52 protein-coding genes and 1 tRNA gene (2 of these 53 running past the window's edge) are annotated in these 56913 nt (G+C 64.2%); 20 read left to right on the forward strand and 33 right to left on the reverse strand.

Annotation, left to right across the window (positions count from 1 at the left end):
* From cobA to BGP02_RS16400, 5 genes are all read right to left on the reverse strand, one after another.
* Nucleotides 1-565, reverse strand: partial view of a uroporphyrinogen-III C-methyltransferase gene (gene cobA / locus BGP02_RS16380; protein WP_130025172.1) — the 5' portion only. It extends 224 nt beyond the left edge of the window; the window shows 565 of its 789 coding nt (coding positions 1-565); it begins with the start codon at nucleotides 563-565; its stop codon lies beyond the left edge, outside the window.
* A gap of 84 nt (nucleotides 566-649) precedes the next feature.
* A complete protein-coding gene (locus tag BGP02_RS16385; RefSeq protein ID WP_261939049.1) occupies nucleotides 650-1951 on the reverse strand; it encodes a sulfate adenylyltransferase subunit 1 in 1302 nt (433 codons plus the stop codon).
* Nucleotides 1952-2050: 99 nt separating this feature from the next.
* On the reverse strand, nucleotides 2051-2998 hold the full coding sequence (gene cysD, locus BGP02_RS16390; protein ID WP_017235586.1) for a sulfate adenylyltransferase subunit CysD: 948 nt from the start codon (nucleotides 2996-2998) through the stop codon (nucleotides 2051-2053).
* A 129-nt stretch (nucleotides 2999-3127) separates the two neighbouring features.
* A complete protein-coding gene (locus tag BGP02_RS16395) occupies nucleotides 3128-3844 on the reverse strand; it encodes a phosphoadenylyl-sulfate reductase (RefSeq protein ID WP_286798891.1) in 717 nt (238 codons plus the stop codon).
* A 103-nt stretch (nucleotides 3845-3947) separates the two neighbouring features.
* Nucleotides 3948-4724, reverse strand: coding sequence for a sulfite exporter TauE/SafE family protein (locus BGP02_RS16400; protein ID WP_130025170.1), 777 nt, complete (start codon nucleotides 4722-4724; stop codon nucleotides 3948-3950).
* 132 nt (nucleotides 4725-4856) lie between these two features.
* Here BGP02_RS16400 and BGP02_RS16405 point away from each other — a divergent pair, with 132 nt between their 5' ends.
* The 6 genes from BGP02_RS16405 (at nucleotide 4857) to BGP02_RS16430 (ending at nucleotide 9622) form a co-directional block, all read left to right on the forward strand.
* Complete coding sequence (locus tag BGP02_RS16405) at nucleotides 4857-5798, forward strand: CysB family HTH-type transcriptional regulator (RefSeq protein WP_017235589.1); 942 nt, start codon at nucleotides 4857-4859, stop codon at nucleotides 5796-5798.
* A gap of 155 nt (nucleotides 5799-5953) precedes the next feature.
* Nucleotides 5954-7123, forward strand: coding sequence for an ABC transporter substrate-binding protein (locus tag BGP02_RS16410; protein ID WP_286798857.1), 1170 nt, complete (start codon nucleotides 5954-5956; stop codon nucleotides 7121-7123).
* A 7-nt stretch (nucleotides 7124-7130) separates the two neighbouring features.
* Nucleotides 7131-8015 carry an NAD(P)-dependent oxidoreductase gene (locus tag BGP02_RS16415; RefSeq protein WP_286798858.1) on the forward strand — a complete coding sequence of 295 codons (885 nt, stop codon included), beginning with the start codon at nucleotides 7131-7133 and terminating at the stop codon, nucleotides 8013-8015.
* A gap of 120 nt (nucleotides 8016-8135) precedes the next feature.
* Nucleotides 8136-8220: transfer RNA gene (locus BGP02_RS16420), tRNA-Leu, on the forward strand.
* A 312-nt stretch (nucleotides 8221-8532) separates the two neighbouring features.
* Entirely contained in the window at nucleotides 8533-8745 is a 213-nt protein-coding gene (locus BGP02_RS16425; protein WP_286798859.1) for a hypothetical protein, read from the forward strand.
* Complete coding sequence (locus tag BGP02_RS16430; protein WP_286798860.1) at nucleotides 8717-9622, forward strand: SDH family Clp fold serine proteinase; 906 nt, start codon at nucleotides 8717-8719, stop codon at nucleotides 9620-9622. The genes BGP02_RS16425 and BGP02_RS16430 overlap by 29 nt, the downstream gene beginning before the upstream one ends.
* 290 nt (nucleotides 9623-9912) lie before the next feature.
* Here the strand turns inward: BGP02_RS16430 and BGP02_RS16435 are convergent, their stop codons facing one another.
* Nucleotides 9913-10221 (reverse strand): hypothetical protein, encoded by a 309-nt coding sequence (locus BGP02_RS16435; protein ID WP_150563156.1) that lies wholly within the window; start codon nucleotides 10219-10221, stop codon nucleotides 9913-9915.
* Between the two features lie 414 nt (nucleotides 10222-10635).
* Here BGP02_RS16435 and BGP02_RS16440 point away from each other — a divergent pair, with 414 nt between their 5' ends.
* On the forward strand, nucleotides 10636-11145 hold the full coding sequence (locus tag BGP02_RS16440; protein ID WP_150563157.1) for a DUF2726 domain-containing protein: 510 nt from the start codon (nucleotides 10636-10638) through the stop codon (nucleotides 11143-11145).
* Nucleotides 11146-11437: 292 nt separating this feature from the next.
* Here BGP02_RS16440 and BGP02_RS16445 read toward each other — a convergent pair whose 3' ends face one another.
* Nucleotides 11438-12400 carry a 2-hydroxyacid dehydrogenase gene (locus BGP02_RS16445; protein ID WP_286798861.1) on the reverse strand — a complete coding sequence of 321 codons (963 nt, stop codon included), beginning with the start codon at nucleotides 12398-12400 and terminating at the stop codon, nucleotides 11438-11440.
* 274 nt (nucleotides 12401-12674) lie between these two features.
* Between BGP02_RS16445 and BGP02_RS16450 the strand changes: the two genes are divergently transcribed.
* The 7 genes from BGP02_RS16450 to BGP02_RS16480 all read left to right on the forward strand — a co-directional run bounded on the left by BGP02_RS16450 (nucleotide 12675) and on the right by BGP02_RS16480 (nucleotide 20404).
* The gene (locus BGP02_RS16450; RefSeq protein WP_150563159.1) at nucleotides 12675-13433 is read left to right on the forward strand and encodes an SDR family oxidoreductase; all 759 of its coding nucleotides are present in this window, start codon (nucleotides 12675-12677) and stop codon (nucleotides 13431-13433) included.
* Nucleotides 13434-13490: 57 nt separating this feature from the next.
* On the forward strand, nucleotides 13491-14813 hold the full coding sequence (locus tag BGP02_RS16455) for an MFS transporter (protein ID WP_017235346.1): 1323 nt from the start codon (nucleotides 13491-13493) through the stop codon (nucleotides 14811-14813).
* Between the two features lie 26 nt (nucleotides 14814-14839).
* Nucleotides 14840-15232 carry a VOC family protein gene (locus BGP02_RS16460; RefSeq protein ID WP_150563160.1) on the forward strand — a complete coding sequence of 131 codons (393 nt, stop codon included), beginning with the start codon at nucleotides 14840-14842 and terminating at the stop codon, nucleotides 15230-15232.
* 99 nt (nucleotides 15233-15331) lie between these two features.
* Entirely contained in the window at nucleotides 15332-16576 is a 1245-nt protein-coding gene (locus BGP02_RS16465; protein WP_286798862.1) for a citrate synthase, read from the forward strand.
* Between the two features lie 188 nt (nucleotides 16577-16764).
* On the forward strand, nucleotides 16765-18939 hold the full coding sequence (locus tag BGP02_RS16470) for a TonB-dependent siderophore receptor (protein WP_017235343.1): 2175 nt from the start codon (nucleotides 16765-16767) through the stop codon (nucleotides 18937-18939).
* A 172-nt stretch (nucleotides 18940-19111) separates the two neighbouring features.
* A complete protein-coding gene (locus BGP02_RS16475; protein ID WP_017235342.1) occupies nucleotides 19112-19432 on the forward strand; it encodes a hypothetical protein in 321 nt (106 codons plus the stop codon).
* A 108-nt stretch (nucleotides 19433-19540) separates the two neighbouring features.
* Complete coding sequence (locus BGP02_RS16480) at nucleotides 19541-20404, forward strand: NAD(P)H-binding protein (RefSeq protein ID WP_017235341.1); 864 nt, start codon at nucleotides 19541-19543, stop codon at nucleotides 20402-20404.
* 34 nt (nucleotides 20405-20438) lie between these two features.
* Here BGP02_RS16480 and BGP02_RS16485 read toward each other — a convergent pair whose 3' ends face one another.
* The 3 genes from BGP02_RS16485 to BGP02_RS16495 form a co-directional block, all read right to left on the reverse strand.
* Nucleotides 20439-21308, reverse strand: a complete 870-nt coding sequence (locus BGP02_RS16485; protein ID WP_286798863.1) for an alpha/beta fold hydrolase — start codon at nucleotides 21306-21308, stop codon at nucleotides 20439-20441.
* A 22-nt stretch (nucleotides 21309-21330) separates the two neighbouring features.
* Complete coding sequence (locus tag BGP02_RS16490) at nucleotides 21331-23433, reverse strand: tetratricopeptide repeat protein (protein WP_286798864.1); 2103 nt, start codon at nucleotides 23431-23433, stop codon at nucleotides 21331-21333.
* Between the two features lie 140 nt (nucleotides 23434-23573).
* Nucleotides 23574-26312 (reverse strand): autotransporter domain-containing protein, encoded by a 2739-nt coding sequence (locus BGP02_RS16495; RefSeq protein WP_286798865.1) that lies wholly within the window; start codon nucleotides 26310-26312, stop codon nucleotides 23574-23576.
* Between the two features lie 434 nt (nucleotides 26313-26746).
* On the opposite strand from BGP02_RS16495, the gene BGP02_RS16500 reads away from it, so the two are divergent.
* On the forward strand, nucleotides 26747-27292 hold the full coding sequence (locus tag BGP02_RS16500; protein ID WP_017235338.1) for a glutathione peroxidase: 546 nt from the start codon (nucleotides 26747-26749) through the stop codon (nucleotides 27290-27292).
* Nucleotides 27293-27520: 228 nt separating this feature from the next.
* Here BGP02_RS16500 and BGP02_RS16505 read toward each other — a convergent pair whose 3' ends face one another.
* The 18 genes from BGP02_RS16505 to BGP02_RS16590 form a co-directional block, all read right to left on the reverse strand.
* The gene (locus BGP02_RS16505; RefSeq protein ID WP_286798866.1) at nucleotides 27521-28492 is read right to left on the reverse strand and encodes a VOC family protein; all 972 of its coding nucleotides are present in this window, start codon (nucleotides 28490-28492) and stop codon (nucleotides 27521-27523) included.
* A 34-nt stretch (nucleotides 28493-28526) separates the two neighbouring features.
* A complete protein-coding gene (locus BGP02_RS16510) occupies nucleotides 28527-29492 on the reverse strand; it encodes a PDR/VanB family oxidoreductase (protein WP_150563168.1) in 966 nt (321 codons plus the stop codon).
* Between the two features lie 44 nt (nucleotides 29493-29536).
* Entirely contained in the window at nucleotides 29537-29983 is a 447-nt protein-coding gene (locus tag BGP02_RS16515; RefSeq protein ID WP_150563169.1) for a RidA family protein, read from the reverse strand.
* Between the two features lie 17 nt (nucleotides 29984-30000).
* On the reverse strand, nucleotides 30001-31032 hold the full coding sequence (locus BGP02_RS16520; RefSeq protein WP_017235334.1) for a Rieske 2Fe-2S domain-containing protein: 1032 nt from the start codon (nucleotides 31030-31032) through the stop codon (nucleotides 30001-30003).
* Between the two features lie 65 nt (nucleotides 31033-31097).
* On the reverse strand, nucleotides 31098-31316 hold the full coding sequence (locus tag BGP02_RS16525) for a recombinase-like helix-turn-helix domain-containing protein (protein ID WP_261939783.1): 219 nt from the start codon (nucleotides 31314-31316) through the stop codon (nucleotides 31098-31100).
* Nucleotides 31316-31669 (reverse strand): hypothetical protein, encoded by a 354-nt coding sequence (locus BGP02_RS16530; RefSeq protein WP_268567368.1) that lies wholly within the window; start codon nucleotides 31667-31669, stop codon nucleotides 31316-31318. The genes BGP02_RS16525 and BGP02_RS16530 overlap by 1 nt, the downstream gene beginning before the upstream one ends.
* A 13-nt stretch (nucleotides 31670-31682) precedes the next feature.
* A complete protein-coding gene (locus BGP02_RS16535; protein WP_017235331.1) occupies nucleotides 31683-32693 on the reverse strand; it encodes an ABC transporter substrate-binding protein in 1011 nt (336 codons plus the stop codon).
* 74 nt (nucleotides 32694-32767) lie between these two features.
* Nucleotides 32768-34264, reverse strand: coding sequence for an aldehyde dehydrogenase (locus BGP02_RS16540; protein WP_017235330.1), 1497 nt, complete (start codon nucleotides 34262-34264; stop codon nucleotides 32768-32770).
* A 13-nt stretch (nucleotides 34265-34277) separates the two neighbouring features.
* Nucleotides 34278-35096 carry an aspartate dehydrogenase gene (locus BGP02_RS16545; protein WP_017235329.1) on the reverse strand — a complete coding sequence of 273 codons (819 nt, stop codon included), beginning with the start codon at nucleotides 35094-35096 and terminating at the stop codon, nucleotides 34278-34280.
* Nucleotides 35089-36741, reverse strand: coding sequence for a thiamine pyrophosphate-binding protein (locus BGP02_RS16550; RefSeq protein WP_017235328.1), 1653 nt, complete (start codon nucleotides 36739-36741; stop codon nucleotides 35089-35091). The genes BGP02_RS16545 and BGP02_RS16550 overlap by 8 nt, the downstream gene beginning before the upstream one ends.
* Nucleotides 36734-37540: an SDR family oxidoreductase gene (locus BGP02_RS16555; protein WP_017235327.1), complete on the reverse strand. Its 807-nt coding sequence runs from the start codon at nucleotides 37538-37540 to the stop codon at nucleotides 36734-36736. The genes BGP02_RS16550 and BGP02_RS16555 overlap by 8 nt, the downstream gene beginning before the upstream one ends.
* Nucleotides 37537-38406: an IclR family transcriptional regulator gene (locus BGP02_RS16560; protein ID WP_026132232.1), complete on the reverse strand. Its 870-nt coding sequence runs from the start codon at nucleotides 38404-38406 to the stop codon at nucleotides 37537-37539. Before BGP02_RS16560 ends, BGP02_RS16555 begins: the two co-directional genes overlap by 4 nt.
* 79 nt (nucleotides 38407-38485) lie before the next feature.
* Entirely contained in the window at nucleotides 38486-39394 is a 909-nt protein-coding gene (locus BGP02_RS16565) for an alpha/beta fold hydrolase (RefSeq protein ID WP_261939125.1), read from the reverse strand.
* 101 nt (nucleotides 39395-39495) lie between these two features.
* The gene (locus BGP02_RS16570; RefSeq protein WP_017235324.1) at nucleotides 39496-40053 is read right to left on the reverse strand and encodes a cupin domain-containing protein; all 558 of its coding nucleotides are present in this window, start codon (nucleotides 40051-40053) and stop codon (nucleotides 39496-39498) included.
* Between the two features lie 40 nt (nucleotides 40054-40093).
* Nucleotides 40094-40885, reverse strand: a complete 792-nt coding sequence (locus BGP02_RS16575; protein ID WP_017235323.1) for an SDR family oxidoreductase — start codon at nucleotides 40883-40885, stop codon at nucleotides 40094-40096.
* Nucleotides 40886-40903: 18 nt separating this feature from the next.
* Complete coding sequence (locus BGP02_RS16580) at nucleotides 40904-41686, reverse strand: ABC transporter permease (protein ID WP_017235322.1); 783 nt, start codon at nucleotides 41684-41686, stop codon at nucleotides 40904-40906.
* A gap of 39 nt (nucleotides 41687-41725) precedes the next feature.
* Complete coding sequence (locus tag BGP02_RS16585; protein WP_017235321.1) at nucleotides 41726-42595, reverse strand: ABC transporter ATP-binding protein; 870 nt, start codon at nucleotides 42593-42595, stop codon at nucleotides 41726-41728.
* A gap of 314 nt (nucleotides 42596-42909) precedes the next feature.
* Nucleotides 42910-43986, reverse strand: a complete 1077-nt coding sequence (locus tag BGP02_RS16590; protein ID WP_286798892.1) for a porin — start codon at nucleotides 43984-43986, stop codon at nucleotides 42910-42912.
* A gap of 492 nt (nucleotides 43987-44478) precedes the next feature.
* On the opposite strand from BGP02_RS16590, the gene BGP02_RS16595 reads away from it, so the two are divergent.
* Complete coding sequence (locus tag BGP02_RS16595; protein ID WP_017235319.1) at nucleotides 44479-45636, forward strand: FAD-dependent monooxygenase; 1158 nt, start codon at nucleotides 44479-44481, stop codon at nucleotides 45634-45636.
* Between the two features lie 82 nt (nucleotides 45637-45718).
* On the forward strand, nucleotides 45719-46564 hold the full coding sequence (locus BGP02_RS16600; RefSeq protein WP_261939127.1) for an IclR family transcriptional regulator: 846 nt from the start codon (nucleotides 45719-45721) through the stop codon (nucleotides 46562-46564).
* A 31-nt stretch (nucleotides 46565-46595) separates the two neighbouring features.
* Here the strand turns inward: BGP02_RS16600 and BGP02_RS16605 are convergent, their stop codons facing one another.
* Complete coding sequence (locus BGP02_RS16605; RefSeq protein ID WP_261939784.1) at nucleotides 46596-47228, reverse strand: ArsR/SmtB family transcription factor; 633 nt, start codon at nucleotides 47226-47228, stop codon at nucleotides 46596-46598.
* A gap of 213 nt (nucleotides 47229-47441) precedes the next feature.
* Between BGP02_RS16605 and BGP02_RS16610 the strand changes: the two genes are divergently transcribed.
* From BGP02_RS16610 to BGP02_RS16620, 3 genes are all read left to right on the forward strand, one after another.
* Entirely contained in the window at nucleotides 47442-48671 is a 1230-nt protein-coding gene (locus tag BGP02_RS16610) for a cytochrome P450 family protein (protein ID WP_261939128.1), read from the forward strand.
* A gap of 213 nt (nucleotides 48672-48884) precedes the next feature.
* The gene (locus tag BGP02_RS16615) at nucleotides 48885-50273 is read left to right on the forward strand and encodes an MFS transporter (RefSeq protein ID WP_130025141.1); all 1389 of its coding nucleotides are present in this window, start codon (nucleotides 48885-48887) and stop codon (nucleotides 50271-50273) included.
* Between the two features lie 100 nt (nucleotides 50274-50373).
* Nucleotides 50374-51627 (forward strand): Hsp70 family protein, encoded by a 1254-nt coding sequence (locus tag BGP02_RS16620; protein ID WP_017235314.1) that lies wholly within the window; start codon nucleotides 50374-50376, stop codon nucleotides 51625-51627.
* Between the two features lie 17 nt (nucleotides 51628-51644).
* On the opposite strand, the gene BGP02_RS16625 is transcribed toward BGP02_RS16620, so the two are convergent.
* From BGP02_RS16625 to zwf, 4 genes are all read right to left on the reverse strand, one after another.
* On the reverse strand, nucleotides 51645-53144 hold the full coding sequence (locus tag BGP02_RS16625) for an AMP nucleosidase (RefSeq protein WP_017235313.1): 1500 nt from the start codon (nucleotides 53142-53144) through the stop codon (nucleotides 51645-51647).
* A 22-nt stretch (nucleotides 53145-53166) separates the two neighbouring features.
* Nucleotides 53167-55065: a bifunctional transcriptional regulator/glucokinase gene (locus tag BGP02_RS16630; RefSeq protein ID WP_286798867.1), complete on the reverse strand. Its 1899-nt coding sequence runs from the start codon at nucleotides 55063-55065 to the stop codon at nucleotides 53167-53169.
* Nucleotides 55043-55720 (reverse strand): 6-phosphogluconolactonase, encoded by a 678-nt coding sequence (gene pgl, locus BGP02_RS16635; protein ID WP_017235311.1) that lies wholly within the window; start codon nucleotides 55718-55720, stop codon nucleotides 55043-55045. The genes BGP02_RS16630 and pgl overlap by 23 nt, the downstream gene beginning before the upstream one ends.
* Nucleotides 55721-55784: 64 nt before the next feature.
* Nucleotides 55785-56913, reverse strand: the 3' portion of a protein-coding gene (gene zwf, locus BGP02_RS16640; RefSeq protein ID WP_268567363.1) for a glucose-6-phosphate dehydrogenase. 359 nt of this gene lie beyond the right edge of the window; the window shows 1129 of its 1488 coding nt (coding positions 360-1488); the start codon falls outside the window, past its right edge; it ends in the stop codon at nucleotides 55785-55787.

The following is a 56913-nucleotide window of genomic DNA, read 5'->3' on the forward strand; positions in this document are numbered from 1 at the left end:
TCAATTCCACTGCAATGCGCTGGGCACTGTCTCGTCCCATGTAATAGACGAGCGAATCGGCCGACGCCTGCGCCGCGATCTCGGCCGACTCGGGCGCACGGCTTTGCGTGGCGAAGGCCACACTGCGGGACACGCCGCGCAGCGTCAGCGAACGCCCCAGCGCTGCCGCACTGGCCAGCGCCGCTGTAATGCCGGGCACGACTTCCACCGCAATGCCTGCCGCCTCCAGCGCGCGCAACTCCTCGTCGGCGCGACCGAACAGCATCGGATCGCCGCCCTTCAAGCGCACCACCAGCGCGTGGGTCCGCGCGTGATCAATCAACTGCTTGTTGATGAAGTGCTGCGCACTCGATTGCTTCCCGCAACGCTTCCCGACAGCAATGCGCTTGGCCTGCGGGCACAACGCCAGCATCTCGGGTTCGACCAGCGCGTCGTGCAGCACCACGTCGGCCTGCGCCAACAGTCGTGCGCCGCGCACCGTGATCAGATCGGCCGCGCCGGGGCCCGCCCCAACGAGATAGACCTTGCCCGGCGCCGTACCGGTTTGCGAGGAAGTCACCGTCATGATGTCGCCATGGTTCGTGAGGGATTGGCGCTGGCTCCTTCCGGGGGACCGTGCGCCGGGTAACGCAATACGCAATATTTACGCTTACGCCGCGAGGCTGCGGATCATGCCCGCTGCCACCGTGTGGTGCGTGGCTTCGTCGATCAACACGAACGCGCCCGTGGCCGGGTTCGCGTCATAGGTGTCGGCGGCCACCGGCTTCTGCAAGCTCAACTGCACACGGCCGATGTCGTTCATGGCGAGGGTCGCCTTGTCCGTGCCGTGCAAGAGCGTGCTGACGTCGAGCACCGTGTCCACGCTGCCGACCTTCACGTACACCGTGCTGGTCGCCTGCTTGAGCAGGTATTTGCGCTGCGGCGCGAGGGCATCCTCATCGAACCAGCACACGTCGGCGGCCAGTTTGCGCGACGGCGCCAGCGTCGAGGCGCTCGCCACCAACGTGTCGCCGCGCGACACATCCACGTCTTCCGTCAGACGAATCGTCACGCACTGCCCCGCAAACGCTTCCTCGAGCAAGCCGCGCGGCCCGATGATCTCGGCGACGCTCGCCGTGCGGCCTGCCGGCAACACGCGCAGCGCCTGTCCGACACGCACCGAACCCGATTCCACGCGCCCCATGTAGCCGCGGAAGTCGTCGGCATGAGCGCCGTCCTGACGCGCCACCAGTTGCACCGGGAAGCGAAGTTCGCCGCCCGACTGCGCGACCGGCAGCGATTCGAGCATATCGAGCAACGGTTCGTCCTGATACCACGGCATGCGCTCGCTCGCGTACACGATGTTGTCGCCCTTGAGCGCGGAGACGGGCACGAAGCGCACGTCCGCCAGCCCCAGGCGCTGCGCCAGATCCAGATAGGCGGCGCGAATGGCGTTGAACGCTGTCTCGCTGTAGTCGATCAGGTCCATCTTGTTGATGGCGACAATGACGTGCTGAAGGCCCAGCAGTTTGACGATGGCACTGTGGCGCTTCGTCTGCGCAAGCAACTCCGTGTGGCCGTCGACTTCGGTCACGCGCGTGGCATCGACCAGAATGATCGCGGCATGCGCCGTCGATGCCCCCGTGACCATGTTGCGCGTGTACTGCTCGTGGCCCGGCGTGTCGGCGATGATGAACTTGCGACGCGCGGTCGTGAAGTAGCGATAGGCGACGTCGATGGTAATGCCCTGCTCGCGCTCGGCTTCAAGGCCGTCGGTGAGCAGCGAGAAGTCGATGTCTTCGCCGGCGGTACGTTTGTGCTTGGCGCGTGCGATGGCGGAGAGCTGGTCGGTCAACACCGACTTGCTGTCGTACAGCAGACGGCCGATCAACGTGCTTTTGCCGTCGTCAACGCTGCCTGCCGTGATGAAACGCAGCACGCCGAGGTCTTCCAGATGCGGGGTGAGGCTCATGATGTCTTGACTCGATTGCGTGGCCCCTGGCGCGGCGACTCTGCGCGCCCGGCGGGCCGATGTGTCTGTACTTAGGGCGGATGGCGGCGGTTCGGCGCCTTAGAAATAGCCCTGCTTTTTGCGCTGTTCCATCGCGGCTTCCGATGCCTGATCGTCCATGCGGGTGGCGCCGCGCTCGGTGATGTCGGTCACGGCCGTCTCGGCAATGATCTCCACCGGGCTGGCGGCCACGCTGGCAACCGGGCACGTGCAACTGATGTCCCCGACGGTACGGAAGCGCACCGACGCCAGTTCGCTCGACTCGTCGTCCTGCTTCGGCGTGAGCGGCGTGACCGGCACGAGCAACCCGTTGCGACGCACGATTTCGCGCTCATGCGCGTAGTAGATCGACGGCAGGTCGAGGTTCTCGCGGGCGATGTATTGCCACACGTCCAGTTCGGTCCAATTCGAGATCGGGAACACGCGCAGGTGCTCGCCTTTGTGCAGACGCGCATTGAACAGGTGCCACAGTTCCGGACGCTGCGCCTTCGGATCCCACTGACCGAATTCGTCGCGGAACGAGAAGATGCGCTCTTTTGCGCGAGCCTTCTCTTCGTCGCGGCGCGCACCGCCGATCATGGCGTCGTAGCCGTGTTCGGCAATGGTTTCGAGCAGTGTCACGGCCTGCGCCGCGTTGCGTGAATCGTTCTCGCGACGCAGGCGGACCGTGCCGCGCTCGATCGAATCTTCCACGTGACCTACGACCAGTTCGGCGCCGAGCGCCTTTGCGTGACGATCGCGGAACTCGATCACTTCCGGATAGTTGTGACCGGTGTCGATATGGACGAGCGGGAACGGCAGTACCGTCTTGCGGTTCGGGCCAAGACCAAAGGCCTTGAGCGCCAGGTGCAGCACCACGACCGAATCCTTGCCGCCCGAGAACAGCAGCGCGGGTTTGCGGCACTCCGCCACGACCTCGCGCAGGATGTACATCGATTCGGCTTCGAGCCAGTCCAGATGATCCATACGCGAGCCGTTGGCTTGCGCGACTTCGTGCATCGCACCCATAGTGTTCCCTTCCTTGATGATTCCGAAATTTCCGTGATTCGATTCGTCACGATGCGTCGCCGCTTGAGCTCGTCACATCGTCATATGTCTTGCGGGTTCGCCTGATCCGCCTGCGCCGTGCCCGATGCCTCAGCTCGACTGCACGGACACCGGGATCTGGCTCAGGTTGCTTGCATGCAATCCGCATTCCTTGCTGTCGCGCGACTCCCACCACCAGCGCCCGGCGCGGCTGTCTTCCCCCGGGCGGATGGCGCGCGTACACGGCTCGCAGCCGATGCTCGGGTAGCCGCGCGCATGCAGCGGGTTGACCGGCACGTCACGCGCCGTCAGATAGGCCCACACCTGCGCTTCGGTCCAGTCGAAGATCGGGTTGTACTTGGCGATGCCGCGGGCATCGTCGTGCTCGGCGAACGCCAGCTCCTCGCGCGTGACCGACTGCTCGCGTCGCTGGCCGGTGAGCCAGGCGTCGGCGTCGACCAACGCGCGGCCCAGCGGCTCGACCTTGCGAATCTGGCAGCACGCCTTGCGCAGGTCCACACTTTCGTAGAACGCATTCGCACCGTGCTCGGCCACATACGTCTCGACGGCATCGGCCTGCGGCGCGTACTGCGCGACGTCGTAGCCATAGCGCGATTTGATCTGATCGAGCATGCCCAGCGTCTCGGCATGCAAACGCCCGGTATTGAGCGTGAAGACGGTGATCGGCAGTTGCTGGCGCAGAATCACGTGCGTAATGAGCATGTCTTCAGCGGCCAGACTGCTGGCAAACTTCACGTTGCGATGCGAACCCGCGATGCGCGCGAGGCGCTCGGCCAGCACGGCTTCCATCTCGTCGAGCAGCGCCATGTCCTGATGCTCGGCATCGGCCCCGTTCGACGGTGTAGTCGCTTGCGTGGGTTCCCAGCGGGATTCGTTTCGCATGTCGCGAACTCCTTGTTGTCTGTGGGGGTCAGCCGACCAGCTTCACTGCCGCGAGCGTGAGCGTTGCCGCCAACGCCCCGCGCACCACGCGCTCGGGCAGATGACGGGTGAGCTTCGCACCCAGCCAGATCCCGGGCAGCGAGCCGATCAACAGACTGCCGAGCAGTGCCCAGTGCACCGTCCCGAGCCAAATATGACCCAGCGCCGCAATGGCCGTCAGCGGCACCGCGTACGCGATATCGGTTCCGGCGACTTCGGCCGGTTCCAACTGTGGGTACAGCATCAGAATCAGCGTCGCGCCAACGGCACCGGCGCCAATCGAGGAAATCGTGACGAGCACGCCGATCACGGCGCCCACCAGCACGGTGGCCACGACTTGCTTGCGGCCCGTCAACTGCCAGTTCGGGTGGGTGCGCAGCGCCGCCAGCAACTTGGCGCGGAACAGCAGCGAGAGCACCGTGAGCAGCACCGAGGCCGCGATCGTCAGCTTGATGACATGCAGCGCCGCGTCGTCGATGCCACCGAGGCGCTTCAGGACAACGATCGTCACCAGCGCCGCCGGCAAGGCGCCGAGCGTGAGCCTGCGCACGATGTGCCACTTCACGTGGCCGTGTGAGCGATGCGCGACCGTGCCGAAGCTCTTGGTCACCGCCGCAAACGCCAGATCGGTGCCAACCGCGACCGGCGCCGCGTAGCCCAGCAGCAGCGTGAGCAGCGGCGTCATCAGCGAGCCCCCGCCGACGCCGGTCAGACCGACCAGCAGGCCGACGCCAAATCCGGAGAGGGGTTCGAGCCACAGCGACATGTATGACGTTCCTGTTGGTGCTTAATGCCTGGCGGGAATAACGTTATCGAAACAGTGGCACCCACTGTAATGAAAACGCTATATACTTCAAACGAATTAAAAATTGTTTGTATATTTTCGAAAGTTATACAAATGAACCTGCACCAGTTCCGCTTCGTGCGCGAAGCCGTTCGCCAGAATTTCAACCTGACCGCTGCCGCCAAGGCGCTGTTTACCTCCCAGCCGGGGGTTTCGAAGGCCATCATCGAGCTGGAAGAAGAGCTTGGGGTGGACATCTTTGCCCGGCATGGCAAGCGCATCCGCAATCTGACCGAGCCCGGGCGCATCATTTTCGAGTCCGTCGAGCGAATCCTGCTGGAGGTGGAGAGCCTCAAGCGGATCGGCAAGGACTACGCCGCGCAGGATCAGGGCAGTCTGGCGATCGCCACGACGCATACGCAGGCGCGATATTCGCTGCCGCACGCGGTGGCCGAGTTCAAGAAGCGGTATCCGAAGGTGCGGCTCTCGATCTTGCAGGGGAGCCCGACGCAGATCGCAGAAATGGTGCTGCACGACCAGGCGGATCTGGCCATCGCGACCGAAGCGATTGCCGGCTATAAGGATCTGGTGTCGCTGCCTTGCTATCAATGGCAGCACGTGGCCGTGGTACCGCCGGATCACCCGCTGCTGCAACTCCCGTCCGTCGGCATCGAGGATCTGGCGAAATATCCGCTGATTACTTATGACCCCCAATTCGCCGGCCGCGCCAAGATCGATCAGGCCTTCGCGCTGCGCCATGTCCAGCCGGACATCGTGCTCGAGGCGATCGACGCCGATGTCATCAAGACCTATGTCGAATTGGGGCTTGGCGTGGGGATTCTGGCGGGGGTGGCGTTCGATCCCGAGCGCGACCGTAACCTCCGGGCGCTCCAGGTCGGGCACCTCTTCGGCACGAACGTGACGCGCGTCGCCCTCAAACAGGGCGCCTATCTGCGCGGCTACGTGTTCACGATGGTCGAACTGCTCTCGCCGATCCTGACGCGCAAGCTGGTCGAGCAAGCCTTGCGCGGCGAACACGAAAGTTACGAGCTTTAAGCCCTCCAGGGGCGTTGGGGAAACGTAGCGCGCCGACGCCCGGTCACCGGGCGTGCCGCCCCTCGCATTCCGGGGTGAGCCTGGCACTATTTTTCTTCGCTGGCCGAACGCAAGCGGTGCGGTATGCTTACGCGATTCGATCAACAGGAGACCCCATGCGCTCACCTCTTCGCGGCATCCGCCTGTCGGGCGTGCTGCTTGCCCTGACCCTTGCCGGCATTGTGACGGCGGCTCGCGCCGATATCACCGTCGGTATCGATCTGTCGTCGACCGGCCCGGCGGCCGCCATCGGTATCGCCAGCAAGAATGCCATGCAGCTTTGGCCTGACCATATTGGCGGGCAGAAGGCGCACTACCTCTTCCTTGACGACGGCACCGACCCCGGTACGGCCGTGAAGAACGCGCGCAAATTCATCAGTGAGAACAAGGTCGACGTCATCGTTGGCCCGAACATTACGCCGAGCGCACTGGCCATGCTCGACCCGATTTCGGAGGCCGAGACGCCGATGATCACCCTGATCGGTTCGGCCGTCGCCGTGGAGCCGCAGGATGCCAAGCGCCGGTGGGCCTTCAAGATGGCCGCGAACGATTCGGCGATGGCCGACGTGATGACGCGCTACATGGCCAACCACGGGATCAAGACGGTAGGCTTTATCGGCTTTGCCGATGCCTACGGCGAGAGCTGGTGGAAAGAGTTCTCGAAGTTTGCCGAACTTCGCAAGCTCAAGGTCGTGGCCCAGGAGCGTTTCAACCGCACGGACACGAGTGTCACGGGCCAGATCCTGAAGCTGATGGCGGCCAAGCCTGACGCTGTCCTGGTAGCCGGATCGGGCACGCCGGCGGCGTTGCCGCAGCGCACGTTGCAGGAGCGCGGGTATGCCGGGAAGATCTACCAGACGCACGGCATCGCCACGTACGACTTCGTTCGCGTGGGGGGCAAGGACGTGGAAGGCACGCTGTTCCCGACGCAGCCGGGTGTGGTTGCCAAGACGTTGCCGGCCGGGCATCCGGCGCGCACGGCGGCGTTGGCGTTCACCAAGCAGTACGAGGCCAAATATGGCCCCGATACGGTCACGCAGTTCGCCGCCGACGCCTATGGCGTATGGGATCTGCTCAACGACGCCGTACCGCGCGCCGTGAAGGTGGCGGCACCGGGCACGCCGGCATTCCGTGTGGCGCTGCGCGATGCGCTCGAATCCACGCACAATCTCGCCATTCCGAACGGCATTATGAATCTCAGCCCGAAGGACCACGTGGGGCTCGATCAGCGTGCCAGCGTGATGGGGCAGATCAAGAACGGAAAGTTCGTCTACGTCTCGAATTGATCCCGGAATGACGACATACACCATCGCGTTTATCGGGCTGGGCGCCATGGGCGGCCAGATGGTTCGTCATTTGATGGTCGCGGGGCATCGGTTGCACCTCTACGCGCGCCGGCCTGAGGCTGCGGCCCCGTTCGTCGCGCAGGGCGCAGAAGTGTTCGCAACGCCCGCGCAGGCCGCCGCCGATGCGGACTTCGTCGTGACCAACGTCACGACGACACAGGACGTGGAGGCGGTGCTGCTTGGGGCGGATGGCGTGGTGCATGGGGCGCGGGCGGGCGCGATCTGCGTGGATCACAGCACGATTTCGGCGGAGGCGACGCGGCGTATGGCCGCGCGCCTGGCGCTTCACGAGATTGTGCTGGTGGATGCGCCGGTGTCTGGCGGGCCATCTCGCGCGGCCGACGCCTCGCTATCGATCATGGTCGGCGCGTCGAATGACGTCTTCGAGAAGGTCAAGCCCCTGTTGTCCGTGTTGGGCACGACGATCACGCATGTGGGCGACGTGGGGGCGGGTCAGGTGGCGAAGGCGTGCAATCAGATCGTGCAGGTGATCAATATCCAGGGCATTGCGGAGGCGATGCTGTTCGCGGCGCGCAACGGCGTGGATCAGGACAAGGTCATCGAAGCGATTTCGCAGGGGCTGGCGGGCAGTCGAATGCTCGACATGATGGGGCCGAAGATGGCCCATCGCGACTTTGCGGCGGGCATTGAAGCGCGCCTGCACGACAAGGATTTCGCGATGATCCTGGACGCCGTGGCCGACGCAGGGCTCTCGCTGCCGGCGCTGTCACTGGTGAAAGCCCAGCTGACGGCGCTGATGGAGCGCGGCTGGGGGCATGACGACACGTCGTCGCTGCTGCGCGTGCTCGAGAGTCAACAGCAAGTTCATTGAGCGCCGACGGGGCGGGCTTGTGGCCGCGAAGAATTTCGGTCATAATCTCGCCTTCGTCCGGTGAGCCGTTAGGTTCATTGAACGAGTCACGCTGCGACACCGCTCGGTGAACGCACACCTGCCCAGGTGGTGAAATTGGTAGACGCAGGGGACTCAAAATCCCCCGCCGCAAGGCGTGCCGGTTCGATTCCGGCCCTGGGCACCACAGATTTCCAAAGACATTCCGCCGAAGTGCTGACTATCGCACTTATCCACAGTTTTGCGGAATATTCCGCAAAAGCATCTTTCCCAAAAGCAAAACGCAGCCACGTCATCTACAGCAGAGTAGTGGCAAATACTCACATCTAGTCTTGACCTTCAACCAACGGTTGCGGTACGATCAGGATACCGAGGCGGGATCACTTGACATTCAGCGAGTTTGCATGTATGCGGCTGCGCTGTTTTTTGCTATCTGGGCTTCGGTTTTTACATTCGAATCAACTGGACTCACGCGAGGAAATAGATCATGACTCGGTTCATGAACGATCAGGACATCGCATCGGTCTTCGCAGCACTTGATCTTCCGCTAGCCGACAAGAGCATCCAAGATATCGAGGCGGCGAAGGATCGTTTTTTCAACACAGGGGACAGCGAGAACGGGAAGAAGGTCGTTCATCGCATCGTCATTAGCAACGGCACTGGTGTTCTAAAGAAAGAGAAAAATGCCGAACTGGAACCAAGTTTTATCTGAGCTGCAAGGCTACGGTAAAGGACCTCACGACCAAGTTCGCAGTAAATATCTCCTGAAACTTCACAGACACACCAAACGAAATGTGTTGGTGTACTACTCCGGCTGGCTGCAGAAACCCCAAGTCCGCAATGACGTATCAATCGGAGATGCTGATAAAACGGGTTTCATGACATGCTCACATGATGTAGACAGATCCAAGGGGTTGGATTTGATCCTGCATACACCGGGCGGTGATGTCGCGGCGACTGAGTCAATCATCGATTATCTTCATTCGCTCTATGACGGCGATATCCGCGCCATCATTCCGCAAATGGCCATGTCCGGCGGAACGTTGATTGCGTTGTCCTGCAAAGAAATCGTAATGGGCAGACAGTCCAGTCTAGGCCCCGTAGATCCCCAGATTGGTGGCATGCCGGCTCAAGGTATTATCGAAGAGTTTACTCAGGCGGCCGAGCAAATCAAGGAAAATCCGGAAGCCATCGAAATCTGGAAACCGATCATCGCAAAGTATTGGCCCACCTTGATCACGTCATGCCAACACGCAATTGCATGGTCGGATGAACTGCTTCGACGATTCCTTTCGAATTGCATGTTCGCCACAGAAGAAGAAGCAGTTCGCGTAGCAAAAATCAACGAGATTGCAAAGTTGCTTGGGCAACAGGCAACATCTAAGAGCCACAATCGTCATATCAACAAGGAGAAGGCTCGTGCAGTGGGGCTAAAGATTGTCGATCTGGAGTCCGACAATACACTCCAGGATCTCGTTTTGACGCTACACCATTCACTAACGTTGACATTTTCTCAAACTTCAGCGATTAAGCTCATCGAGAATCATAAAGGCGTTGCATTCGTTCAGCGATTGCAGCCCACAACGTAACAAAACATCTCAGCTGCATAGAAGGCCCGCCACAGAGCGGGCTTTTTCATTTCTGGCTCAGCGCACCGTAGGAGCGCTCGCAGAAAAGTCCGCAGACGTCCTATCGCCAATAATGGTGAACATCAAGACGACGCAATACTCAACGACCAATCGGTCAATGGGCGAGACTACCCCCTCAATTTAGTGATGCCTCTGGGGGGCCAGGTGCCGCTCATATCGACTAAAGAAATGCGGCTGTATCGGAAAATTGCCGATAACGGCCCACCGCATTGGATGGGCCGCAACCCAATCTATCTCACCAATCGCGGTTTCTCACCCCGCCTCGCCGCGTGAATAATGACGTGCGGGCCCATCAACGTATCCGTCGCCACCATCGCTTCTGCGAACGTCTCAAAGTAAATCGCGTGCTCGGGGTCGGACACATGCGCTCGCCTGATTTCTCCTGCTCGCTCGTCCCACGCGTAACCGAGGTACTTCTTGTATTCGTGGAACCAGACAACATGCCCCTCGCGCGTCAACGACTTGGGGAGGTCGAACCCGCCATCGCCTTGACCGCCGATTTCTTCGTCCTTCCCGCCGCTCTTGTTTGAATCACTCATCAAAATCTCCTGACATGTGAATAAATTTAGCCGCGCTAACGACTGACTTCATCATCGCAGGAGTGCCAAACCTTGCGTTTCAGCAACTTCCGAATATCCGAGCCTATACGTCGACACTCGAAAAGTTTCGACGCGCTGCGAAAACGTTTGTGACGTATAAGCGGCGAAACGAAGACGGGCTGACGGAATCACGGTGAACCCACGACCCTAAGGCACGAATTTCAACATCATTCGATGCCACAGTTGTGCCACTCACATCGATGGAGGCGGCATATGCGCACAACTTGCGTAGGGATGTAAGACTACAATGCGCGGGACAAGCTCGCCGCCCATCGATAGCATCCGGCGTAAAGGTTTCCCGCAGGAAAAATCAAAAAGTGCCCCCCACTTATCCGTGAACTTCGGAGGTTTCGTATGGGGTTGGCATTGCTTTCCCTTGCCCTGCTTGTTGTCATGGTGTTGATGTTGGAGACGGTTCGACCGCGCAAACGCAGGGCGGGCATCGCCATCGACTCGACCGCGTACTACGCCGTGAAACCGCTCACGAAAACCGAGCAAGCGTTCTATCGGCTGTTGGTCAACAGCTTGCCCGGATACATCGTTCTGGCACAGGTCGATATCAAGCGAATCGTCCGAACCAAGCGCGGCAAGAGCCATTCGCACTTCAACCGAATCGCGCAACTATCGGTGGACTTCCTCGTCTGCACCCCTGACTTTTCAATCGCTGCCGCAGTTGAGCTGGATGACCCGTCGCATGAGGGAAAGCAACAACGAGCGCGGGACGCAAAGAAGGACGACGTGTTGAAGGCAGTCAATGTGCGCCTCGTGCGATTTGACGTCAGGCGCTATCCTTCAGAATCGGCCATTCGACAAGCGATTCTGGGAAGCACCAACGGCGCCGGCGATCTGAAATTCGCCGCATGACCCGCGACCCGAAAGGGGCGTCTAGATCCGCCCCGCCTTTGCCCACGGCATCCACGACTACGATCACGGCCGCATCAGGCTCGAGCCAGCCAGAAGGGCTAAGTTCCGTGCGGTACAGAACCCGGCCCTTACCGCCATCACTTCCCCGTCCAACTTTACGGGGTCAGTTCACCGTCACCGGCCTGCCGCGGCGTTGAAAATGCCAGGCGTCATCCCTGCTACGCCGCTACGCCGCTTCGCCGCCACACGTCGGGGCAAACGCCATATGAGCGTCTTGCGAAGGCAAACCCCATCAGACCGCGTTTAGTACGCTACGCCCCGCTAGCACAGCCGCCACATTGTCCAACGCGGTGAACCCCATCTGGTCGCGCGTCTCTTTCGTCGCGCTCGCCATGTGAGGCGTAAGAAATACGTTGTCCAGCGATGCGAAGCGGGCATCGACATTGGGCTCATTTCGATACACGTCGAGACCCGCGCCGAAAAGGTGCCCCGACGTCAATGCGCCGTAAAGCGCATCTTCATCTACCAGATCGCCACGCGCCGCATTCACAAATACGGCCCCCTTCGGCATGAGATCGAACTGCGCCTTCGTCATGAGCGGCGATCCGCCACCAGGAACATGCAGCGAGAGCACCTGGCAATGCGGAAGCAGTTCCGTGAGGCTTGGATAAAACACCGCCCCGTTCTCCAGCGCCGGCGATGCCCGCTGAATGTCGGTGTAGGCCACCTTCATGCCAAACGCCTGCGCGCGCTTTGCGACCGCTCGCCCGATACGTCCGAAACCCACGATGCCAATCGTTTTCCCGTTGACGCGCGTGCCCAGCATGTCCGTCATGCCGAACGATTTCCCCCAACCGGCGCGCATGATTTTTTCGTATTCCGCCGCACGCCGACTGGCCGCCAGCACCAGCAACATCGCGAAGTCCGCCGTGCATTCGGTCAAGGCATCGGGCGCGTTCGTCACGACAATGCCTCGCTCGCGGGCGAACGCCACGTTCATGTGATCAACGCCCGCGCTGGCATTGGCAATGATCTTCACCGTGGATGGCAACGCCGCAATGTGCGCTTCCTGCAAGCCGGATTTCTTCCCGACCAGAACGGCTGGCACCTCGCGCGCCTTGCAGAATTCCACCACCGCCCATGCATCCATATCCGATTCGGTCACGTAGGCGTTGAATTCCGACACTGCGCGGCTCGCCACGGCTTGCGGCACTTTTCGCGCGATCAACAGTTGGGTGCGCGTGCTTTCCGACATGATCTTTTCTCCAAGTAGACGGTCGCACAAAGACTACGAAACCCGCCAGCCCAAGGTCAATGTTGATTGAATCAATCAACCTATGACCGCCGTCCACGCGCGCCCTTCGGTCGCATCCCACCATGGGATGCCCTCCACCTTTCGCTCATCAGGAAAACCCTGACACGCCACCGACTGGGTGCGCTTCCAGATGTTGATTGAACGAATCAAGATTGCCCGGCCGACGCGGCCGATGCCATTCTCGGTTCGTGACCCACTGAGAAAAGGTAATGTCATGTCGACCTCGAAGCAGTTCGCCGCCGTCACGGGTGCCGGTTCCGGCATCGGTCGAGCGGCCGCCATCGCGTTTGCCGCATCCGGATTCACCGTCGCGCTGATCGGACGCAGGGATGCGCCCCTTCAGGAAACCCAAGCGGCCATCGATGACGCAGGCGGCAACGCGTATGTCGCGGCGGCCGATGTCGCCGATGAACGCTCCGTGGACGCGGCATTTGCGCAAATCCTTCGCGAATTCGGACGTCTGGACGTCCTCTTCAACAACGCCGGACGCAACGCCGGCGCCGTGCCGCTGGACGAATACCCGCTCGACTTCTGGAACGACGTCGTCGCCACCAACCTGACGGGTGTGTTCCTGTGTGCGAGAGCGGCCTGGCGCATCATGAAGAACCAAACGCCGCAAGGCGGTCGAATCATCAACAACGGATCCATCTCGGCGCACTCCCCCCGCCCCAACACCATCGCCTACACCGCCACCAAGCACGCCGTGTCGGGCATCACCAAATCGTTGGCGCTGGACGGGCGCCCCTATCGCATCGCCTGCAGCCAGATCGATATCGGCAATGCGGCAACGTCGCTCACGGAGCGAATGACACGTGGCGTGCTTCAGGCCGACGGCAGCATGGCCCCGGAAGCTCGAATCGACGTCGCTCATGTCGCGAACGCTGTCGTTCACATCGCCAGCCTCCCGCTCGAAGCCAACGTCCTCAACATGACCCTCATGGCCACCACCATGCCTTTCGTAGGCCGCGGATAACCCCCTCGCCCGCCCCACATAAAAAGCAACGGGCAGGCCACCGATCAGGAGACATCGATGAAATTTGCAGAGGAACAACACCTGTCAGCACTCGATACGGCATCACGCGATATCACGGCAAGACCATCGAAGGTCAGATACGTCGTGCTGTCGATGTTGCTGATCGCGACGATTCTTAACTACGTCGACCGATCCGCCCTCGGCATCGTCGCCCCAAGCCTTTCGAAAGACCTCGCATTGAACAAGATGCAGATGGGCGAGCTGTTCGCCGCATTCGGTCTCGCGTACTCCCTCGCCTTGCTACCCAGCGGCATCCTTGCCGACGTGCTCGGCTCACGCATCGCCTATGCGCTGTCGCTGGTGGGATGGTCGCTCGCGACGCTCACGCAGGGGCTGGCCAATGGCTATCACATGTTGCTTGGCTCTCGCCTGACGATGGGTGCGCTCGAGGCCCCCGCGTTTCCATCGAATGCACGCGCGGTGACGCTTTGGTTTCCCACGCAGGAGCGCGGATTCGCGACCAGCGTCTACGTCATGGGACAGTACATCGGAACGCCCATTTTTACGGGCCTTCTGCTGTGGATCTCGGCCGCCGCGGGATGGCGTTCCGTGTTCTTCGTGACGGGCGGCTTCGGCATTCTTTTCAGCGTGATCTGGTTCTGTGCCTACCGGGATCCCTCGCGACATCGCTGGGTGAACAAGGCCGAACTCGACTACATCAACGAATCGCGCACCCCGTCCGCGCAGAAGTCGCGGGAAAAATTCAACTGGCGCATGGCACTCAAACTGCTCGGGTATCGCCAGATCCTGGCCATTTGCCTCGGCAAGTTCTGCAACAACACGATTCTGGTCTTTTTCACCACGTGGTTCATGACGTATCTGGCCGAGGCGCGCCATATGTCGATGATCAAGGTTGGAATCTTTCAGGCACTCCCCTTCCTGGGCGCGACGCTCGGCATTCTCGTCGCCGGTTGTCTCTCGGACTTCTTCATTCGCCGTGGCGTCTCCCTCTCCGCCGCACGCAAAGCGCCGCTGGTCATCGGAACGCTGCTCGGCTCGTCCATCGTCCTGGTGAACTTTGTCGAATCCAACGCGATGGTCATCGCCATTCTGACCATCGCCTTCTTCGCGCAAGGTGTCGGCTCGATGTCCTGGGCCGCCGTCTCCGAGATCGCGCCGCGCCAGTATGTCGGTCTCACCAGCAGTATCACGAGCCTCGCCGCCAACATTGCTGCCGTGACGACGCCGCTGATGATCGGTTACGTCATACAACGCACGGGACAGTTTTACTGGGCACTGAATCTGATGGGCGCTATCTGCCTGCTCGGTACGTTCTCGTATTCCGTTCTCCTCGGCAAGCTCTCCAGAATCGAGCTTTGAACGCCCCCACCTATCGCACGAACGACATGATTGAATTCAAATGGGATCACCTTCAGCTATGCTCGGCAGACGCTGAAGCCACGGCAGCGTGGTTTGCCCGGTGCCTGAATGCGGAAGTCGTTCGACGTCCGGGGCGTGTGGATCTTCGCATCGGGTCCATCAACTTATTCATCACCCAACTGTCCGGCGCGCATACGACCGAAATCTCAGGTGGCACGCGCACGCAAGGCATCGATCATTTCGGCGTGACCGTCGATGATCTCGATGCCGCCTTCAATCACCTCAAGGCCTGCGAAGCCGACATCGTCGAGCCGATCAAGTCGGTCCGTGCCGGCGTCCGGGCACTTTTTGTGAAGTCGCCGGGCGAGATCCTCATTGAAGTCCTTGAGCGCAAGCCCAGCGAGATGACTTTTACTTGAAGAGACGTCAATATTGAGCCACCGGCTCGGGACTCACTCGAAACGAGTGAGTCCCGCTGCCCGTTTTGAGCGCCCTGCCCTATAGCGAACGTCTATTCCATGCGAACCTGGATCACGTTGACCGAAGCGGCCCGACAGTTGGGCGTGCAAGCGCAGACGATCTACGCCTACGTCAGCCGAGGCAACATCGCCGTCATGCCGGACCCCGCCGACCCGCGCAAGAGCTTGTATCGCGCAGAGGACGTCGCGATCCTTTGCCGAAAGAAGCAGGTCGGCCGCAAACGCGCCGCCCTTGCCGCAGGCACGATATTCGGCGCCGAGCCTTGCATCCACAGCGCAATCACTACGTTTTCCAAAGGGCGCGCGTACTACCGCGGGCGCGATAGCATTCGCCTGTCACAGGCATCGACGCTCGAAGACGTTGCCGCCATCCTGTGGAACGCACGATCGCCAATTGCCTTCGACATTGACCGAACCCCGCTGCAGTGGGAAGAGCGCGGCAGACAGTGCGCTTTCATGTCCTTGGCCGCGCTTGCCGCGAATGGTCACTCGACACACGGCCGAACCGACCGAGCACTGCATACCGAGGCGGGCCACCTGGTCGCGCTCGTCTCCCAAGCGTTTGGTGCGAAATGCAGCGAAAAGGCGACGCTCACGCATGAACGACTGGCGCTTGGATGGGGGCAAGGAAGCGAAGGCACCGACCTCATTCGCAGAGCCCTGGTACTCGTTGCCGACCACGAGCTAACCAGTTCGGCCTTTGCCGCAAGAATCACGGCATCCACCGGCGCATCGCTGCCGGGATGCCTGCTCACCGGGCTGGCGGCCTTCTCAGGCCCGTTGCACGGCGACGCGTCAGGCCGTGTCCGTGCCGTGTTCGATCATGTAGAGCGAGTAGGGGCGGAAAGTGTGGTGGCCCATCACTTGCAGTCGGCCCTCCCGATCCCTGGGTTCAGCCACCATCTCTATCCCGAAGGCGACCCGCGCGCCCAGGCGTTGCTGGAACGCCTCGATCCCCCCGAAGAACTGGCGTCATTTATCGGGGAGGTGACCCGTTTGACGGGGCTTCAACCGAACATCGATGTCGCACTTGCCGTTCTGGCTTCTCAACTCAAGCTTCCTCGCGACGCCTCCTTCGCCCTATTCGCCACCGCACGAAGTGTCGGCCTGCTTGCGCATAGCATGGAGCAGCTCAAGGTCGGAAAGGTGATCCGACCCCGCGGACGTTACACCGGCCCCGTTCTCGAGGATGTGGATTCGGTGCCCCCCAACGACGATGGCAATGGCCTGCCTGACGCGGCGACCGTCGACCGAAATCGCGTATTCAAGACGATCATCCGCTAGCTGAGATCCTGCTGGTTCACCCTGTCGTATCGGCGGATACGATTCCACACTCGGTTGGATGAGCCCGCCCCGCGCCGGCACTCGGGACATGGGCAATATTTCAGCGCGCATTGATTACCGGGGACGACCCGTAGTAGCATACGCAACTTAATTAATAATAATTCTCATTTCTATTTTTATTATTATCGATGCGCCGCCTCCAGAATTACGCTGCACTGCCGCTGGTCTTCATCGCGGCGTCGCCGCTCGCCTTCGCGCAGGCCACGTCTACTGACGTGGCGAGTTCGGCTGCCGTGAGCGCAACGAACACCGACACCGCCACGCCCGACGCCACGTCCGTGAGTGCATCTGGCACCGTTGCGCTGCCCGCAGTGTCTGTCAGTGCGAGCGGCGCGCCCCGCACCGCGTTCGACGCGCCCGCCGCCGCTCAGGTCACGAAGTCGTCGGTGCCTTTGAGCGAGACGCCGCAATCGATCAGTGTCGTCACGCGCGATTTGATGGACGCGCAACAGGTCCAGACGCTCAACGACGCGCTGCACGACGTGCCCGGGGTGATCTCGGGCACGTACGGCAGACGGGGCTGGGACGACTTCATCATTCGCGGCCAAACGGCGTCGGATTCCGTGTATCTCGACGGCCTGCGCACGGCCATCAATAACCGCTTCGCCGAAGAAACCTTCGGACTGCAACAGATCGAAGTGATCAAGGGACCGGCTACGTTGCTTTCCGGACTCGTGCTGCCGGGCGGCATGGTCAACATGGTCAGCAAGCGGCCGGAAGCCGACACGTTCGCCAACGTCGATGCCACCGTGGGCAGTCACGGCTTCTACCAGAGCACCGTCGACATGGGTACGCCGCTCTCGGAGAACGGCAAGGCCGCATTTCGCATCAACGCCCTGGCGACGAACAGCCACGACGCCACCGACTATGTCTGGTCGCGCAATCGTTATATCGCGCCGTCGCTATCGCTTGATCTCGGCCCGCGCACGGAATTGACGATCCTGACGAGCTATCAGGAACGCAACTACCTCCGCCAGCAAGGCCTGCCGTGGTCCGGCACGCTGATCCCGAACAAGAACGGCAGCCTGTCGCGCAGTACCTTCACGGGCGAGCCCGGTGAGCGGCCCTACTCGGGGCACGAGGCACGTATCGGCTACCGCTTCGCCCACCATTTCGACTCGGGCTGGACCGTGAACCAGAATGCTCGCTGGCAACAGTTCGCGCTGGGCGGTCAGCTCGTCGCCAATGGAAAGGTCGCCTCGAACGGCTACACGCTGAGCCGCACGGCCACCGATTCGCAATGGTCCGGCGACACGCTCTCGCTGGACAATAACGCGCAGAAGACCTTTGACACCGCGTTCGGCCGCCACGAGATCACCGTCGGCATGGACTACATGCGCGGGCGCGAGGACGTGACCACCACCACGTGCTCGGTCGGTTCGATCAACATGTACGCCCCGGTCTACACGGGAGCCATCACATGCCCATCCACGCCACGAACGCGCGCGTACACTACGATCCGCGATCTGGGCGTCTACGCGCGCGATCAGATCGCACTCGGCCAGCGCTGGCGCGTGCTGGCGGGCATGCGCTACGACAGTGCGTCGAGCAACGTACTCAACAAGCTGACCGACACCACGAGCGGCAACCCGTCGAACGCCACCACGGGCTCGCTTGCGCTGATGTACGAGCTGTTCCCCGGCGTGCGCCCTTATGTGAGCTACGCGACCTCGTTCTACCCGAACAGCGGCGCGGACGTAAGCGGCAACGCCTTCGATCCTGAAACCGGCAAGCAGTGGGAAGCGGGGGTGAAGTTCGACCTCCAGAAGGGCCACACGAGTGTGACGCTCGCGGCATTCGACCTGCGCCGCCGCAACGTGCTGGAGAGCGATCCGAACAACGACGGCTACAGCATTGCCGTGGGCGAAGAGCATTCGCGCGGCGTCGAAGTCAGCTTCAACACCGCGCCGACGAATCAGTTGAGCGTGACCGGCGGCTACGCCTACACGTCGGCCGTGATCGCCGACGATGGCGGCCAGGCACCGTCGACCAATGGCGTGCGCATCAACAACGTGCCACGGCACAGTTTTAACCTGTTCGCACGCTACCGGTTGCCGGGCGAACTGCGGCGCTGGGAGATCAACGGGGGTGTACGTGGTCAGAGCAACCTCTATGCGTATGGCTACACGATTCCGGGCTTCGTGGTCAGCGACGTGGGCGTGCGCTACACGGCACCGAGCTGGCACGCCGCGCTGAATCTGAAGAACATCTTCAACAAGCATTACTACACAGGAGGTCTGAGCAACGCCGTGGCACTGGGCGACGATCGCTCGGTGATGCTCACACTGGGATACCGCTATTGAGGCTTGCGAAGCGCCAACCGCCCCCACGCATCGATTTGGGAAATACGTCGAGGCTTTCGCATGGCGACGTCCCGAGCCGACAATTCGGACGTTGCTGAAACTCAAGTGATTTCACGGCTGGGATGATGGAAGCGTCCCCCACATCGGTGGGGGCAACTTCTGGGAGCAACCCATGCGCGATTCGAACGATGAGAACGTGAAATCCCGAGGTGCAGGCATGACGAGGCGATTCGGGACGAGCGGAGCACCGGACCTGCCGAAACCGCTGTCGAGAAAGGGCTATGTCGTCTGGTTCCACGACCATGGCGAGTATCTGGGGCTCGCATGGAACGCGTCGGCGGAAGAAATTGAACGAGCGCACGTGGCAAATGCCGACCACGCGATCTACTTCGAGACCTTTGCGCAGGCGGCCGTCGCCAGCGACAAGTTCATCAGCCCCTGTCGGGTGATCCATTCCCCCGGGCCCGGCAAACGACCCAAGCTTATGCCCTAGAACAACGTGACGGCCCGTCACCGTTGTCGGGCCGTCACGCCTGCGATTTATGCGCCGCCGGTTCCCGTGTTACTTTTACGGCAACGTTACTGCGTGTGAGGTGTGACCATGTACACCGTAATGGGCATCACGGGGCGAGTGGGCAGCGTGCTGGGACATGACCTTCTCAAGGCAGGTCTACCGTTGCGGGTCGTCGTCCCCGATGCCGTCAAATCGAGCCGATGGGCCGCACTGGGCGGTGAGATTGCCGTCGCGGAAAACGACGATGTCGACGCCCTCACCCACGCGTTTCGCGGCAGCGAAGCCGTGTTCGTGATGCTCCCACCGAACGCAGACCCCGAGCCGGACTTCTCGCATGCGCGGCGCCTGATCGACGCGATTCGGCAAGCGCTGGCCGCCACTCGCCCGAAACGCGTGGTGTGCCTGTCGAGCATCGGCGCCGACTGCGAAATGCCCAGCCTGCTCACCGCGCTGCGCTTGTTCGAGGCGGCGATGCTGTCGTTATCGCTGCCGGTGACGTTCCTGCGCCCGGCCTGGCTGATGGAGAACTTCGCGTGGGACATCGAGCCCGCTCGCGAACGCGGGGAGCTGCCGAGCTATTTGCAGCCGGTGGATCGGGCGCTTCCGATGGTCTCGGTGAGCGACGTCGCCCATTTCGCGGCGCGCGCCATGCAGGCGCCGTTCAGCGACAACCCAATCTGGGAAATCGAAGGCCCCGAGCGTTACTCGCCCGACGACATCGCCGCCGCACTCGCCCGTACGCTCGTTCGCGACGTCTGCGCCGAGGCGGTGCCCCGAGCGGGCTGGGATCCCCTTTTTCGCGCGCAAGGTATGCGCAACCCGCTGCCACGTATCCAGATGCTCGACGGATTCAACAACGGCGACTTCCGCTTCCGCGACGACGGCAAACACGCGCTGCGTGGCGGCGTCACACTCGTCGAGGCAATCGCCGCATTGGTGCGCGAAAGCTGACACCGGTGACGGGCGTCAGGCCATCCGCAACCCGCTAGCGGTCTCGGCAAACCGGCACTTGTGCGAGCAGTTCACGCCAATGTTGCGCCCAATCGCCATCGTGCGCGACCCCGCGCACCGTGACCGTCGTCACACAGGATCCCCCCGCCGCCGCCGCGAAGCGCCGCGCGACGTCCGGCGGCACGATCGTATCCTGCGCGCTGCTGAAATGGATCTGCGCAATGCCTGCGATTCGCCGCGCCACGTCGATAGGATTACGAGACGCCGGCATCGGCGAGACGTGATGCAGCCGATTGATGTACTCGGTGTCGAGGTTGCCCGCGACCGTGCGCAGCGCGGCGACGTCGTGGCGGCGCGCAGCGATCAGCACGGCAATGGCGCCACCGCCCGAGTAGCCGACAAGCTCCACGGGCTGCCCAGGGGTACGGGCCACGAGTTGATCGACTGCCGCGTTCATTGATTCGATCACTTCGGGGGCGAACCGCTTGCCGGTCCAATACGCGACGGCGCAACGGGGATTGTCCTGCATCGGCGTAAATTGGCAGGGTCGCGCCAGATAGGCGACGTTGTCGGCGGCCTTCGCGGACGAATCCGCGGCAGCGAGCGCCAGCCCCGTTGCCGCGACCGGCGTGGGGTCCAGCGATGGCTCACTGCGCGAAACCCAGGCCAATCCATCGCCTTCGATGTAGATGCGCAGAGGCTTGTCGGGGCGGGTAATGCGCGAGAACACGGTAAGGCGGAAATCGCCCGCCGTCAGCACTTCCCGGTGCAGTCCCGCCGGTCCGGCCAACGCATCGGCATGCGCGTCGCGATCCACACTGGCACACCCAGACGCCAGCGATAGGGCAGCCAGTGCGGCAACGTAACGCATCCCGCGCTGCCACCCTGCAAGCATGGCGTTCATGGCGCTGCGCCGCGCCCTTCGGTCAAATCGCGCCATCACGCCATTCCACCACGAAGTGCTTGAGTGCCTGCGCCATGCGTTCGACCACGGGTTGCCAGTGTGCGCGGGCCTCCTGGCGAAACAGACGCATCCCCGGATACCAGGGCGAGTCGTCGCGACCGAGCAGCCAGCGCCAATCGGGAACCAACGGCAACAGCACCCATACCGGACGTCCCATCGCGCCTGCCAGATGAACGGGCGACGAATCGACCGACACCAACAAATCCGCGAGATGCAAAATCGCCGCAGTGTCCTCGAAATCGCGGATCCCGTCGCTCAGCGACACCATCGACATGCCGTCGGGGGGTGTACTTGCCTGCGAGGCCGCCGGCCCCTTCTGAATCGAAAGGAACGTCGCGCCACTCGCCCCCAACGGGCCGAGTTGTGCGAGCGACATGGACCGGTTGCCGTCGTTGACGTGTTCCGGGCGCCCCGCCCACACCACGGCGACCCACGGGCGCGGCAGGTCGGCCAATTTTTCGCGCCAATGGGCGACGCGCTCGGGGTCGGCGCTCAGGTACGATACGTCGCCCGGCAGATCGGCGAGCGTCAAGCCCATCGCCATTGGCAGGCTCATCAGTTCGCAATGCTGATCGAACGTCACCGGCAACGTACCGCGAGCGACGATATCGTCATCGCCCCACATGCGCCTGGCGATCGGCAATGCTTCCGGATTGATCTCCAGGATCACGCGCGCCTGACTGCGCTCACGCGCCCAGCGCGCCATGCGCAGGAACTGGAACGTGTCTCCGTAGCCCTGCTCGTCGTGGATGAGGAGCGTCTGGCCGGGAATCGGTCTGCCGTCCCAACGCGGGCGTTGCACCTTGCGCTCAATGGACTGCGTATGTTCGAGGCGGTAGCGGTGGCGATACTCGCGCCAACCACGCTCGAAGTCGCCGAGCAGGAGCAACGTCTCGGCGAGATCGAAGCGGTTGGACAGGTCGCCAGGCACCTGACGGGCAAGCCTGTCGAGTATGTCTCGTGCCTCGTGCACCTTGCCTTGCGCGCGCAAGACCATCGCAAGCAATCGCCACATCACCACGGGCGCGGTCTCGGCGCCCACGACCTCGCGCAGCATCGACTCAGCCCTTTCGTACGCCTGCGCACGGACACACGCCACGATGGCGTCGTGAACCGAGGTCATATCCGGCGGTGTGGCGAGCAACTGCGGCACCGAGGGCGGGACACCGTCGACGAGTGCCGGGCGATTGCGCGTAACCTTCTGCGCCTCGACAAGCGCAAGCGCAGCCCGCGCATCGTGACTCTCCGGCTGGAGGGCGAGCGCATCGCGAGCACAATCGAGTGCCTCGTCCAACCGTCCCACCAGCGGCAGAATCCGGGCACGCGTCACGAGCGTGGAGAAATGCTGGGGGGCGAACGCCGACATGATCTCCACGACCTGCAACCCCGCCGCCACGTCTCCACTGGAAACTTCAATGTCGGCAAGATTACGGTAGGCGTCGACGAACGACGGATCCAACTCAATGGCGCGGCGCGCCAGAGTTCGCGCTTCGGTAATGCGCTGCTGTGCGCTCAGCAGCGACGCCAGATTGCTGTGCACGTCCGCGCGTAGCGGGTCGATTTCAAGGGCCCGCAGATAGTGCGTCTCGGCAGACTCCTGACGCCCCAGCAGACGCGCGGTATTCCCGAGATTGTTGTGCGCATCGGCCGACGCGGGCAGCAGTTCGCTCACGCGGGTGAGGCATGCCAAGCTCTGATCGAGCTGTCCGACCTCCTGCAACACTATTCCGAGGTTGTTCCACCCGGCAGCAAACGCCGGATCGATTTCGACGGACCGGCGCGCAGCCGCCAGCGCCTCATCGAGCCGGCCCGCCTGCCGACACATCTCGGCCAGATCGGACCAACTGGACGCCAGCGCACCGGGCGCCCGGCAGGTGGTGCGCAGATGGTCGATCGCCATGTCGCGCTTGCCATAGGCATGGGCCATGAGGCCGAGGAGATAATGCGCGTCCGGGTGCTCGGGCGACGCGTCCAGCACGCGCCGGCACAGGACTTCGGCCTGGGGCGCCTGTCCCGCCTGCCAATGCGAATGGGCTAACGCAATCGCCTGAGCGAAGGTCAGCATTCCGGGAGTCGAAGCGGCGGCAGACATCGAGAGGCGGTCGGGAGACGGTAGGCACTGCGCGATACTTCCACGGCGGTCGCTGCCATGTCAATCGTTGCGACCGCCGGACGCGTACGAACGTTTCCGAACACGCGCGACGCTCAGAAGCGCTGTTGTACGCGCACAATCCCCGTGTGCGACACAAAGCCCGCCCCCGCTTGCAGGTCGTAGCGAATCGAGGCACTCAGATTGTTCGCTTTCATCAGGGTCAGGCCCAGCGAGATATCGGCCAGGTCCGACACCGGCGTAGCGCCCACGGTCGTGAACGCCGTCTGGCCGGACGGATCCGCAGCGAAGCTCGCGCCCGTCGTTTGACGCGTACGGTTGTACTCATGCAGCCAACGCACGCTCAGTTCGGGCACCCACATCCCCCTCGCCGTTTCGAATGGCAAGGCGACCTTCGCCCCCAGCGCGCTACGCACCGAACTAGCGCCGACACTGCCGACCGTAAGCGCCGAGCCATTGCCACCCGTTTCGGTATAGCCGTTCTGGTTCAGATAGCCATATGTAACGCCCGCCAGCGGCGTGACGATGGCACGTCCCAGCGCCAGTGGCCAGCCGAATTCGGCGCCGAACACGAATTGTTGACCGTTGAAGTTGCCATGGGCCACGCCGTTGAATCCCGGCATCGACACCGATCGCGTCGTATCGTAGTGTTGCAGCACCGCCGAGCCTGACAGGTTCACGTACCACGGCTCGCCGGTGTACGCGGCGTACCCAATGAGGCCATACCCGTTCACGCCGGTCGTATTGCCCGACGTGCTACCGTCATTGTCGATCGCCGTGCGCGAGAACTGGACCGCTCCCCCCGCACGCCAGCGCTCGCCGAATGCTCTGTCAGCACCGACGACCAGTCCACCGTAGTTGGCGCTGTAGCCGTCGACGTCGTTACGCACCGACTGGCTGGCGTGACCGCCGAAGGCCTGTCCCCAGACGCCCCAGTTGGCTGCGCTGTCGCCCGTCGCAATCCCGGTGCCCCCGGCCTGCGCTACGCGCAGGCTGTTGACGTGCGCACCGACCACGCCCAGCGATTCGAAGGTGGCCGCGCCTGCGGCACGCGTATTCTGCGCCGGGGCGAGTTGCTTGCCGACCCGATTGGCCGAGTCCGTCGAACCGCCGCTCAGCGACCCGAGTGCCGCGTTGTACAGATTCAGCAGTTGGGCGTCGCTCACGCCGGTGTAGCCCAGCAAGCCCCGCAGCGACGACTGCGCGTTGGGTGCCGACGCAAGCAAGGCGTTGGTGCGAGGGTCGGCGGGCGGTGTCGTACCGGTGCCGCCGCCGTTGTCGGAACCGGCATTCGTATCCGAAATCAACGTCACGACCAGATCCTGCCGACTGCCGTTAGCCACCGTGGCGCCGGTCGCGCCGAGCGTCGACGAACCGTTGACGCGATAAACCAGCGAACCTTCGTTGTAGGTGGCCGAGCCTGCCGTGTCGATCACGACATAGCGCTGACCCGCCGCAAACGAATAGCCGAGCGACTGTAACGCGATACTCGAACCCGCTGCCAGTGTCGTGTTGCCGCTCACAACCAGTCGTCCGTAGCCGCTGTCGGTCGTCAAGTCGCCGGTCGTAACCGCATTGCCCGCAACACCGATCTGAAGCGTGGCGCCTGCCGCCTGTGCGTAATCGCCTGAGACCTGGATGGCATTGTTCACTTGCAATACCGACGCGTCGTTGAACGCCGTTCGTGTGCCAGCGAGGTTCAGGTCGTCGTTAAGCAGGAGATTGCCGCCGTTGAAGTGTATATCGGCGAGCGAGCTGGAAAGGGTTCCGGGGATAGCACTGCCGAAACCCGTGAGGGTGCCCTGCGCTGCGCCTGACGCCCCCGCGATGGACAAGGCTTGCGTGCCGGAATGGGAAATGTTGCCCGCAATGGTGCCGGCGTTATTGATCTGTCCGATCGTGGCCGCTGCGGAGGCATTCGCGATGGCCGCGCCGGCGCTGGAAATGAGCCCGCCCGCGAGATTGTTGATGGTACCGATCGAGTCCTCGTTGTAAATGCCGTAGTTCCCGCCCGAAATCGTTCCAGCGTTGTTGATCGTGCCAATGATGCCGTGATAGGTCGTGCTACCGATCACGGTACCGCGGTTGTCGATGCCGGTGCCGGTGCCGAGCCCACTGGTGCCATCGATCAGGCCAACGGGCAGGTTGTCGATCGTCGCGAGGGTCGCGCTTCGGTTCATCACCCCGCTTTGCGCGCCCGTAATGGTGCCGCTGTTCGTCAGCGTGCCCAACTGCGTCGATAGACTGCCCATGAACGAGGCCACGCCATAACGGCCCGAGATAGTCCCCGTGTTGGTCAACTCGCCGAGATGCGACGTGTTCTCCACACCATACCCGTTGGCGGCGGAGATCGAGCCGGAATTGAATGCAGACGCCAGTGTGCCAGCGTTGTCGATGCCCGCGTTGCTCGGCGAGAAAATCAACCCGCTATTCTCGAGACGCGCCACACTGCCCCGCGATAAAATCAGCAATGCGTTACCGCCGACCAGCGTGCCAGCGTTCGAAATTGTCCCGAATGTGTTCACGATTTCGGCGAAGGTCGCGCCCGTGATCGACAGGGTCGTACCGTCATAGCGCCAATTCGTCGACGAGGCGGTGTCGGCCAGACCGACAAAGAGAAGCCGGCGGCCGTCCATGATGGCGGCCGCCGGCGGGACTGCCCACACCGGTCCTGTGTTCAGCGAAGCCGCTGCAACGACGGCGGCGACTGCCGCTTTGCGCACACGGCGGTGGTCCGCCGAGCGCGACGTTCCGCCATGACCGCCGGCCACTTCGGACGCGACCTGATGCATGCCCAGACTGGCGCTCCATACCACACGATAGATGCGATTCATTCGATTTCCCGGAATACGGCTTTCTTATTGCAACGCGTTGACTCGTGGATTCGGAACGGGCTCGCGCGCAGCGACCGACACGTAGGCGCAAGACCTCCGTCATGGCAGGGAAGTCCGGCCGTATCGGTCAGAAGGATTGGATGCGTGAGCGTCGCGGCACACGCTCGCTACGGCATGAGCGCGGTCTGATTCAAGGCGATGATGTGGCCTGCCTCTGGGGCAGAATCACCGATGGTGCGAGAAGCGGCACGAAACATTCGAACGACCCCGTGTTTGTTCACCTGTACGACGCGCTTGACAGCGCCCGTCATTTTTTAATCCGCGAATCCTTCCATACCATTTACCGACTGTCAATCGGCATTTTTTTCGCCGGTCGGCAGGGTCCCACAGGCTTGCGCTACACTCGGCTGACCGAACCAAGAAAGGAAATACGCATGAGCACCCCTATCGAAAACATCGCGGTGACGCGCAACGACGGCGGCGCCGCAACCTTGGGCGACTATACGGGACGCGTGCGTCTGGTGGTCAACGTCGCGTCGAAGTGCGGCCTCACACCGCAATACGAGGGCCTTGAACGCTTGTATGAAGAAAAGCGCGCCGCCGGCCTCGAAGTCCTCGCCTTCCCCGCCAATAACTTCAAGGGTCAGGAGCCCGGCACCGATGCCGAGATCCTCGACTTCTGCACCACGCAATACAACGTCACGTTCCCGCTGTTCGCCAAGCTCTCGGCACTGGGCGACGACCGTCACCCGCTCTACACGGCGCTTGTCGAAGCACAGCCCGCAGCGATCGGCGAAGGCCCGTTCCGCGAGCGTCTGAAAGGATTCGGCGTAGTCCGCGAGAACCCGGCCGACGTGTTGTGGAATTTCGAGAAGTTTCTGATCGGACGCAACGGGCAGGTCGTGGCCCGCTTCTCACCGGACGTCAAGGCCGACGACCCGCGTCTGGTCGCCGCCATCGACGCGGAATTGGCGAAGTAATCGCACCATGCAAAAAGGGGCAGCGCAAACGCGTGCCCCCTCGTGCCACAAGCGTCGGCAGGACGGTTGCCGGCGCGCCATGAACGCCTTCCGAAACGACCTCACGTCTGGCAAGGTCGATCCGGGCCTCATGACGCCACATCGCGCGCCGGTTCCCGCTTCTCGCGACAACTCGTGAAATGCGGCGCGTCATCCCCCCCGGGATTGACGCTTCCGCGATGACCCGACTCAGCGCTTGGCCGTGTCAGTCATGAACTTGCCGGTTGGCGCTTCGCTCCCCTTTTTCTGACGGCGGGTGTTGCCGTCGAGTCCGCCGTCCACCGCCCATTCGGCAAATACCGTCGGCCCCGGCTCGAAGTCGCGCGGCTGCCATTCCGGCGTAAGGATGTCCTCGTCGGCGTAATACTCGATGAGCGCGCCGCACGGATTCTTAAAGTACCAGAAATACGCCGAAGAAATCGGGTGACGGCCCGGGCCCAACTGGGTTTCCCATCCGCAGCGGTCGATATGCATGCCGCCGCCGAATACTTCGTGGATATCGCGCACGGTGAACGCCACATGGTTCAGCCCGCGCTTGCCGTTCGGCAACGCCAGCAGGAACAGATCATGATGGCCGCCGTGCGGTGCACAGCGCATGAACGCGCCACGATCCGGATAGCGATCCGACAGCTCGAAGCCGAGCTTCGTTTCATAGAACGTCTGCGTGGCCGCGAGCGCGTTGGTGAAGAACACGACATGCCCCACTTCGATCGGCTGGGCACGCTCATACACCGGGCTCGGCGTGTTCACGCGCTGAGCCGCGATCCCCCACGGATTGCTCAATGCGCCCTTCACGTCCACGGCCCGCTTGGCAGTCACTTCCACCCGCACGGCCAGACCGTTGGGATCGATGCAACCCGTCGCACCGTCCTTGAAGAAATAGCCTGGCTGGTCGGCGAAGCGGTCTGCGATAGCGGCCACTTCCTCGGCCGTCGTCACGCCCCACGTCACTTCGCGCAGCGTCGGTCCATCCTCCATCGCCGGCGGCAGCGACGGATCGTCGTGACGCACGGCCAGCACACGGCAACCGTTCAGCGTTTCGAAGCGCGCGCCATGCGCGTCGGCGGACACCTCGGTCAGGCCCCAGTCGCCCAGGAAGCGACGGCAGGTGTCGAGGTCGGTGACCCCGTAGGTAATTTGTTCAATGCCCAGAATCGTCATGACAGTCTCGGGTAGGGGTTCAAGGTGGGCGCGGTCACAGATCCAGCGTCAGACGGTCGCCCTTGCAACCGGACACGCAAATCATCATGACCTTGTTCCCGGCGCGCTCAGCCGCGCTCAGCACCGAATCACGGTGATCGGGGCAGCCTTCGAGCACACGCGTCTCGCAAGCGCCGCAAACACCTTCCATGCAGCTATGCTCCGCGTCGATACCCGCGGCGAGCAACGTCTCGAGCAGCGTCGCCCCGGCCGGCACGCTCAGCTCCTTGCCGGACTTCGCGAGCTTCACGACATAGCCCTCGGACGTCGCGGGCGGCGGCGCATCCGGCGCCGCAGCGAAGCGCTCGATGTGCACGTTGGCGATGCCAGCCTCGGCGCACGCCGCTTCAAAGGCGTCGAGCATCACGCCGGGTCCGCAGCAGTATGCGTGCGTGCCCGCCGGCTGCCCGGACAGAAACGCCGTGAGCGACGCCGGCTTGCCGCCGTGCTGGTCGTCGAAGTGATAGGTAATGTCGCCGCCCAGCGCGTTCAGCTCGTCGACGAAAGCGGCTTGCGGCGCCGTGCGCGCGCAATACATCAGCTTGACGTGGCGACCGAGCGCACGCAGGCGTCGATACATGCAGAGAATCGGCGTCACGCCGATCCCGCCGGCGACGAGCACCGTGTGCTCGGCGGCGTCGTCAAGTTCGAAGTGATTGCGCGGCGCGGAAATCTCCAGCGTCATCCCCACGCGGAAATTGTCGTGGATGAAGCGCGAGCCGCCGCGGCTCTTCGGATCTGCAAGAATGCCGAGCACGTAGCGGTTCGGCTCGCCCGGCGCATTGACGAGCGAATAGCTGCGCACCAGCCCGCTCGGCAGATGCAGATCGATGTGCGCGCCCGGCGTGAAGTCGGGAAACGGGGTGCCGCTGCCCGCCACCGGCACGAGTTCGATGCTCATGATGCCCGCCGCTTCGAAGCGAAGCGTGCGCACCATGGCCGACAGAGTTGACTTGCTCATAACGCCGCTCTCAGATGTTGCTGATACTCTTGACGTCCGCCGGCTCAGCCCGCGGCGGACAAATCGATGTCGAGACGCGCGAACGCCTCGATCTCCACTCGCAGCTCCGGAAACACCAGGCCGCTCACTTCCACGAGCGTCGAACACGGATACGCCCCGCCGTTCGCCGCCACGTCCGCAAAAAACTCTCGCCGGGCCCGGCCGACCTCGTCCTTGTCGGCAATGTCGGTCACGTACACCACGAGCTTGTAGATGTTGGCCAGACGCCCGCCACCCGCCTCGACCAGCGCGCGGATCTTGCCCAGCACCACCCGCGTCTGCTCGTAAGTCGTGAGCGGCTCGACGGCGGCGCGCGTGGCTGGGTGCGCGGTCATGCCCGAGAGCACGATGTCGTTGCCGACGCGAATGCCGTTGCTCCAGGTCGCCGCGCCCAGATCGGGCACGGCCTGGGCACGGATCCGCTCGGCCTTGAGAGGTGGGTCGATGGGCATGAAGCGTCTCGCGCGGCTTACGCCTTGCCCTGCGCAATGCGCTCGAGTTCCGCCTTCGCCAGGTTCTTCAGATGGCGACGCAGACGCACGATACCCATGTCATGTTGATACAGATGCTCGCTCTGGTTGGCATCCGGCTCCATGTCTTCGAGCATGACGCGATCCTGTTCGAGCACCGCCCAGTGGCGCGCTTCTAGACGGTTGCGATACAGGAAGCGCCACGTATCGCGTTGCCAGCCGTCGAGCTTGCGGCAGCGCCAGTGGAACACGGCGGCCAGCGTCGGGGAGACCGGCGTGTAGCTGCCCACGATCACGAAGTTGCCGCCGGGGCCGCCCGTCTTCGGGTACGGAATCTCCAGACGCATCCAGTGCGTGCCGGTATCGGCCCACTCGGTCCAGTCGAAGTTCACGTCACGCTGGCCTTCCTTCTCGAAGACAAAGCCACGGTCGGTGTCGCGAATGCGGAAGGCCGCCGTGTTGTCACCCTCGGCCATCGAGTGCGACTGCTTGTGCAGATACGTGCCGTGCATCGGATCCATCACGTTGTCGAGCACGTACCGGTAGTCGCCCTTCCACTCGGTGTAGCACAGGAACGACGAGTACTCGCCGTCGGCATCGAGTTCCTCGGGCAACACGAGCGGCGGCGGCGTGTCGATGTTCTCAGTGGCGTTGTACAGCCAGATCGCGTCGTTGCGCTCGACAATGTGGTACGCCTGCGTTGGACGCGAACCTTCGAGCTTGCAGCCCGGGCTGCCCGGCACACGCATCACGGTGCCGTCGCAGCGCACTTGCACGCCGTGATAGCCGCAGGCGATGCGATCGCCCATCACGATGCCCTTGGACAGCGGCGCACCACGGTGCGGGCAATGATCATCGAGGGCATGCACCTGGTTGTCCTGGTCGCGCCAGAACACCAGCTTCTTGCCCAGGCGGCGCAGCGAGACCGGCTCGCGGCCAACCATGTGCGACGGGCAAATCGGATACCAGAGGTTCTTCAGGCCACGCTCGAGAATGGCGTCGGCAGTGAGGATAGGCTGTTGCGTAGTCATGGGGGACGTCTCCATCGCGATCGCCGCGCACCCGCGGCGCGCAGCGATCGAACTCTGTGATGTTGTTACTCTTCGGCCATTCGGGCGATCTGCGCGGTGTACACCGCTTCGGTCCACACGTCGCCCGCTTGCGGGCCGGGGCCCGTGCGATTCAGATAGGCCACCAGCCCAGCCAGATCGTGTGTGCCGGCGGCATAGGCGCGCTCGATGGCGTCGCCCAGCAGGCTTTCGTATTGCGTCGGCTCATGGCGACGCGCTTGATTCGGTTCGAGATAGCGGTCCATCATTTCCCTCCCTGGTGAACCCGTTCGCGAATGCGCGCGTGCACGGGTACAAAATCGTAAGTCGGATAGCATTCGGTGCGAAACACTCCCCAGGCCGAGCGCTCCAGCTCGACGTTGACCGCCGGCAGCAGGTGCGGTGGCAGTTCTAGCGTGACGATCTGGCCAAAGCCCATCGCCACCGTCCACGACACCACCCTCACACCGGCCGGCGGAAAACGCTCCCACCATTCGGCCGCCTTCAGGCGTTCCTGGAAATCGTCCAGATTGTTCGACTGATCGTGACGCAGGAACACCGTCAGCAACATCGTGTCGGGCTGGGTGACCGCAGCGGCGCCCGGGGCGTTTTCGTTCATGTGTCGTCTCGCGTTATTGCACGAACTGGTTGGTGAACAGGTCGGCCAGGTTCGACTTTTCGCGAATGATCTTCTCCTGCATATAGAAATCCTGCAGCTTCGTCACACGCGCCGGATCGAACGCACCGAGACGCTCCTGGCCCGGATACACGTTGCGGGCGTAATACGTCAGGATCTTCTCGATCTCGGCTTCCTTGCCCTTGTAGCCGGGCACGGTCGCGCAGTATTCCTTGGCCGCGGCCGCCGGGTCGCGCATGATCTCGGCCACCGACTTGATCGTGGCACGAACGAACTTGCGGACCATCTCCGGCTTCTCGGCAATGGTCTTGTCCGACGCCAGAACCGCTTGCGCCATGCCCGGGAAGTACTTGTCGGTCGAGGTCATCGTGACCTTCACGCCGGCATCTTCAATATTCTGCGCCCACTCCGGCGTGCCCACCATCGCGTCGGCCTTGCCCGTGGCGACCTGCTGCCACACGCCTGCCGGACCGGCGCCCTGGATGCGCGCGTCGGTCCGCGTGAGACCCGCGGAGGCGAGCAGGCCCAGCGTCGCGTAGAAGCCGGTGTCTTGATACGACAGCACCGTGATCGTCTTGCCCTTCAGGTCGGCGGGCGATTTGATGTTCGCATCGTTGCGCACGACCAACTGATGCAGCGTGCGCCCGCCCAGCAGCGCCACGCCCTTGATGGGAATGCCGTTCGGACGCAGCACGATCGGGGTGTCGCCCAGGCCGCCGCCCAGATCGCCATTACCGGAGGCGAGCTGCTTGCCGACGTCGGCACCGCCTTGCACGGTCAGCCAGCGCACCGACAACCCTTCCGCCGCGTAGTAGCCCTTCTTCTCGGCCAGCATCAGCGGCGCGAAGGCCGGCAGGTTGGCCGGCGCCGGGAGCAGATAGGTAATCTGCTGGGTAGCCGGCTGCGCCATTACCGGCGCCGCCAGGCTCGTGAGTCCCGCCACGGCGCACAGGCCAACAGCACGACGCGCACGGCGCGCCAACGATCCACGGAAAATCGACAACATATCTCTGCCTCGCTCAAGTATCGGATGACCGCAATACCCTGTGCATTGCGGCGTGTTCTGCCACTGACTGACGTTCAGACCTTGCCCGCCCACGCGAGCGGGCTGTCGTTGATGCCCCAATAGAGGCTCTTCTGGTTCGTGTACTCCAGCAACCCCAGACGCCCCTTCTCACGCCCCATGCCACTCTCTTTCCAGCCGCCGAACGGCGTCGAGATCGAAAACTGCTTGTAGGTGTTGATCCAGACTGTGCCGGTCTCGAGCGCACGCCCGATGCGCCAGGCGCGCTTGAAGTCGCGTGTCCAGATCCCGGCCGCAAGACCGTAGACGCTGTCGTTGGCCTCGGCCAGCAGGTCGTCTTCGTTCTCGAATGGCAAGACCGCCAGCACCGGGCCGAAGATTTCTTCCTGCACCATGCGTGCCTGGTTCGTCAGGCCCGCGATAATGGTCGGCTGATAGAAGTAGCCCTTCTCGCGGCCATCGCCCGCCGGACGCTCGCCGCCGCACAACAGGCGGCCGCCCTCTTCCAGCCCGATGGCGACATAGCGCTCGATCGACTCGCGATGCGACGACGTCACCAGCGGCCCCATCTGCGTGTCTTCGCGCAGCGGATCGCCCACGCGAAGTTGCTTCGCGCCGGCCACCAGCCGCTCGACGAAGGTGTCGAAGATGGCCTTGTGCACGAACAGACGCGAGCCCGCGATGCACGATTCGCCCGACGAACTGAAGATGCCGTAGAGCACACCGGCCACCGCATGATCGATGTCGGCGTCTTCGAACACGATGGTCGGCGACTTGCCGCCGAGTTCGAGCGAGACCGGCATGAGCTTTTCCGCCGCCAGCCGCGCAATGCCACGACCGACTTCGGTGCCGCCGGTGAAGGCGACTTTCTTGACCTTGGGATGGCGCACCAGGATGTCGCCGATGACCGAGCCCTTGCCCGGCAACACCGAGAGCACGCCGCGCGGCACACCGGCCGCTTCGCAGATGCGGCCCAGTTCGAGCGAGGCGAGCGGCGTCACTTCCGCCGGCTTGAGCACCACGGCGTTACCGGCGGCAAGCGCCGGGGCCAGCTTCTGCGCGTCCGAAGCGATCGGCGAATTCCACGGCGTGATGGCGGCCACGACGCCCAGCGGCTCGTGCACGCTCATCGTCAGGTAGTCGCCCCGCGACGGCGTCAGCGTTTCCTCCAGCGTCTCGAGGCACGAGGCGAAGTAGCGGAACGTGCTCGATGCGCTCGCGACGAGCGCGCGCGTCTCGCTGATCGGCTTGCCGTTGTCGCGCCGCTGCAGATGGGCCAGCGCTTCGGCGCGCTGCGTGATGCCGTCCGCCACGCGATGCAGCACGGCGGCGCGTTGATGCGGCTTCAAGCCCGCCCAGTCCGCGCGACGCCAGGCCGCATCGGCCGCCTCGACGGCGTCGATCGCATCTTCGGCGCCCGCCGCCGCGATCTCGGCATTCACGCTCTCGTCGGCCGGATACAGGCTCTGATAGCGCTTGCCGGTGCCGGCGCGCCATTCGCCGCCGACCAGAATGTCGCTCGAAAACCCTTGCAGCAAATCTTGATGGCTCATGATGCTCTTCCTGCTAAATCACACAGTTCGCAACGCGATTGCGTAGCGCGCGAATGGCCGAATACGCGGTCAGTGCCGACGTCTTGGGGTTGTCCGGCAGCGGCTTGCCGCACATCTCCAGCGACATCTCGCCGAACGCCCCGCGGGCGATGATGTGATGCACGTTGCGCGTGCTCGTCGGGTCAGCGATCAGGCGCACGCGCGTCGCGTCGAGCCCCAGACCGGCGATGGCCACGGTCGCCGCCACGTTCGCATTCTTCGGATACAGACGCGCCGCGTCGCGGGCGTTGCCCTCGAAGATCACCGTCGCGGTAGTGAGCGTTGCCAGATCGCAGACCTGCTCGGCCGGCGTGCCGAGCCAGCCCATCGGCGGCTTGCGACCGGTGTACAGCACTTCGTCCAGACCGCCTTCGCGCGCAGCGGAAATCGCATCGATACCGCCGATGGCACCCGAGAGCAACGTAACCGTCGACGCGCCGTCCTTGGCGGCTTGTTCCAGTGCAGCGAGCAGATCGGTGTCGGACAGCGCACCGATCGATGCCACCGCGCAATCCACCCCCGACTTGAGCAGCGGCACCACGTGCCCCGACAGCGCGCTGTGACCCGCGCACTCGAGCACGAAGTCCGGGCGGCTGGAGAGCGCCTGCGCCGAACACACCACTTCGGTGTCGGCGCGCACGCTCTCGCGCACGCGGGCGGCGGCGTCTTCCGGCACGATCACGTGGCCCACGCGCAGATACGGATCGCTCGCGCACGCCTCATAGACCTTCGAGCCGATCGCGCCGAAGCCGATCAGCGCGACGTCAACGGGACGGTGGTTCAATTCATGCATTCGCAGGCTCCCGGACCGGCGGACCGGCAAAGTGCGAAGCGAAGCTGCCGACCGACAGCATGTCCACTTCGAGCAGCACCGGGCCGTCGTGCGCCACGGCGCGTGCGACCGCCGCCTCCGCCTGATCGATGGCCGTGATGCGCTCGTGCTTGAGCTGCAGGCTCGCGCAGAACGCGGCGAAGTCCGGTTGGTGCAGTTGCACGTAGTGACGGCGACCGCCGTACTGCGCATCCTGAATGTTGCGGATCACGCCGTAGCACTGATCGTTCATCAGCAGGATCACGACCGGCGCCTTTTCCTGCACGGCGGTGGCGAGTTCGCCCACGTTGACCATCAGACCACCGTCGCCGCACAGCGCCACGGTCTTCTTCGCGTTGCCCGCGAGCGCCGCGCCGATACCCATCTGCATGCCCTGACCGATCCCGCCGCCCAGCGCGTGCACACCGGCGCGCGGCGAGAAGAGCTTCAGCAGACGGTTGCCCCACGTGCTGTTCGATATCGTGACGTCGCGCACCCAGTTGAAGTCGCGGCCCAGCGCACTTTGCAGTGCGGAGACGAGTTGACGGTACGGGCCGAGACCTTCCGCGACCTGCTTGACGGCCACCTCGCGAGCGGCCGCAAGATCGGCGTGGAACGCCGGATCGATCGACAGGCGCCCTTGCAGACGGTCAGCCAGCGCGTTCAGCACGCGTGCGGCGTCGCCCTGGATGAACAGGTCGTTGCGGTAGCCACGGCCGTCCGCCAGGCCATCGGCGTCGACGCGATAGAGCGGGCGCGGCAGCGCGAGCTTGTACTTCAGCGTTTCGTTGCCACGCAGACGCGAGCCGACCACGAGCACGGCGTCGCACGACTTGTAGAACGTCTCGACCGTCGGGTGGATGTTGAACGCACCGAGCGTGGCGGCATGATCTTCCGGCACGATGCCGCGACCCTGCACACTGGTGACCACGCCGAAGCCCATGTCGACCAGACGCTTGACGGCGGCTTCCGCCCCGCGCGCCCCACCGCCCAGCCACAGCATCGGACGATGCGCGGCGGCCAGCTTGTCGGCGAGCTCGGCCACGCGGGCGTCGTCGTGCGTCGGCACCGTGATGTGCGGCGCGGCCAGATCGGCGGGCCATTCGATTTCCGCCGCCTGGATGTCGATGGGAATCTCCACGCTCACCGGGCCGGCCGGCGCCGTGAGCGCCGCGCGCACGGCTTCGCGCACGGTCGAGAGCGCAGTGTCGACGCAACGCACGCGATAGGCGGCCTTCGAGATCGCGTGCAGCATGCTGAGCTGATCGGGCGCTTCGTGGATATACGCGAGATCGCGATCGAGGAACTCGGTTTCGATCTGGCCGGTAATGTGCAGCACCGGCGTGCCGGCGGTGAGGGCTTCGACCATGGCGCCGGCCGCATTGCCCGCGGCGGTGCCCGTGCTCGTGAAGGCCACGCCGAGACCGCCCGAAACACGGGCAAGGCCATCGGCCATGTTCAGCGCACCGGCTTCGCCGCGCGCGCCGACATAACGGATCTTTTCGCGACGCGCGATGGCGTCGAGGATCGGCATGTTGTGAATCGAGATCACGCCGAATGCGGTCTTCACACCGCACTGCTCGAGAAACGCCGCGATGACTTCGCCGACGGTGGTTGTGTTAGACATGTCTTGCCAAGCCTCCGGAAACATCGATGTGGCTGCCCGTCGTATAGGACGACTGCGGGCTTGCCAGGAAAAAGATCGCTGCGGCCGCCTCTTCAGGCCTGCCCAGACGTTGCAACTGAATTTGCTTCTTGCGGGCCAACTCGCCGGTCCATTCCTCCCAGGTCTTGCCTTCGCCTTGCGCGGCAAAGCGACGGCGCCACTGGCCCGACTCCACCAGGCCGATCAGAATGCTGTTGACGCGCACGCCGTCGGGCGCGAATTCGCTCGCCATCGAGCGCACCAGGCTCTGGATCCCCGCGCGCGCCGACGACGTCGCCACCATGTGCGGCTCCGGTTGGAGCGCGAGCAGCGAGTTGACGCAGACGATGGCGGCATCCCCTGTCTCGCGGGCGGCTTCGCGCAGCATCGGCAGGCAGGCGCGCGTGGTGCGAATGACGCTGAAATACTTCAGCTCCAGCTCTTCGCGCCAGGCGTCGTCGGTCGTGTCGGCAAACGTCGACACACGACCTTGGCCCGCGTTGTTGACCAGCATGTCGAGACGCCCGAATTCGCCACGAATGCGCTCGGCCAGCGCGGCGACATCGTTGGCATCGAGCACGTCGCACTGTGCGGCAATCACGCGCGCCTCGGCATGACGCTCGCGCAGACGGGCTTCGGCTTGCGCCAAGCGCTCGGGGTTGCGGCCGCAGATCGCGACAGCGGCACCGGCGTCGAGCAGGCGTTCGGCCGTGGCGAGGCCGATGCCGGACGAGCCGCCTGTGACCAGCGCCGCGCGTTGGGTGAGGTCGATCTTGATCATTTCAATCCCAGTGACTTCATGTAGGGGGTGGCCCGGTCGTCGCTGCCCGGCCGGTAGTTCAGGCGGTGCGACAGCGCGTCGGCCGCCTCGCGCACCTGTGCGATCAGCCCCGCGTCGAGCACCGACGCATCGAGCGTGGCGCGCGGAATGGTGACGGTGATCGCGGCGCAGATGCGTCCCGCGTCGTTGCGCACCGGGGCACTCACCACGCTGATGCCGCGCTCGAACGACGAGGCCGACACGGCGTAGCCGCGCTCGGCGTCTTCGCGCACGCGCTCGAACAGCTCGGTGATCGTTTCGGGTGTCTGCGGCGTGTATTTTTCGAGTGTCTTTTCGGGGTACAGCGCGCGAAGCTCGGCCAGCGTCAGGTCGCCCATCAGCACATGGCCGTGTACGGTCGCATGCGCCGGCAGGCGCGTGCCGACGTTGACCTTGATCGAGTTGAACACGCTCGCCACGCTCTGCGCCTTCGCCACGAACACGATGTCGCGCCCGTCGCGGATTACGATGTGCGACGTGAGCTGCGTGGCGTCGCGCAGCCGTTCGATGATCGGGATGCCCAGATCGGTCAGCTCCAGCGAGCTGAGGTATTCGAAGCCCAGACGCAGCACGGCCACGCCCAGACGAAAATTCTTTTCACCGCCTGCACGCTCCAGGAAACCCATCGCTTCGAGCGTTTGCAACAAGCGGAAGACCGTGGTGCGCGGAATCCCCAGTCGCTGCGAGAGCTCCGGTGCGCTGAACACGGGCTCGCGCGGCGAGAATTGCGTGAGAATGCGCAGGCCGCGCTCAAGGCCCGGTACCAGGTAGCGCGTCTCGGTGGCCGCGCCGTCGACGAGATCTTCGCTCTCGCCCTCGCCTTGCATCGCGGGCTCGCGCAGCGTGTCGTCTTCGGTGAGCGCCTCGGCCATTGCCGTCATGCGCTTGGGCGTTACGGATGCCATCTCAACGTTCTCCTGCCGCGATACGTTCGAGCCACGCGGCGAGCGCGGCATTCAGAACGTCTGGCGTTTCGATATATGACGCGTGCCCAGCGCCTTCGATGATTTGCAGCGGCACACCGGCCGCCTCGGCGATCGCCTGGCAAGCCGCCGGGGGCGTCACGGCATCCTGTGCGCCGACCGCCACCGCGACCGGGCCCGCATTCGCCGCCACGTATTGCGCTAGCGCGCCGGCGACGTCGCCATTCGAGAGCAGATGCGTTGCCTGACGATAGCCCGCGGGCAGCACGCGTGCCATGTTCCATTTCACCCACGCGCGCGGCAGGGCCGCGGCGTTCGGGGCGACGAGGTTGTCGCTGCGTTCGCGCGCCATGCCGGTCGGGCCGAGCTTGTCGAGCATCGCCAGACGACCGTCGCGCTTGCTCACACGTACCTGCGCATCGGCCTTGCCGTAACCGCCGGCCGGCGAGCAGAGAAAGAGCCCGCTCACGCGCTGCGGCGCACGGCTCGCGAACTGGGTTGCCATGATCGCGCCCAGCGAATGACCGACGAGCGCGACGCGTGCCAGCCCCAGCGCATCGAGCCACGCCGCGAGCGCTTCGACATAGGCGTCGGCGTGCGGCTCGGCGTCGGCGACATTCGTCGTCTGCCCGTAACCCGGCGCGTCCCATGCGTAAAGCGCGGTATCCAGGCCGGTGGCTTCGAATTGCGCGAGCCATGACGCCGCACCGGACCCGATGCCGTGCAGCATCACGACCGGCATGGCACCTTCGGCTTGCGTTCCAGCGCTGCGATAGCCCACGGTGCCCGCGCGCGTGGCGACGGTGCGGTACGGGAAGGCGTCCAGACGCGCGCATAGCGGCGCGACGGCGGCATCTTCGGGTACTTCGGACTGAAAGGCTTCGGCTTGCATGGCTTGGACTGAACGTCTTGCTTTGTGAATTCCTGCCGGTGTGGCGCTTGCGACGGGCAAGCCCCTCACCGGACTTTCCGGGACAACGGCCCCCGGCGGGCTTACTTCAGATCGCGCTTGATCTGCGCGAGCGGCGAATCCGGCGGGTACGTCGGCGTGACCGGCTTTTGCGAGCCGAGCATCACGCACATGAGCGCGTCTTCGTCACCAATGTTGATTTCCGTTCGATACACGCCAGGCGGCACCGAGATCAGGTCGCGCTCACCGAGAATGGCTTCCCAGGTTTCGCCATCGCGCTCGCAGATCACCTTCATCTTGCCGCGCATCACGAAGAAGATTTCTTCGACATCCATATGGATGTGGCTCGGGCCGATGTTGCCGGCCGGGATTACCATCGTCGAGAACGTGAAGTGACCGGCAGGGACCGTGTTGACGTCCTTGGCCACGCCCGTGCCGCCCGTGCCGACGTAGCGCATTTGCGCGCGGCGGTACTTCGGGTCGTAGTCGGCCTGGAACTTCAGCGCGTCCCAGTCGTACTTGCGCGTCGAGAAACGGGCTACGCGCGTGTCCAGCCAGTCGCCGAACGCCTGGCCTTCGGCCTGCGTCCAGCTCTCGACGGCCTGTGGCGTCGCGGTGTTTTTAGCGTCGGCTTGCGCCATGGTCTAACTCCTTGAAGGCGTTGCGAATAAGAACGGCTCGTCAGGGCATCACGAAGCCGCCGTTGACCGGCAGCACCTGCCCGGTCACGAAACGGGAAGCATCGGAGAGCAGGAACAGCACGGGGCCGATCACGTCGTCGGGCACCTGGGCGCGCGGCAGCGCACGTCCCTCCAGGTAATGACGATGACGCTCGGCAGGCACGTAGGCCGTGGCTTCCACCTCGACGAGTCCCGGCGCGATCGCGTTGACGGTGATGCCGTCCGGGCCGAGTTCGCGGGCGAGCGAACGTGTCATCGCCATGACGGCGCCCTTGCTGGCGGTGTAAGCGAGCAGGCGCGGCGCGCCCCACAGCGCGGTATCCGACGCGATGTTCACGACGCGCCCCTGCCCCGATGCACGCAGAAACGGCAGCGCCGCCATCGTCATGAGCCAGGTGCCACGCACGTTGACGTTCATGACCGCGTCCCACGTCTCGATGCTCAGCTCGGCGGCCAGCTTGCCGCCCGAGTTGGTGATCGCGCCGTTGTTGACCAGCCCGTCGATGCCGCCCATGCGCTCGGCAGCCCCCTTGGCGGCCGCGTCCACCGAGGCCGGATCGGACAGGTCGACACGCACGAACGACACGGCATGTCCCACACCGCTCAGTTCGGCCGCGAGGGCCTCGCCGGCCTGCGAGGCGATATCGGCAATCGTCACTTGCGCGCCGCGTGTCACGGCGGCACGGACGAACCCTTCGCCAAGGCCACGCGCGCCACCGGTGATCAGCAGCTTCTTGCCGTCGAGCGGCGCCAGCGTGTTGGCGTCGAGCGGGGGGATGGGCAGTTCGTTCACGGTGAAATTCCTCGTCGTTCAGGCGATGTTCATGGCGGCACGCGGCACGTAATGCAACGCGCGGCGTTCCAGCCAGACCACGGCGGCGTACGCCGCGATACCGATGACGGTGAGCCCGGCGATGGAGACGAACACCATCGCGGTGTTGCCCTGACCTTCGCCATACACCAGCAGATAGCCCAGGCCACGGTCGCCACCGACCAGCTCACCCACGGTCACGCCGATCACGGCCAGCGTCGACGCGATGCGCAAGCCCGCGAAGAGCGCCTGCATGGCCGACGGGAATTCAACGAAGCGGAAGATCTGCCAGCGGCGGCCGCACAGGGCGCGCACCAGATTGACCATGTCCGGGTCGACGGCGCGCACGGCGCCGAGCACATTGATCATCACGGGGAAGAAGACGATCAGTACAGCCACGAGAATCTTCGGGTAGATCGTGTAGCCCATCCACATGACGAACAGCGGCGCAAACGCGACCTTCGGCGCAATCTGCAGCGCGAGGATGTACGGTGAAAGCATGGCTTCGGTCGACGGCGACAAACCGAGGACCACGCCGATCACCACGCCCAGCGCCGAGCCGATCACGAAGCCCGCGATCACTTCGATGGCCGTCACGCCGATGTGTAGCCACAGGTTCTCGACCTGGAACATGCGGGCGCCTTCGATCACGGTCGACGACAGCTTGGGCAGCACGAACTCGGGTACGCCGAACGCCGTCGGGCCCCATTGCCAGATGGCCGCGAAGATCAGCAGCAACACGAAGCTGCCAACGGTCAGTTGCGTTTTGGAAAGGGATTTCATAGCGAGGATTCCAGTGTCTTGCAGTGTCGGGGACGAGGATCAACCAAGGTGGTCGTCGCGACCCACCTTGAGCAGTTCCATCAGATGGGCCACGTATTCGTTCATGCCCGCCTGCTTGCGGCGCTCGATCGGGTTGTCGCGATGCGGCAGATCGATCGTGATCTCCTCGATGATCGTGCCCGGGCGCTCACTCATCACGAACACGCGATCCGAGAGCGCAATGGCTTCGGCGAGGTCGTGGGTGATCATCAGCGCGGTCTTGCCCTCGTCGGCGAGCATCTGCGCGAGATCCTGCTGGAGCACCATCTTGGTCTGCGCATCGAGCGCCGAGAACGGCTCGTCCATGAGCAGAACGTCCGGCTCGACGGCCAGCGTGCGGGCCAGCGCCGCGCGCTGACGCATGCCGCCCGAGAGCTGGTGCGGGTAGTGGTTCTCGAAGCCCTTCAGGTGGCAACGCGCGAGCAGCGCCTTGGCCACTTCCGCCCGCTCGGCCTTGCTGCGCCCACGGATCTGCATGCCCAGCTCGACGTTCTTCTGAATCGAGCGCCACGGCATGAGCAGGTCTTTCTGCAACATGAACGCGACTTGCTGCGACGGGCCGCGCACCGGCTTGCCCGCGAGCGTCACCTGCCCTTCGCTCGGCGCGTAGAGACCGGCGCCCATGTTGAGCAGCGTGCTCTTGCCGCAGCCGCTCGGGCCGATCAGCGAGACGAACTCACCGGCCTTGATGCCGATGGAGACGTCCGAGACGGCCGTCATCTCGCCCTTGCCCTGGCGATTTTTGAACCGACGCGTGACGCCGCGGTATTCGATGGCGAACGGCAGGGGTGCCGCCGCCGGCTGCGCCTGACGTGCCTCGGCATTCGCCTCGGCTACGTTCGCGTCCTTCAATTGAATCGACCTGAGCATGGGAAACCACCGTGTTTCTGGATGTTCAACTTGCCTCGGGCAGCCTGCTGCGTCGTTTCGCCTGCATGGCTTGCCACCTGTCTTCCCTTGCGGGACACGTTTCATATGTGAAACGTTGATTTACTTATGGATCAATTATAGGGAGGGATTTGCCCGTTCAAAATTGTTTTTTGACTAGGGGAAACCCGCACCCGCAGGCGTTGCACAGCCAACACAACAGCCGAGACGAAAAAAAACGCCGGCGGGCAAAGGCCGGCCGGCGTGGGAAGTGAGACCACAAGGGGCGTCTCGCAATGCGTTGGCGTTGCGAGGCGTCAGAACGAGTGATGCACGCCCGACAGGATGATGAACTGATTGCCCGTCGACGACGCGCCGATCGTGTTGATGGCCGTCACCGCCCCATTGCCGCTCGCGTGTTGATACACACCGCTCAGATACACCTGCGTGCGCTTGGAGAACGCGTAGACGTCGCCCAGGCTGACCTGCGTCCAGCGCTTGCCCGTCAGCGAAGTCGTGGCCGCGCCGAAGGTGATCGTGTTGGCCACGCCCGTCGCATAGTTGGCACCGCCGTCGAACGACTGGTAAGTGTCGCTGAAGCCCGGCGACTGCAGTTTCACGCGCGTGTACAACGCGTGCAGCAGCCACGGCCCGAAGCCATACGACACGCCGGCGCCCATGTTCTCGACGTTCGACGCCGCATAGCTGCCAACCGCCTGTCCCTGGAAAGTCGCGCCGCCGAGCACGGCAACGTTCGGCGTGCGGTTGTTCTCGTTCGAGTAGACTGCCGACGCCTTGAAGCCGCCGTTCGTATAGTTCGCGGCCACACTCCACTTGCGCCCGTTGGCGAAGTTCGTGTTGTTGCCGAACGAGATCATGCTGCCCGCCTTGAAGCCCGCAAAGTCCGGCGTGACGTAGCGCACGGAGTTGTCGACCTGCACGACGGACGTGTTCGCCAGCTCGTCGATGTTACCCGGGTGGAACATGTACCAGTTCATGCCCAGGTAGGCCGTGCTCATCGGCCCGAGCCAGTCGAAGTTGAACGTGGTCATGTGACCGATGGTCAACGTGCCCATCTTGTCCGACTGCAGGCCAACCCACGACTGGCGGTTGAACATCGCGCCCGCCTTGACCGTGTTGCCCGAGAGCGTCGAGAAGCCGTTTTCCAGCTGGAAGATGGCACGATTGCCACCGCCCAGATCCTCGACCCCGCGAAAGCCCCAGCGATCCGGCTGCGTCGCGCCCTGCTGGGCGATCCAGTTCGCGTTGCCGCCCTGATTGTTCACGTACGCCATGCCGGCATCCAGGCTGCCGTAGATCGTGACGTTGCTCTGCGCCTGCGCAGCGACCGGCACCCCCGCCGCCAGCAGCATTGCCGCCGCCAGCGCCGTCATGCCAGGGATCCGCCCCATCGGAAACCGCTTCATCTGTGTACTCCTGTCGTTCGATGATTCGAGAACGGTGACGACGCCGGATGCGATGCGCGGCAACCCAAGCCAGTCGCCTCGTCCCGCATTTGCTTTTTCGACGTTCCACCTATGAAACGTTGGATTACTTATGAAACCAACTGAGCGAAGCTTAGGCCAGGTGACGCATGAGCCCCGCAGCGGAGATTCACGAATTGATAAGAATAAATTGGCGTGCTAACGCGCCGGTACAGCGACGAAGATCTCCGCCCCAGCTGCGCAGCGAGCGGCACCGTTCGTCCCACGAGCGTTGCCGGGCGTCCTGGCTCGCCCCCCGTCAGGGCCTGTCCGTTTCCTCGGGATTTACCCGAGGATGCCTTGCCTTTGATCGAATCAAAAACAATAATATTTGAACATCATGTTCATATTTGAACTTATTATTTTTCTGGTTTGTCGTCACTTTCGTCAAAGGATGTTCCCATGCAAGCTCCTCTCATCGGCATCAACGGTGCCGGCATCGGCGGTCTGGCCGCCGCCATCGGCTTACTGCGCGCAGGTTTCCGTGTGCGCGTGTATGAGCAGGCAGCGCAGTTCGCCCGGGTCGGCGCGGACATCAACCTGACACCCAACGCCGTGCGCGCGCTCGACGGCCTCGGGGTCGGCGACGCCTTGCGCCAATCGGCCGCGCAACCGAGCCATCGCATCAGCCGCACCTGGGATTCGGGCGAGGAGACCTCGCGTCTGGAGATGGCCCGCACGGCGCAGACGAAATACGGCGCGCCGCAGCTCACGATGCATCGCGCCGACCTGTTGCAGGCGCTGGAGCAGGCCGTGCCCGCGACGTCGATTGCGCTGGGCAAGAAACTCGTATCGTTCGAAGCGCCGGGCAACGCGCAGCCCGGCCCCATTCGACTGGCGTTCGCGGACGGCACGCACGACGACGTCGATGTGCTCATCGGCGCGGACGGCATCCACTCGGTCGTGCGCACCGGCCTGTTCGGGCCGGAATCGCCGGAGTTCACTGGCGTGGTGGCGTATCGCGCGGTCGTGCCCGCGGACAAACTCGACGGCGTGCCGAATCTAGGCGCGTTCACGAAGTGGTGGGGACCGAACCCGTCGAGCCAGATCGTGACGTTCCCGCTCAATCTCGGCCGCGACATCTTTGTCTTCGCCACGACGCCCCAGGACAGCTGGACGCTGGAATCGTGGACGGCACCCGGCGACGTGCACGAGTTGCGCGCGATGTACGCCGACTATCACCCCGAAGCGCGCGCCCTGCTCGACGCGTGCGACAGCGTGCTGAAGTCGGCGCTGTATGTGCGCGATCCGTTACCGCAATGGTCGCGCGATCGGGTGTCGCTGCTGGGCGATGCGAGCCATCCGATGATGCCGTTCATGGCACAAGGCGCCGGCATGGCGATCGAAGATGCTGTGGTACTGTCTCGCCACTTGGCGGCCGTGGGCCCAAGCGCCGAGCTTTCCACGCTCGCCGCCGCGCTCGCGCGCTACGAGGTATCGCGACGCGAACGCACGGCACGCGTGCAGATCGGCTCGCGCGGCAACCAGTGGCTCAAGGAAGGCGGCAATGCCGACTGGGTCTACGAGTACGACGCGTGGCAAGTCCCGCTCGCGGCCTGAGTGACCTGCGGCGGCGCAAGTGCGATCGCTGCGCCGCCCTATACCGATGCTCCCGATGCCCCCGATGACTGGAATCGACCGCATGAACAAAGCTACGCAAGACATTGAGTCCACCACCGACGCGCAAGACACCGGACAAGCGGGCCTCGTGACGCCGGTCATGCGTGCGCTCAAGCTGCTGCGCTTCGTGGCGGACGGCGGGTCGACGGCCAATGTCAGCGACGTCGGCCGCCGCATTGGGGTGAATCGGGTGACCGTCATGCGTTTGATCGAGACGCTCCAATTCGAGGGCGTGCTGGAGCCGTTGCCGCAGGGTGGCCATCGGCTCGGCTTGAATTTCCTGACACTGGCGGCCAGCGCACTCGCCGGCGAGGATCACCTGGCGACAGCGCGGCGCGTACTCACGCGCGTGACGACCGAGACCGGACTATCGAGCTATCTCACCGTGCTCGACGGCGCCCAGGTTCGCTATCTGCTGTGCGAAACGCCGGCGTTACCGCTCGTCAGCAATATCCGCGCGGGCAGCCGCGTCACGGCACATTTGACGGCACCGGGCCGGTCGCTGCTCGCGCATCTGAGCACCGAGCGCCGCCGTGCGTTGCTCGGGCCGGAACCGCTCGCTGCCGCCACGGCACAAAGCGCACGCACGCATGCTGCGCTCGACGCCCAGCTCGAACGTGATCGCGACGCCGGATGCGCCTGGAGTCAGGACGGCTTCGAAGCGGGCATCGACGCCTGCGCCGCCGCTGTGCTGGACGCTCACGGCAGACCGTTGGCAGCCCTGAGCGTTGCCGGTCCGCGCTCGCTGGTGGGCACTGATACATTGACGCGCGAGCGCACCGCGCGAGCGGTGAAGTCGGGCGCGGCCGATCTCGCCATCCTGCTGGCCGACGCACCCGCGTTTCTCGCCGCTGCCGAACGCGGCTGAGCCTTCGCGACTTCACCGCCATCGCCTCGCTTCAGAGGGCGATGGCCGCGAGCTTGCGTTCCCCGAGCGGCGTGACGCGCAACGCGCGCGGCGCCCGGGTGGGTTCGAGCCACTTGGCGTCGAGGCAGGTGCTGAGCAGCGCCGCCCCCAACGCACCCCCCAGATGCGGCTTGCGCTCGCTCCAGTCGGGGCAGGTGCAGGCGAAGCGGCGTCGATGGGCGCGAGCCGTGGCGAGGTTGACGCCAACGGCCGTGAGTCCCTCCACGCCCATATCGGTGAGCGCCACGTCGCTACCGTCGATCCGAAGCCAACGGTGCGCATGCATCCGCGCGAAGAGATCGACCGCAACTTCCCCAGCGAGATGGTCATAACAGGTCCGCGCGTGGCGAAGCGGTATCGGCGTGGAACGACTGACAGGGACAGAGCGCGGCCGCAGATCGCGCGTGGCAAGCACGGCGCTGGCAAGCGCTTCGATGGCCGCGGCGGTCTCGGGCGTGGCGATGCGGAAATAACGATGGCGTCCGCGTGCTTCTTGCGCCAGCACGCCGCCGTCGACCAGTCGGGCAAGATGGCCGCTCGCACTGGACGGCGACAGCCCGGCCACCAACGCCAACTCCCCCGCCGGACGGGCTGAACCGTCCATCAACGCCCACAGCATGGTCATCCGCCCGGCATCGGCGAGCAACGCGGCGAGTGAACTGACGCCGGGGGCGTGATCTCTTGCGATGTCCACAGCAGGACTCCTGTAAGGATGATGAAGCACAGCATCGGCAGTATAGGCTGGGGGATGCGTTCAACACTTCAGGATGGGATGAAACGTGCCGGTCGGCCGATGCGCCATGATGAGTCCCGTTCCCCTCAAATCGAGATGCCCGCCATGTTTGCCGCCACCGCCGATCTCCTCACCGTGCCGCCGCCCGCCAGTGCGTTGGCCGCCGTCGTGCACCCCAACCCGTATCCGTACTACCAGTCGCTCGCCGCGCGACGCCCGTTCGATTTCGATGCCTCGCTCGGTATGTGGGTCGCCGCCAGCCCGCAAGCCATGGCCGCCGTGCTGCGTCATCCGGCGTGCGGTGTTCGGCCGGCTGGCGCGACCGTCCCCGCGGCATTGGCCAATGGCGCCGCCGGCGACTGGTTCGGCACACTCGTCAGGATGAACGACGGCGCCGCGCATGCGGCAATGAAGCCCTGGCTCAAGGCTCGACTCGCCACGCTGCATGCCGACGGCGCCACCCTCGACCGGCTGCGCAACGCCAGCCAGGCCGCCTGTGCAGACGCCTATCTCGCCCAAGGGGAGACACCCTGCGCGCGCCTCGACGACTTTGTCTTCCGTCAGCCGATCTATGCCCTCGCGGCGTGGCTGGGCGTTCCTCCCTCACAGTGGGTCGACGTGTACGACGACGTCCGCACGCTGGTCGCGGCGATGGCCGAGTCCACCCAGTCGTCTCCGCGCGCCGAGAGGCTCGCACGCGGACACAGCGCCACCACGACGCTTCGCCATCGTGCCATGCGCTGGCTCGACAACGACGCCGCCCCAGGAACTTGGTTGCGCGACACGGCCCGAAGCGCGGCACGCGACGAGGCCGTCGACTACGGGGCGCTCACGGCCAATGTCGTGGGCCTCTTTACGCAAACGCATGACGCCTGCGCCGGACTCGTGGCCAACAGCCTGCGCCGGCTCGCGCAGCAGGCGTCGCCCGGCGCTGTGCCCGCCGTCAACGGTGCTCAATCGCTAACGGCCAACCTTGCCGTCGCCATCACCGCCATCGGCGAGGTGATCCGTCAGGATCCCCCCGTGCAAAACACCCGTCGATTCCTGCACGCGCCCGCCATCATCCATGAACGAACGCTCGCACGCGGCGATGCCATCCTGGTGGTGCTTGCCGCCGCGCCCGCCGGCGCCGCACCGGACGACGTGGCCTGGACCTTCGGGCACGGCGCCCACACCTGCCCGGGACGCTCGCCGGCCAGCACGATCGCCGCCATCGGGGTCCAGACGATACTCGACAGCGATGCCGAGCTCGCCGCCATCGCGACCAGCTCGACGTATCACCCGCTCGGCAACATCCGGATCGCGCGTTTCCACGATGGCGCCACGGCGGCTTGAGGCAAATGACTGCTGTCGATGAACGCGTTTTAATCAGCGGAACCTTGGTTCCATTCAACGAAACACAATGGAACAAATGAAACCCTTGTAAACATAAGGCTCTGCGCCAGGGCCCCGCGTGGTCCAGGAATTTCGGGCAGGATGACGCTTTCGTTGTGCGCACCGCCCGCTGTGGCGTCCCGGTGCGCGCCCGTCCCGTCTTCCGCTGCCCACATGTCCGACACACACACCGACGGTATGCCCATGCCCGCCCGGGTATGGGCCGTTGCGACCGTCATGCTCGCGATCTCGCTCGCGGTGCTCGATGGGGCGATTGCCAACGTCGCGCTCCCCACGATCGCGCGCGACCTCAACGCCAGTCCTGCCACGTCGATCTGGATCGTCAACGCTTATCAGCTCGCCATCACCATCTCGCTGCTGCCGCTCGCCGCACTCGGCGAGATTGTGAGTTACCGCCGCGTCTATACCGTCGGGCTCGCGCTGTTCACCGTCGCCTCGCTTGGCTGCGCGCTCTCGGATTCGCTCGTCACGCTCACGCTCGCACGCGTGGTGCAGGGCTTCGGGGCGGCAGGCATCATGAGTGTGAACACCGCGCTGGTGAAAGCCATCTACCCGTCGCGCTGGCTCGGGCGCGGCGTCTCGCTCAACGCGCTCATCGTTGCCATCTCATCCGCTGCGGGCCCGACGATTGCCGCCGGCGTGCTGTCCATCGCGCACTGGCCGTGGCTCTTTGCCATCAACGTGCCGCTCGGCGTCGTCGCCTTTGTCATCGCCGTGCGCTCGCTGCCCGACACGGCCCGCGCCTCGCACCCCTTCGACTGGACTGGGGCGCTGTTAAGTGCGCTCACCTTCGGCTTGCTCATCTCCGGCATCGACGCCTTCGGGCATGGTCAGGCGCGTTGGCTGGTGGCGCTCGAAGTCGCCGCAGCGATCGTCATCGGCACGGTCTTCGTGCGACGCCAACGCACCCAGCCGGTGCCGCTGTTGCCGCTGGACCTGCTGCGCATTCCGATTTTCGGGCTGTCGATCTGCACGTCGATGGCGTCGTTCTGCGCGCAAATGCTCGCGTATGTCGCGCTGCCCTTCTTCCTGCAGGATTCGCTGGGCTTTGATCGTGTGCAGACCGGCTTGCTGATGACGGCCTGGCCGCTCACCATCGTTGTCGTCGCGCCGCTGGCCGGGCGCCTGCTGGAGTATTACAAGCCCGGTCTGCTCGGTGCGATTGGTCTGGCGGCGTTCGCCCTCGGCCTGCTCGCGCTCGGCCTGCTGCCCGCGCACCCGCAATCGGCCGACATCGTCTGGCGCATGGCCCTGTGCGGCTTCGGCTTCGGACTGTTCCAGTCGCCCAACAACTACGCGATGCTCATGGCCGCGCCCGCCCATCGCAGCGGCGGCGCAAGTGGCATGCTGGGCACTGCGCGCCTGACCGGGCAGACGACGGGTGCGGCGCTCGTGGCCCTCATCTTCAGCGTCGCCCCGTCGGGCTTCGGCACGCGCGCCTCGCTCTATGTCGCGGCGGCGTTCGCTGCAGTCGCGGCCGTGGTGAGCAGCCTGCGTACGCTGCCCGCGGCCCAGCCCGACGCGAATTCGGCACGCGGATGAGCGTCGTGCAGCGCTCGCCCGAGCGCCTCCATCCGGCCGACCGTCCGGCCGTGCTACACTGCCGACCTTTTACGGCTCGCCTGTGCGGGCCGCAAATGCCATGAGCTTCTGCGCCATCGATTTCGGCACTTCGAATTCTGCCGTCGCCGTGCAAGACGGCGCCGCCATGCGTCTGGTCGAGCTGGAAGCCGGCTACGGCACGCTGCCGACCGCCGTATTCTTCAACGCCGATGAAGGTGGCCGCGTGTCGTTTGGCCGTCAAGCCGTCGCCGATTACGTCGATGGTTACGACGGGCGCCTAATGCGCTCGCTCAAAAGCCTGCTCGGCTCCTCCCTGATCGAAAGCACGACCGACCTCGGTAACGGGTCGGCGATGCGTTATATCGACATCATCGCCACGTTCCTGCGCCATCTGCGCACGCACGCGCTGAAGGCCAGCGGCGGCGACCTGCGTCATGTGGTCATGGGTCGCCCCGTGTTTTTCGTCGACGACGATCCGCGCGCCGACGCAGCCGCGCAACGCTCGCTCGAACAAAGCGCGCGCGACGTCGGGTTCCATGACGTGCATTTCCAGTTCGAGCCGATTGCAGCCGCGTTCGATTACGAATCGCGTCTGAGCGATGAACAGCAGGTGCTCGTCATCGATATTGGCGGCGGCACCTCGGACTTCTCGCTGGTGCGTGTCGGACCGGAACGGGCACGCCATCTCGATCGCAAGGACGACGTGCTCGCCCACCACGGCGTGCATATCGCCGGCACGGACTTCGACCGCCGCATCGAGTTGGCCACGATCTTGCGCGAACTCGGTTACAAGGCGCTCGGTCCCGACGGCAAGGAAGTACCGAACCGGATCTATTTCGATCTGGCAACCTGGCATCTGATCAACACGGTCTACACGCCGAAGCGCGTTGGCGAACTGGCGCTCACGGCGCATCTGTACGCCGACCCTGCCCATCACCGGCGCCTGATGCGCACGGTCGAGCAACGCCTTGGACACGCGCTCGTCGGTCATGCCGAAGACGCGAAGATCAACGTCGCCTCAGGCGGCGAGACGCGCATCGATCTGTCGGTGATCGAACGCGATCTCGCGGTCGCGTTCTCGGAAGCGGGCCTGGTGGAAGCGGTCAGCGACGAAATCGCGAGCATCACGGCAGGCGCCGTGCATACGGCGGCGCTGGCCGGACTGCGCGCCGAAGATGTCGATGCGCTCTACTTCACCGGCGGCTCCACGGGGCTGCGCAGCCTTTCCGGTGCCATGTGCGCGGCCTTTCCGAAAGCAACACCGGTATTCGGCGACCGTCTCGCCAGCGTGGCGCTGGGTCTGGGCATTCACGCCAGGCGCGTGTTTTCCTGAGCGGTCGCCGGCGTCCGTTACTGAAACGCGACTTCGTTGAAACTGCGCAGCTTGCGACTGTGCAGACGATCCAGACCGTTATTGCGCAGCAGCTCCATCGCCTTCACGCCGATCTTCAGATGCTGGTCGACGCGCTCGCGATAGAACCGGTCCGCCATGCCGGGCAGCTTCAGCTCCCCGTGCAGCGGCTTGTCGCTCACGCAGAGCAAGGTGCCATACGGCACCCGGAAACGGAAGCCGTTCGCTGCAATCGTCGCACTCTCCATGTCGAGTGCAATCGCCCGGCTTTGACTCATGCGCTGCACCGGCTCGCGGTGATCGCGCAATTCCCAGTTGCGATTGTCGACCGTGACGACCGTGCCCGTGCGCATCACACGCTTGAGTTCGAAGTCGTCGAGTTGCGTGACGTCGGCCACGGCACGCTCGAGTGCGACCTGCACCTCGGCCAGCGGCGGCACCGGCACCCATAGCGGCAGATCGTCGTCGAGCACGTGATCCTCACGCACGTACCCGTGCGCCAGGCAGTAGTCGCCCAAGCGCTGCGAGTTGCGCAGCCCTGCGCAGTGACCCAGCATGACCCAGGCATGCGGGCGCAGCACGGCGATGTGATCGGTGATGGTCTTCGCGTTGGAAGGCCCCACGCCGATATTGACCATCGTGATGCCCGTGTTGTCCGGGCGCACGAGGTGATATGCCGGCATCTGCGGCAGGCGCGGCGGCGGCGTGCCCCGCGCGTCGAGCGCGGCTATGTTCTGGTTCCAGTGCGTGACGTTGCCCGGTTCGACGAACGCCGTGTACTGACTGCGGTATTCGCGCAAGGCCGGATCGTCGGTCGCGCTCATCAGCTCGCGTCCCAGTTCGACGAACTCGTCGATATAGAACTGGTAGTTCGTGAAGAGCACGTAGTTCTGAAAATTTTCGGGCGAGGTCGCTGTGTAATGGCGCAGGCGATGCAGCGAATAATCCACGCGCGGCGCCGTGAACAGAGCGAGCGGCAAGATCTCGCCGGGCATGGGATCGCGCGTGCCGTTCACGATGCTGTCGTCCATCGTTGCCAGATCGGGCACGTCGAACGCGGTGCGCATGGCGCGCAGGTGTGTCTGATCGAGATCGCCTTCGAGGTACACGCCGTCCTGATAGGCGAAGTGCACAGGGATCGGCTCGTCGGAGACGCCCACTTCGAAGGCCACGCCGTGATTGTGCGCCAGACGGCGAAGCTGCTCGACGTAGTAGTTTTCGAACAGATCCGGTCGCGTGACCGTCGTCTGATAGCTGCCCGGCCCCGACACAAAGCCATAGGACAGACGCTTGTCCAGTTGGGTAATGTCTTCGGTGGTGATGCGAATGAACGGATAGTGCGCACTCACGCGCCGCGCCGCCTCCTTCTGCGTGGCGAAGCGGTCGAAAGCGGCGCGGAGGTACGCCGTGTTGGCATCGTAAATCGTCTTCAGGTAGGCGACGGCTTCCACCGGATCCGCGATCGATCGGGTGGCATGGACCGGTTCTTGTTCGGACATGCGCAAACCTCTTCTGTCTTAATCATGAGGGGGAGTATGCGCCCATTGTGACACGACCGGCAGGCGTCTCCGCGTCCCGTCCGCTGCCGTGGCCAAGCCAATCGAGCGCGCCCTCGCCGGCCGTCTCCGCCCCTGGCCCGGCGCGCCGAATCGCCACGCCCACGGCGAGCACGTCGATCGCCGCGAGGTGCAGAATTCTCGCGATCATCGTCACGTGAGCGCCCATCGTCTCGACGTGATCGTTGGGCAGCACGAGCGTCGCCTTGCGCGCCAGCGGAGAGTTGCGCGCCGTGAGCGCAATCACTTTCGCGCCGCGCGCCACGGCGATGTCGACCGCGCGGTTCAGATCCGCCGAGCGGCCCGACGCGGAAATGGCGACCACCACATCGCCGTCTCCCAACAGCGCTGCCGACGCCTGCAACAGATACGGGTCGCCGTACGCGATGGTCGGCATGCCGAAGCGGAAGAACTTGTAGTGCGCGTCCTGCGCGATCACGCCGGAGTTGCCCAGCCCGTAGAACTCGATGCGGCGGGCACCATCGAGCAAGGTGACGGCCGCCTCGAGCGTGCGCGCGTCGAGATGCTCGCGCATCTGCAGAATCGACGACACGGTGTTGTCGAGCACCTTGGCGCTGAATTCCGCCGCCGAGTCGCCCACGTGCACCTGTCCATGACGCACCGGCAGCGTGCCGGTCAGCGCACTCGCGAGTTTGAGTTTGAAGTCCGACAGTCCCTGACAGCCGAGCTTGCGGCAAAAGCGAATGACCGTGGGCTGGCTCACCCGCGCCAGACGCGCGATTTCCGACACCGGCTCCGCGAGCAGCGCACGCGGTTGCTTGAGCGCGAGTTCGGCCACGCGCTGCTCGGCCGGGCTCAACCGGTCGCGCAACCGATGCAGACGGTCGATCAGCGCGCCCGCGCCCGCCGCATGCGTGCCGAGCTGTTCGGCAAGGATGGCGGACGTGCCCAGGAACGCCGGATGATCGGCCGTAATGACGTAAGTCGGAATCGCCTTCAGATACGCCTCGAATCGCCCCTTTGCCTCGAAGCGCTGACGAAACGGTGAGTCCTCGAACAACGTGCCGAGCTTCGGAATCACGCCGCCCCCCAAGTACACGCCGCCCACCGCGCCCAGCGACACCGCGATATTGCCCGCGAGCGTGCCCAGCATCGCGCAAAAGCAATCGACGGTCTCACGCGCGAGCGCATCGCCCGCCTGGGCGAGCTTTACGATGGCGGGGGTCTCCAGCGATGGCGCCGAGCGGCCGTCTCGCGCCGCCAAGGCTTGATAGACGAGCGCCATGCCGGGACCGGCTACCAGACGCTCGAACGACACGTGCGGGAACTGCTTCCATGCGTAGCGCAGCACCTCGATTTCGCGCTCGTCCGCCGGCGCGAACGTCGTGTGCCCGCCTTCGCTGCCGAGCGCGATCCAGCGGTCTGCCGCCGGAATCAAGCCGGACACCCCAACGCCGGTGCCCGGACCGAGCAAGCCGATTACCCCGCCCGGCTGTGGTTCGCCGCCGCCCACCTGACGCCGCTGTGCCTCGGACAGGTAAGGCAGCGCCATCGCCAGTGCGGTGAAATCGTTGACGACCAGCAGCGTCTCGAAGCGCAGCGCACGGCGTGTCGCTTCAATCGAGAAGTGCCAGTCGCGATTCGTCATGCGCACCTCGTCACCGGCAATCGGATTCGCAATCGCGATCGCGGCATGCCGCACCGGCTCAGCGTGATCGGCCTCGTCAAGATACGCACGGATGACTTCGGGAACGCCGGAGAAATCGTCGCAAGCATAGTCGCGGATCTCGACGAGATCGCCGGGTGCGACTTCCAGCGCGAACCGGGCGTTCGTACCGCCGATGTCAGCCAGCAGCCGGGGACCGCTTACGTGCGGAGGATTATTCCTCACTCCAGAAGACATCGATGTTCACTCCTTCACAATGGATCAGCCGGGAGATGGCGTTGTCCTGCACCTCGGCCTGCGCCGCTTCGAAGACGGCGCGTTTGGCCGGACCTTGAATTTGCAGCAAGAGGCGCTCGCAGGACGCGAGCGCGGCGAGTGACCACGACACGCGCAGGTGCGGCGCGTGCTGCGGCTGCACAAGCACGAATTTGTCGTGTGTGGCGATGGCGTCGTGCCATTGCGCCGCGTCGGCGAAGAGCGACGCCGTATGGCCGTCCTCGCCCATGCCGAGCACGGCCACTTGCGGCACGCCATGCCTCCACGTGTCGTTGAGCGTTCTCACCTGCAGCGCGGCGGACGTCGCGGTGTCCACCAGCGGCAACCAGTGCGCACCCGTCGCACCGGGCAGCAGTGTCTCGGCCACCAGCCGGGCATTGCTCTCGGCGTGCGTGGGCGGCAGCCAGCGATCGTCCACGAGCGTGATGTCAATGTCGCGCCACGCCACGGGAAGCCGGGCCAGTTGCAAGAGAAATGCCTTCGGACTCGTGCCGCCCGATACAGCCAGCAACGCGCGCGGACGAATCGTCAAGGCTTCGTCGAGCCGTGCAACGACGGCGTTGGCGAGCGCCAGCGCCTGTGTCTGCCGGGTGGGGAAGGTGCGCCAGTGGATCATGGGTGTTTGCCTCCGGTTGACATGACGTCGGACCGACGCGCCGGGCCTCGCCCGGCGATCCGCCTCAGTTGTCTTCTTCGACCCAGCTCGTACCGGACTGTGCCAGCAGCGCGCTTGCGGCGGGCGGCCCCCAGGTGCCGGCGGCGTAACGCTTTGGCCCTTTGTGCTGACGCGACCAGTACGCCTGGATCGGCGCGACCCAGCGCCAGGCCGCCTCTTGCTCGTCTCGACGGACAAAGAGCGCGAGACGCCCGTTGATGACATCGAGCAGCAGGCGCTCGTACGCATCCATCCGGTGTCCCTTGAAGAACTGGTCGAACGCCAGGTCGAGGTGAACGGTTTGCAGGGTCATGCCGTCGCCCGGCTGCTTCGCAAGACAGTAGAGGCGGATCGATTCGTTCGGTTGCAAACGGATGACGAGACGATTGGCGCCGGCCTGCGCCGTGGCTTCACCGAGCAACGGATAGGGCGTTGCGCGGTAGTTGACAACGATCTCCGCCACGCGCTCGCCCAGCCGCTTGCCCGTGCGCAGGTAGAACGGCACGCCGGCCCAGCGCCAGTTGTCGATCTCGGCCTTGAGGGCCACGAACGTCTCCGTCTGGCTGGACGGCGGCACGCCCGGCTCGTCGACATAGGCCGGCACCGCCGACTTGCCGATCGCGCCACCGCCGTATTGGCCCCGCACCACGTTGCGCGCGACCGTGTCGTCGTCGAGCTGACGCAGCGAGCGCAACACACGCAGCTTCTCGTCGCGCACGGCGTCGGCGTCCATCGACAGCGGCGGCTCCATCGCGACGATGGCGAGCAGTTGCAGCAGATGGTTTTGCACCATGTCGCGCAGCGCGCCGGTCTGTTCGTAGAACTCGCCGCGCCCTTCGACGCCGATTTCCTCGGCAATCGTAATCTGAATGCTGTCGATCAACTCGCGTCGCCACAACGGCTCGAAGATCGCGTTGCCGAAGCGCAGCGCCAGCAGGTTTTGTACCGCCTCTTTCCCGAGGTAGTGGTCGATGCGGTAAATCTGGTCTTCGCGAAAACTCGCGCCCACCGCATCGTTGATCGCCTCCGACGAGGCCAGATCGTGCCCGAGCGGCTTTTCCAGCACGATCCGACTGTTCTCGTTGAGCCTGGCGCTGCGCAGTCCTTCGCAGATGGGGATGAACAGCGACGGGCCGGTGGCCAGATAGAAGATG

It is taken from the genome of Pandoraea sp. 64-18, assembly GCF_001899225.1.
Lineage (GTDB): Bacteria > Pseudomonadota > Gammaproteobacteria > Burkholderiales > Burkholderiaceae > Pandoraea > Pandoraea cepalis.

Excerpts from the sequence above, each read along its gene's own strand:
- BGP02_RS16545 (WP_017235329.1), bottom strand. The coding sequence starts at position 35,096 with ATGCATGAATTGAACCACCGTCCCGTTGACGTCGCGCTGATCGGCTTC.
- BGP02_RS16595 (WP_017235319.1), top strand. The coding sequence starts at position 44,479 with ATGCAAGCTCCTCTCATCGGCATCAACGGTGCCGGCATCGGCGGTCTG.
- BGP02_RS16530 (WP_268567368.1), bottom strand. The coding sequence starts at position 31,669 with ATGAACGAAAACGCCCCGGGCGCCGCTGCGGTCACCCAGCCCGACACG.
- BGP02_RS16605 (WP_261939784.1), bottom strand. The coding sequence starts at position 47,228 with ATGACCATGCTGTGGGCGTTGATGGACGGTTCAGCCCGTCCGGCGGGG.
- BGP02_RS16585 (WP_017235321.1), bottom strand. The coding sequence starts at position 42,595 with ATGCTCAGGTCGATTCAATTGAAGGACGCGAACGTAGCCGAGGCGAAT.
- BGP02_RS16515 (WP_150563169.1), bottom strand. The coding sequence starts at position 29,983 with ATGCCCATCGACCCACCTCTCAAGGCCGAGCGGATCCGTGCCCAGGCC.
- BGP02_RS16400 (WP_130025170.1), bottom strand. The coding sequence starts at position 4,724 with ATGTCGCTGTGGCTCGAACCCCTCTCCGGATTTGGCGTCGGCCTGCTG.
- BGP02_RS16415 (WP_286798858.1), top strand. The coding sequence starts at position 7,131 with ATGACGACATACACCATCGCGTTTATCGGGCTGGGCGCCATGGGCGGC.
- BGP02_RS16475 (WP_017235342.1), top strand. The coding sequence starts at position 19,112 with ATGCGCGATTCGAACGATGAGAACGTGAAATCCCGAGGTGCAGGCATG.
- BGP02_RS16495 (WP_286798865.1), bottom strand. The coding sequence starts at position 26,312 with ATGAATCGCATCTATCGTGTGGTATGGAGCGCCAGTCTGGGCATGCAT.
- BGP02_RS16455 (WP_017235346.1), top strand. The coding sequence starts at position 13,491 with ATGAAATTTGCAGAGGAACAACACCTGTCAGCACTCGATACGGCATCA.
- BGP02_RS16425 (WP_286798859.1), top strand. The coding sequence starts at position 8,533 with ATGAACGATCAGGACATCGCATCGGTCTTCGCAGCACTTGATCTTCCG.
- BGP02_RS16510 (WP_150563168.1), bottom strand. The coding sequence starts at position 29,492 with ATGAGCAAGTCAACTCTGTCGGCCATGGTGCGCACGCTTCGCTTCGAA.
- BGP02_RS16450 (WP_150563159.1), top strand. The coding sequence starts at position 12,675 with ATGTCGACCTCGAAGCAGTTCGCCGCCGTCACGGGTGCCGGTTCCGGC.
- BGP02_RS16555 (WP_017235327.1), bottom strand. The coding sequence starts at position 37,540 with ATGATCAAGATCGACCTCACCCAACGCGCGGCGCTGGTCACAGGCGGC.
- BGP02_RS16485 (WP_286798863.1), bottom strand. The coding sequence starts at position 21,308 with ATGAACGCCATGCTTGCAGGGTGGCAGCGCGGGATGCGTTACGTTGCC.
- BGP02_RS16565 (WP_261939125.1), bottom strand. The coding sequence starts at position 39,394 with ATGCAAGCCGAAGCCTTTCAGTCCGAAGTACCCGAAGATGCCGCCGTC.
- BGP02_RS16470 (WP_017235343.1), top strand. The coding sequence starts at position 16,765 with ATGCGCCGCCTCCAGAATTACGCTGCACTGCCGCTGGTCTTCATCGCG.
- BGP02_RS16590 (WP_286798892.1), bottom strand. The coding sequence starts at position 43,986 with ATGACGGCGCTGGCGGCGGCAATGCTGCTGGCGGCGGGGGTGCCGGTC.
- BGP02_RS16570 (WP_017235324.1), bottom strand. The coding sequence starts at position 40,053 with ATGGCGCAAGCCGACGCTAAAAACACCGCGACGCCACAGGCCGTCGAG.
- pgl (WP_017235311.1), bottom strand. The coding sequence starts at position 55,720 with ATGATCCACTGGCGCACCTTCCCCACCCGGCAGACACAGGCGCTGGCG.
- cysD (WP_017235586.1), bottom strand. The coding sequence starts at position 2,998 with ATGGGTGCGATGCACGAAGTCGCGCAAGCCAACGGCTCGCGTATGGAT.
- BGP02_RS16610 (WP_261939128.1), top strand. The coding sequence starts at position 47,442 with ATGTTTGCCGCCACCGCCGATCTCCTCACCGTGCCGCCGCCCGCCAGT.
- BGP02_RS16430 (WP_286798860.1), top strand. The coding sequence starts at position 8,717 with ATGCCGAACTGGAACCAAGTTTTATCTGAGCTGCAAGGCTACGGTAAA.
- BGP02_RS16490 (WP_286798864.1), bottom strand. The coding sequence starts at position 23,433 with ATGCTGACCTTCGCTCAGGCGATTGCGTTAGCCCATTCGCATTGGCAG.
- BGP02_RS16540 (WP_017235330.1), bottom strand. The coding sequence starts at position 34,264 with ATGAGCCATCAAGATTTGCTGCAAGGGTTTTCGAGCGACATTCTGGTC.
- BGP02_RS16465 (WP_286798862.1), top strand. The coding sequence starts at position 15,332 with ATGCGAACCTGGATCACGTTGACCGAAGCGGCCCGACAGTTGGGCGTG.
- BGP02_RS16615 (WP_130025141.1), top strand. The coding sequence starts at position 48,885 with ATGTCCGACACACACACCGACGGTATGCCCATGCCCGCCCGGGTATGG.
- BGP02_RS16440 (WP_150563157.1), top strand. The coding sequence starts at position 10,636 with ATGGGGTTGGCATTGCTTTCCCTTGCCCTGCTTGTTGTCATGGTGTTG.
- BGP02_RS16480 (WP_017235341.1), top strand. The coding sequence starts at position 19,541 with ATGTACACCGTAATGGGCATCACGGGGCGAGTGGGCAGCGTGCTGGGA.
- BGP02_RS16550 (WP_017235328.1), bottom strand. The coding sequence starts at position 36,741 with ATGTCTAACACAACCACCGTCGGCGAAGTCATCGCGGCGTTTCTCGAG.
- BGP02_RS16445 (WP_286798861.1), bottom strand. The coding sequence starts at position 12,400 with ATGTCGGAAAGCACGCGCACCCAACTGTTGATCGCGCGAAAAGTGCCG.
- BGP02_RS16600 (WP_261939127.1), top strand. The coding sequence starts at position 45,719 with ATGAACAAAGCTACGCAAGACATTGAGTCCACCACCGACGCGCAAGAC.
- BGP02_RS16630 (WP_286798867.1), bottom strand. The coding sequence starts at position 55,065 with ATGTCTTCTGGAGTGAGGAATAATCCTCCGCACGTAAGCGGTCCCCGG.
- BGP02_RS16620 (WP_017235314.1), top strand. The coding sequence starts at position 50,374 with ATGAGCTTCTGCGCCATCGATTTCGGCACTTCGAATTCTGCCGTCGCC.
- BGP02_RS16460 (WP_150563160.1), top strand. The coding sequence starts at position 14,840 with ATGATTGAATTCAAATGGGATCACCTTCAGCTATGCTCGGCAGACGCT.
- BGP02_RS16525 (WP_261939783.1), bottom strand. The coding sequence starts at position 31,316 with ATGGACCGCTATCTCGAACCGAATCAAGCGCGTCGCCATGAGCCGACG.
- BGP02_RS16560 (WP_026132232.1), bottom strand. The coding sequence starts at position 38,406 with ATGCAAGGCGAGGGCGAGAGCGAAGATCTCGTCGACGGCGCGGCCACC.
- BGP02_RS16535 (WP_017235331.1), bottom strand. The coding sequence starts at position 32,693 with ATGTTGTCGATTTTCCGTGGATCGTTGGCGCGCCGTGCGCGTCGTGCT.
- BGP02_RS16505 (WP_286798866.1), bottom strand. The coding sequence starts at position 28,492 with ATGACGATTCTGGGCATTGAACAAATTACCTACGGGGTCACCGACCTC.
- BGP02_RS16385 (WP_261939049.1), bottom strand. The coding sequence starts at position 1,951 with ATGAGCCTCACCCCGCATCTGGAAGACCTCGGCGTGCTGCGTTTCATC.
- BGP02_RS16580 (WP_017235322.1), bottom strand. The coding sequence starts at position 41,686 with ATGAAATCCCTTTCCAAAACGCAACTGACCGTTGGCAGCTTCGTGTTG.
- BGP02_RS16520 (WP_017235334.1), bottom strand. The coding sequence starts at position 31,032 with ATGACTACGCAACAGCCTATCCTCACTGCCGACGCCATTCTCGAGCGT.
- BGP02_RS16500 (WP_017235338.1), top strand. The coding sequence starts at position 26,747 with ATGAGCACCCCTATCGAAAACATCGCGGTGACGCGCAACGACGGCGGC.
- BGP02_RS16435 (WP_150563156.1), bottom strand. The coding sequence starts at position 10,221 with ATGAGTGATTCAAACAAGAGCGGCGGGAAGGACGAAGAAATCGGCGGT.
- BGP02_RS16395 (WP_286798891.1), bottom strand. The coding sequence starts at position 3,844 with ATGGCGCTGCTCGACGAGATGGAAGCCGTGCTGGCCGAGCGCCTCGCG.
- BGP02_RS16625 (WP_017235313.1), bottom strand. The coding sequence starts at position 53,144 with ATGTCCGAACAAGAACCGGTCCATGCCACCCGATCGATCGCGGATCCG.
- BGP02_RS16405 (WP_017235589.1), top strand. The coding sequence starts at position 4,857 with ATGAACCTGCACCAGTTCCGCTTCGTGCGCGAAGCCGTTCGCCAGAAT.
- BGP02_RS16410 (WP_286798857.1), top strand. The coding sequence starts at position 5,954 with ATGCGCTCACCTCTTCGCGGCATCCGCCTGTCGGGCGTGCTGCTTGCC.